At 39.7% G+C, this 57,671-nt stretch carries 55 protein-coding genes (1 of these 55 running past the window's edge); 5 read left to right on the plus strand and 50 right to left on the minus strand.

Annotated elements, in window-relative coordinates; genetic code table 11:
• Positions 1–44 precede the first annotated feature (44 nt).
• The 5 genes from pabB to mecA form a co-directional block, all read right to left on the minus strand.
• Complete coding sequence (gene pabB / locus O3643_RS02825) at positions 45–1,757, minus strand: aminodeoxychorismate synthase component I (RefSeq protein WP_371499720.1); 1,713 nt, start codon at positions 1,755–1,757, stop codon at positions 45–47.
• A gap of 72 nt (positions 1,758–1,829) precedes the next feature.
• Positions 1,830–2,945, minus strand: a complete 1,116-nt coding sequence (msrB, locus tag O3643_RS02830) for a peptide-methionine (R)-S-oxide reductase MsrB (protein ID WP_371499722.1) — start codon at positions 2,943–2,945, stop codon at positions 1,830–1,832.
• Between the two features lie 9 nt (positions 2,946–2,954).
• Entirely contained in the window at positions 2,955–3,503 is a 549-nt protein-coding gene (locus O3643_RS02835; protein WP_371499724.1) for a redoxin family protein, read from the minus strand.
• Between the two features lie 167 nt (positions 3,504–3,670).
• Complete coding sequence (locus tag O3643_RS02840; protein ID WP_371499726.1) at positions 3,671–4,234, minus strand: TIGR01440 family protein; 564 nt, start codon at positions 4,232–4,234, stop codon at positions 3,671–3,673.
• Between the two features lie 145 nt (positions 4,235–4,379).
• A complete protein-coding gene (gene mecA / locus O3643_RS02845) occupies positions 4,380–5,117 on the minus strand; it encodes an adaptor protein MecA (RefSeq protein ID WP_371499728.1) in 738 nt (245 codons plus the stop codon).
• Between the two features lie 124 nt (positions 5,118–5,241).
• On the opposite strand from mecA, the gene O3643_RS02850 reads away from it, so the two are divergent.
• The gene (locus O3643_RS02850; RefSeq protein ID WP_247912670.1) at positions 5,242–6,720 is read left to right on the plus strand and encodes an oligosaccharide flippase family protein; all 1,479 of its coding nucleotides are present in this window, start codon (positions 5,242–5,244) and stop codon (positions 6,718–6,720) included.
• A gap of 74 nt (positions 6,721–6,794) precedes the next feature.
• Here the strand turns inward: O3643_RS02850 and O3643_RS02855 are convergent, their stop codons facing one another.
• The 16 genes from O3643_RS02855 to O3643_RS02930 all read right to left on the minus strand — a co-directional run bounded on the left by O3643_RS02855 (position 6,795) and on the right by O3643_RS02930 (position 24,633).
• Positions 6,795–9,344 carry an MBL fold metallo-hydrolase gene (locus O3643_RS02855; protein ID WP_371499730.1) on the minus strand — a complete coding sequence of 850 codons (2,550 nt, stop codon included), beginning with the start codon at positions 9,342–9,344 and terminating at the stop codon, positions 6,795–6,797.
• Between the two features lie 70 nt (positions 9,345–9,414).
• The gene (locus tag O3643_RS02860; RefSeq protein ID WP_371499732.1) at positions 9,415–10,125 is read right to left on the minus strand and encodes a LicD family protein; all 711 of its coding nucleotides are present in this window, start codon (positions 10,123–10,125) and stop codon (positions 9,415–9,417) included.
• 3 nt (positions 10,126–10,128) lie between these two features.
• Positions 10,129–12,276 (minus strand): LicD family protein, encoded by a 2,148-nt coding sequence (locus O3643_RS02865; RefSeq protein ID WP_371499734.1) that lies wholly within the window; start codon positions 12,274–12,276, stop codon positions 10,129–10,131.
• 8 nt (positions 12,277–12,284) lie between these two features.
• Positions 12,285–13,250 (minus strand): glycosyltransferase family 2 protein, encoded by a 966-nt coding sequence (locus O3643_RS02870; RefSeq protein ID WP_371499736.1) that lies wholly within the window; start codon positions 13,248–13,250, stop codon positions 12,285–12,287.
• Positions 13,234–14,079: a phosphorylcholine transferase LicD gene (locus tag O3643_RS02875; protein WP_371499738.1), complete on the minus strand. Its 846-nt coding sequence runs from the start codon at positions 14,077–14,079 to the stop codon at positions 13,234–13,236. Before O3643_RS02875 ends, O3643_RS02870 begins: the two co-directional genes overlap by 17 nt.
• 144 nt (positions 14,080–14,223) lie before the next feature.
• On the minus strand, positions 14,224–15,543 hold the full coding sequence (locus O3643_RS02880; protein WP_371499740.1) for an LCP family protein: 1,320 nt from the start codon (positions 15,541–15,543) through the stop codon (positions 14,224–14,226).
• Positions 15,540–16,388 carry a prephenate dehydratase gene (gene pheA, locus O3643_RS02885; RefSeq protein WP_368909612.1) on the minus strand — a complete coding sequence of 283 codons (849 nt, stop codon included), beginning with the start codon at positions 16,386–16,388 and terminating at the stop codon, positions 15,540–15,542. The genes O3643_RS02880 and pheA overlap by 4 nt, the downstream gene beginning before the upstream one ends.
• Positions 16,385–16,861, minus strand: coding sequence for a shikimate kinase (locus tag O3643_RS02890; RefSeq protein ID WP_281137796.1), 477 nt, complete (start codon positions 16,859–16,861; stop codon positions 16,385–16,387). The genes pheA and O3643_RS02890 overlap by 4 nt, the downstream gene beginning before the upstream one ends.
• On the minus strand, positions 16,854–18,137 hold the full coding sequence (aroA, locus tag O3643_RS02895) for a 3-phosphoshikimate 1-carboxyvinyltransferase (protein WP_371499742.1): 1,284 nt from the start codon (positions 18,135–18,137) through the stop codon (positions 16,854–16,856). Before aroA ends, O3643_RS02890 begins: the two co-directional genes overlap by 8 nt.
• A gap of 89 nt (positions 18,138–18,226) precedes the next feature.
• Positions 18,227–18,565 (minus strand): YlbF/YmcA family competence regulator, encoded by a 339-nt coding sequence (locus O3643_RS02900; protein WP_036757185.1) that lies wholly within the window; start codon positions 18,563–18,565, stop codon positions 18,227–18,229.
• Positions 18,566–18,576: 11 nt separating this feature from the next.
• Positions 18,577–19,680 carry a prephenate dehydrogenase gene (locus O3643_RS02905; RefSeq protein WP_371499744.1) on the minus strand — a complete coding sequence of 368 codons (1,104 nt, stop codon included), beginning with the start codon at positions 19,678–19,680 and terminating at the stop codon, positions 18,577–18,579.
• Between the two features lie 9 nt (positions 19,681–19,689).
• Positions 19,690–20,856: a chorismate synthase gene (gene aroC, locus O3643_RS02910; RefSeq protein WP_371499746.1), complete on the minus strand. Its 1,167-nt coding sequence runs from the start codon at positions 20,854–20,856 to the stop codon at positions 19,690–19,692.
• 9 nt (positions 20,857–20,865) lie between these two features.
• Complete coding sequence (aroB, locus tag O3643_RS02915) at positions 20,866–21,933, minus strand: 3-dehydroquinate synthase (protein WP_371499748.1); 1,068 nt, start codon at positions 21,931–21,933, stop codon at positions 20,866–20,868.
• Positions 21,934–21,951: 18 nt separating this feature from the next.
• Entirely contained in the window at positions 21,952–22,806 is an 855-nt protein-coding gene (locus O3643_RS02920) for a shikimate dehydrogenase (RefSeq protein ID WP_371499750.1), read from the minus strand.
• Entirely contained in the window at positions 22,796–23,473 is a 678-nt protein-coding gene (gene aroD, locus O3643_RS02925; protein ID WP_254724429.1) for a type I 3-dehydroquinate dehydratase, read from the minus strand. Before aroD ends, O3643_RS02920 begins: the two co-directional genes overlap by 11 nt.
• A complete protein-coding gene (locus O3643_RS02930; protein ID WP_371499753.1) occupies positions 23,470–24,633 on the minus strand; it encodes a class I SAM-dependent rRNA methyltransferase in 1,164 nt (387 codons plus the stop codon). The genes aroD and O3643_RS02930 overlap by 4 nt, the downstream gene beginning before the upstream one ends.
• A gap of 260 nt (positions 24,634–24,893) precedes the next feature.
• Here O3643_RS02930 and O3643_RS02935 point away from each other — a divergent pair, with 260 nt between their 5' ends.
• On the plus strand, positions 24,894–26,345 hold the full coding sequence (locus tag O3643_RS02935; RefSeq protein WP_371499755.1) for an alpha-amylase: 1,452 nt from the start codon (positions 24,894–24,896) through the stop codon (positions 26,343–26,345).
• Between the two features lie 46 nt (positions 26,346–26,391).
• Here the strand turns inward: O3643_RS02935 and O3643_RS02940 are convergent, their stop codons facing one another.
• The 12 genes from O3643_RS02940 to cdaA all read right to left on the minus strand — a co-directional run bounded on the left by O3643_RS02940 (position 26,392) and on the right by cdaA (position 37,851).
• Positions 26,392–27,066 carry a DnaD domain-containing protein gene (locus O3643_RS02940; protein ID WP_371499757.1) on the minus strand — a complete coding sequence of 225 codons (675 nt, stop codon included), beginning with the start codon at positions 27,064–27,066 and terminating at the stop codon, positions 26,392–26,394.
• Between the two features lie 8 nt (positions 27,067–27,074).
• The gene (gene metA, locus O3643_RS02945; protein WP_225750608.1) at positions 27,075–28,019 is read right to left on the minus strand and encodes a homoserine O-succinyltransferase; all 945 of its coding nucleotides are present in this window, start codon (positions 28,017–28,019) and stop codon (positions 27,075–27,077) included.
• Positions 28,020–28,213: 194 nt separating this feature from the next.
• Positions 28,214–28,726 (minus strand): adenine phosphoribosyltransferase, encoded by a 513-nt coding sequence (locus O3643_RS02950; RefSeq protein ID WP_001049312.1) that lies wholly within the window; start codon positions 28,724–28,726, stop codon positions 28,214–28,216.
• A 141-nt stretch (positions 28,727–28,867) separates the two neighbouring features.
• The gene (locus O3643_RS02955; RefSeq protein ID WP_371499759.1) at positions 28,868–29,461 is read right to left on the minus strand and encodes a hypothetical protein; all 594 of its coding nucleotides are present in this window, start codon (positions 29,459–29,461) and stop codon (positions 28,868–28,870) included.
• On the minus strand, positions 29,461–31,329 hold the full coding sequence (locus O3643_RS02960; protein WP_371499761.1) for an ABC-F family ATP-binding cassette domain-containing protein: 1,869 nt from the start codon (positions 31,327–31,329) through the stop codon (positions 29,461–29,463). Before O3643_RS02960 ends, O3643_RS02955 begins: the two co-directional genes overlap by 1 nt.
• A complete protein-coding gene (locus tag O3643_RS02965) occupies positions 31,326–32,525 on the minus strand; it encodes a CCA tRNA nucleotidyltransferase (RefSeq protein WP_281137786.1) in 1,200 nt (399 codons plus the stop codon). Before O3643_RS02965 ends, O3643_RS02960 begins: the two co-directional genes overlap by 4 nt.
• Entirely contained in the window at positions 32,522–33,289 is a 768-nt protein-coding gene (dapB, locus tag O3643_RS02970) for a 4-hydroxy-tetrahydrodipicolinate reductase (protein ID WP_371499763.1), read from the minus strand. The genes O3643_RS02965 and dapB overlap by 4 nt, the downstream gene beginning before the upstream one ends.
• A gap of 262 nt (positions 33,290–33,551) precedes the next feature.
• Complete coding sequence (locus O3643_RS02975) at positions 33,552–34,400, minus strand: DegV family protein (RefSeq protein WP_371499765.1); 849 nt, start codon at positions 34,398–34,400, stop codon at positions 33,552–33,554.
• Between the two features lie 4 nt (positions 34,401–34,404).
• On the minus strand, positions 34,405–34,779 hold the full coding sequence (locus O3643_RS02980) for a DUF1149 family protein (RefSeq protein WP_004252208.1): 375 nt from the start codon (positions 34,777–34,779) through the stop codon (positions 34,405–34,407).
• A gap of 66 nt (positions 34,780–34,845) precedes the next feature.
• Complete coding sequence (glmM, locus tag O3643_RS02985; protein WP_006148041.1) at positions 34,846–36,195, minus strand: phosphoglucosamine mutase; 1,350 nt, start codon at positions 36,193–36,195, stop codon at positions 34,846–34,848.
• Positions 36,196–36,227: 32 nt separating this feature from the next.
• On the minus strand, positions 36,228–37,007 hold the full coding sequence (locus O3643_RS02990) for a YbbR-like domain-containing protein (protein ID WP_006151670.1): 780 nt from the start codon (positions 37,005–37,007) through the stop codon (positions 36,228–36,230).
• Positions 36,994–37,851, minus strand: coding sequence for a diadenylate cyclase CdaA (gene cdaA, locus O3643_RS02995; protein WP_049494701.1), 858 nt, complete (start codon positions 37,849–37,851; stop codon positions 36,994–36,996). Before cdaA ends, O3643_RS02990 begins: the two co-directional genes overlap by 14 nt.
• Positions 37,852–37,983: 132 nt before the next feature.
• On the opposite strand from cdaA, the gene O3643_RS03000 reads away from it, so the two are divergent.
• The gene (locus tag O3643_RS03000; protein ID WP_371499768.1) at positions 37,984–38,952 is read left to right on the plus strand and encodes an NAD(P)/FAD-dependent oxidoreductase; all 969 of its coding nucleotides are present in this window, start codon (positions 37,984–37,986) and stop codon (positions 38,950–38,952) included.
• Between the two features lie 33 nt (positions 38,953–38,985).
• Here the strand turns inward: O3643_RS03000 and whiA are convergent, their stop codons facing one another.
• From whiA to rlmD, 13 genes are all read right to left on the minus strand, one after another.
• A complete protein-coding gene (gene whiA / locus O3643_RS03005) occupies positions 38,986–39,897 on the minus strand; it encodes a DNA-binding protein WhiA (protein WP_006152058.1) in 912 nt (303 codons plus the stop codon).
• A complete protein-coding gene (locus tag O3643_RS03010) occupies positions 39,894–40,871 on the minus strand; it encodes a YvcK family protein (RefSeq protein WP_263393913.1) in 978 nt (325 codons plus the stop codon). Before O3643_RS03010 ends, whiA begins: the two co-directional genes overlap by 4 nt.
• A complete protein-coding gene (gene rapZ / locus O3643_RS03015) occupies positions 40,868–41,758 on the minus strand; it encodes an RNase adapter RapZ (RefSeq protein ID WP_371500086.1) in 891 nt (296 codons plus the stop codon). Before rapZ ends, O3643_RS03010 begins: the two co-directional genes overlap by 4 nt.
• Before the next feature lie 51 nt (positions 41,759–41,809).
• Entirely contained in the window at positions 41,810–42,190 is a 381-nt protein-coding gene (locus tag O3643_RS03020; RefSeq protein WP_001140424.1) for a RidA family protein, read from the minus strand.
• 9 nt (positions 42,191–42,199) lie between these two features.
• Positions 42,200–42,787 carry a ribosome biogenesis GTP-binding protein YihA/YsxC gene (gene yihA / locus O3643_RS03025; protein ID WP_049494688.1) on the minus strand — a complete coding sequence of 196 codons (588 nt, stop codon included), beginning with the start codon at positions 42,785–42,787 and terminating at the stop codon, positions 42,200–42,202.
• Positions 42,788–42,795: 8 nt separating this feature from the next.
• The gene (clpX, locus tag O3643_RS03030; RefSeq protein WP_247912698.1) at positions 42,796–44,028 is read right to left on the minus strand and encodes an ATP-dependent Clp protease ATP-binding subunit ClpX; all 1,233 of its coding nucleotides are present in this window, start codon (positions 44,026–44,028) and stop codon (positions 42,796–42,798) included.
• A gap of 31 nt (positions 44,029–44,059) precedes the next feature.
• Positions 44,060–44,230, minus strand: a complete 171-nt coding sequence (locus tag O3643_RS03035) for a hypothetical protein (protein ID WP_006154704.1) — start codon at positions 44,228–44,230, stop codon at positions 44,060–44,062.
• Positions 44,230–44,736: a dihydrofolate reductase gene (locus O3643_RS03040; protein WP_281137779.1), complete on the minus strand. Its 507-nt coding sequence runs from the start codon at positions 44,734–44,736 to the stop codon at positions 44,230–44,232. Before O3643_RS03040 ends, O3643_RS03035 begins: the two co-directional genes overlap by 1 nt.
• 127 nt (positions 44,737–44,863) lie before the next feature.
• Positions 44,864–45,382, minus strand: a complete 519-nt coding sequence (locus O3643_RS03045) for a Dps family protein (protein WP_004252174.1) — start codon at positions 45,380–45,382, stop codon at positions 44,864–44,866.
• A gap of 149 nt (positions 45,383–45,531) precedes the next feature.
• A complete protein-coding gene (locus O3643_RS03050) occupies positions 45,532–47,313 on the minus strand; it encodes an ABC transporter ATP-binding protein (RefSeq protein ID WP_371499773.1) in 1,782 nt (593 codons plus the stop codon).
• 10 nt (positions 47,314–47,323) lie between these two features.
• A complete protein-coding gene (locus tag O3643_RS03055) occupies positions 47,324–49,060 on the minus strand; it encodes an ABC transporter ATP-binding protein (protein ID WP_371499775.1) in 1,737 nt (578 codons plus the stop codon).
• A gap of 124 nt (positions 49,061–49,184) precedes the next feature.
• Entirely contained in the window at positions 49,185–49,943 is a 759-nt protein-coding gene (tpiA, locus tag O3643_RS03060; protein ID WP_178895330.1) for a triose-phosphate isomerase, read from the minus strand.
• Between the two features lie 117 nt (positions 49,944–50,060).
• Positions 50,061–51,428, minus strand: a complete 1,368-nt coding sequence (gene rlmD / locus O3643_RS03065; protein WP_178895331.1) for a 23S rRNA (uracil(1939)-C(5))-methyltransferase RlmD — start codon at positions 51,426–51,428, stop codon at positions 50,061–50,063.
• 37 nt (positions 51,429–51,465) lie between these two features.
• On the opposite strand from rlmD, the gene recX reads away from it, so the two are divergent.
• A complete protein-coding gene (gene recX / locus O3643_RS03070; protein ID WP_178895332.1) occupies positions 51,466–52,242 on the plus strand; it encodes a recombination regulator RecX in 777 nt (258 codons plus the stop codon).
• A gap of 88 nt (positions 52,243–52,330) precedes the next feature.
• The gene (locus O3643_RS03075) at positions 52,331–52,864 is read left to right on the plus strand and encodes a DUF402 domain-containing protein (RefSeq protein ID WP_004252157.1); all 534 of its coding nucleotides are present in this window, start codon (positions 52,331–52,333) and stop codon (positions 52,862–52,864) included.
• A gap of 78 nt (positions 52,865–52,942) precedes the next feature.
• Here the strand turns inward: O3643_RS03075 and O3643_RS03080 are convergent, their stop codons facing one another.
• The 4 genes from O3643_RS03080 to O3643_RS03095 form a co-directional block, all read right to left on the minus strand.
• Entirely contained in the window at positions 52,943–53,710 is a 768-nt protein-coding gene (locus tag O3643_RS03080; RefSeq protein WP_178895333.1) for an epoxyqueuosine reductase QueH, read from the minus strand.
• Between the two features lie 67 nt (positions 53,711–53,777).
• Positions 53,778–54,977 (minus strand): MFS transporter, encoded by a 1,200-nt coding sequence (locus O3643_RS03085; protein WP_371499778.1) that lies wholly within the window; start codon positions 54,975–54,977, stop codon positions 53,778–53,780.
• A gap of 269 nt (positions 54,978–55,246) precedes the next feature.
• Positions 55,247–56,590, minus strand: coding sequence for an asparagine--tRNA ligase (asnS, locus tag O3643_RS03090; protein WP_371499780.1), 1,344 nt, complete (start codon positions 56,588–56,590; stop codon positions 55,247–55,249).
• Between the two features lie 149 nt (positions 56,591–56,739).
• Positions 56,740–57,671: the 3' portion of a pyridoxal phosphate-dependent aminotransferase gene (locus O3643_RS03095; RefSeq protein WP_006151527.1), read on the minus strand. The gene runs 247 nt beyond the window's last position; the window shows 932 of its 1,179 coding nt (coding positions 248–1,179); the start codon falls outside the window, past its right edge — the gene reads right to left on this strand; it ends in the stop codon at positions 56,740–56,742.

A 57,671-nucleotide genomic window follows, 5' to 3' on the forward strand; every position in this document is an offset into this window, starting at 1 on the left:
TTCAATTTCAATATTTAATGTTCACAAATAATATTTAATAGCCATTATATTTTTAACTCATACAAGCCCCTAACCGCATTGCAGGCATAAATAACTTCTGCTTGTTTCAAATCTGATAAAGTTAAGACCTTCTCTTCTACCTGCCCGCTTTCAAGTAAATGCTGGCGATAAATCCCTGGTAAAATGCCAAGACTACTAGGTGGGGTATAGAGCTTGCTATTCATTTTTAAGACCAGATTCCCAATAGAGGTTTCAAGCAATTTTCCATCAGCAGTGTGATAGATGATTTCCTGCTCTCCCACTGTCAAATGCGGTCGGTGTGTTGTCTTAAAGTAGGTAAAGGCCTGCTCCAAATCAGCTTCTTGTAGACAAAGCTTGGCCTGACAAAAACTAGAGCTAAGCGGTGTCAATACTTGTCGTTCGATTTCAATCTCTCCAGATTTGTTGAGACTGATTCGCATCCGATAATCTTGACGGATGTCACAAGACTGGCACTCCTTCTCTAACTTTTGTCTCAAAACTTCTTGGTCAAATGGAAAGGCAAAGTAACGACTAGCCTTTCGTAGTCTTTCTAGATGTTGATTTTCAAAGAGCAATTTTTTCTGGCTGATTTTCCCTGTCGTAATCAATTGAAAACGAGGCTGTTTTCGGTAAAGAACAGCTGCCTTTTGATGGACCTCATGGTATTCTAACTCCCAAGTACTATCCCAAGTGATGCCACCACCAACTCCATAGATGGCTTGCCCTCGATGCAGTTGAATGGTTCGAATAGCCACATTGAAAATCCGTCGTCCATTGGGAAGTAAGAGGCCAACAGTTCCACAGTAAACTCCTCTAGCTTGTGGTTCCAAGTTCTTGATAATTTCCATGGTCGCTATCTTGGGAGCTCCTGTGATGGAGCCACATGGAAAGAGCGAACGGAAGATTTCTACTAGATCAACATCCGGTCGTAACTGACTCTTGATAGTTGAAGTCATCTGCCACACTGTAGAATACTGCTCAACTTGGCATAAACGCTCCACATGTTCACTACCAACCTCAGAAATACGGTTCATGTCATTGCGCAAGAGGTCCACTATCATCATGTTTTCTGAGCGATTTTTGGGATCCTGTTCCAACCAAGACGCCTCTTTCAAGTCGTCATCGTTATTCAAACCACGTTTAGTTGTGCCCTTCATAGGACGAGTCGTCAATTCACGACCATTTTGCTCAAAAAAGAGTTCTGGACTCATGGAAATCACTGCCATATCATCATGCTCTACGTAAGCATTATATCCCGCTTCCTGCTCCACCACCATACGATTGTAGATGGCAAAAGGATTAGCAGATAACTCCTGCTTGAGTTGGACAGTATAATTGACCTGATAGGTATCTCCTTGTCTTAAATGATGGTGAATTTGCGTAATTGCCTTTTCATAGGCCTCTGGAGATGTTAGTTCCTGCCAGTTTGATGGTAATTCCACCTCCTCATAAGTCAGAGGGATACTGGATTTTTCTACACTATCATGAATAGTGAAATAGAGGAGATACTCTCCTAACAAGGGACCCTCGTGAACCGCTAACTTCTCCTCAAAAGCAGGTGCTGCTTCATAACTAACATAACCAACTACATAATAGCCCTGCTCTTGGTAGCTTTCTACTTGAGCTAGCAAGTCTGCTACTTCTGCTAAATCTCTGGTTTTTAACTCTTTAATAGGCTGGGTAAAGGTGTATCTCTCGCCCAAAGTCCTAAAATCAATCACTGTTTTTCTATGCATATCCTAAGTATACCATAAAAGCCAGACCCCAAACAGGAGATCTGGCTTTTAAACTAATATGGTTGAGAAAACTTACTCAACATAATCTAACAAATAACCATAACCCTTTTCTTCCATTTGATCCTTTGGAATAAAACGGATAGACAGGCTGTTAATACAATAGCGAAGCCCTCCCTTGTCCTGAGGCCCGTCTGTAAAGACATGTCCTAAGTGGGAATCACCAGTTCGGCTTCTGACTTCTGTTCTGACCATATTATAAGACTTGTCTTCCTTGTAGGTCGCAACATCTGGACTGATAGGCTGGGTAAAACTTGGCCAACCACAACCCGATTCAAATTTATCTTTCGAAGAAAAGAGAGGTTCTCCAGTTGCTACATCCACATAAATACCTGATTCAAATTTATCCCAGTAACGATTTGAAAAGGCGCGTTCTGTTTGACTATTTTGAGTTACTGCATACTCCTCTGGAGATAGGAGTTTTTTCAATTCATCATCACTCGGTTTTGGATATTTACTCGCATCAATAACAGGATAGGATGCTTGATTGACATTGATATGGCAATATCCATTTGGATTTTTCTGGAGATAGTCTTGGTGATAGTCCTCAGCCACGATAAAATTTCTTAAGGCTTCCTTTTTAACCGCTAGAGGCTGGTCATACTTTTGAGCAACTTGCTCAAAGACTTGATTGATGACTTCTAGGTCCTGATCGTCCTTATAGTAGACTCCCGTTCTGTACTGAGTCCCCACATCATTTCCCTGCTTATTTTTACTGGTTGGATTGATAATGCGGAAATAATGGAGCAAGATCTCTTTTAGAGTAATTTGATTGGCATCGTAGGTCACATGAACAGTCTCAGCATGCCCAGTTTGGCCGATCAATTCATACTGGGTTGTTTCTCCTCTGCCATTCGCATAGCCAGAAACAGCATCTGTCACACCTGCTACTCTTGAAAAATACTCTTCAACTCCCCAGAAACAGCCTCCCGCTAGATATATTTCATGTAAGTCAGCATCTTTATCTGGCTCCGTTTTTTTCTTAGCACCTTGACCTTGGCTAACAGCTGCTTTCTCAATTTGAGAGGTATCGGTGTAGCTAGCGCTTCTTTTTTCCAAAAGAAATAAAATTCCGATGATGATGCAAATGAACACTCCAATTAAGAGTATTGTTTTCAATTTATCATTCATAATAAGCCTCTAATTCATAGTCTTTAAATTCTCTAAAATAGTTTCCTTGTCCATAAAGCCTGGTTGAGTCTTCACCAATTTGCCTTCTTTATCGATAAAGGCCTGAGTCGGATAAGAACGGACTCCGTAACTTGCTAAGAGTTTTCCCGAAGGATCTAGAAGGACAGGGAGATTTTTATAGTCCAAGCCCTGATACCATTTTTGGAAGGCTTCTTCTGCTTGTTCCCCTTTTTGACCAGGAGAAACGACTGTCAAGATGACATAGTCATCACTTGCTTCTTTAGCCAGTTCATCGGTATCAGGGAGGCTGGCTAGACAAATAGAGCACCAAGATGCCCAAAATTTGAGATAGACTTTTTTGCCTTTGTAATCTGATAGGCGATAAGTTTTACCATCAACTCCCGTAAGCTCAAAATCTGGAACTTCTTCTCCTTTTTTTGCTACCTGAGAACTAACTTGCGCTTGTTTGTCTCCATTTTCGCTCGTCGTCTGATTGTTACAAGCCGATAGACAGACCAGACTAGCACAGACCAATACGTATGCTTGCCATTTTTTCATTTTCATCACCTTTCTTATTAGATATATGAACATAGATAACGATTTTATAGCTCTATTATATACCTACCTTTCTAAAAATACTTGGAATCTGCTCGGAAATTAATAGCGCTTCTTGATGACAAGAAAACTCCCACCTGCTTAGCAGACGAGAGCTTTCAACTTTTTATCTATATTTTTCTTATAAAATCTTGAGGATATTGTGCACGCGCCCCTCCGATTAGTTTTGGACGACTAGCGAGGGCAGTTACGTGGGCTTGGCCGATCGATCTCAAAACTGGACGTATCGGTACTTGAACATGCTTGATATGCATCCCTATAGCCGTATCTCCAATATCGAGTCCTGCATCAGCTTTGATAAATTCGACCTCAACTGGGTCTTTCATATAGCGAAAGGCCGCCAATTGCCCAGATCCTCCAGCGTTCAGTGTCGGAAGAACACTAACAATCTCAAGATTGTATTTGATTGCAACCTCTCGTTCTACTACCAAGGCCCGATTGACATGTTCACATCCCTGAACTGCTAGGTGGATACCTCTTGATGACAGAATTTCTAATATTTTTTGAACAATTAATTCTCCAATTTCTTGACTAGAGGCTTTCCCGATGTGTCCTCCTATCACCTCACTGGAAGATAAACCCAAAACAAAGAGAGCCCCCTCATGGAGAGAAGCTTTTGCTAATACATCTTCTAGGATTTCCTCTACCTCTTTTTGTAATTGTCCTTGGTCCATACTTTACCTCACTTACTCCTTTCTATGATATCTTTTTTTCATCATTTTAGCAAGCTAGGGACATGGATCTACGTCCTATTGACTCTTCTATTTTATAATCAAAAAAGACAGAGAATATCCATCTCTGTCTCATTTATAATTCTATTTATATTTTTTGGAGTCCTTGGACGGCATCGTGATTGATGATAACTTGACCGTATTCTTGGAGAACTGAACGGCTGATATCACTATCATCAGCAAATTCACGCATGCGAGCCAATAACCAGGCTGGATAAAGACTTGGATGATCTTCTACATCAACCAAGACTGTTAGATAGTATTGGTCGTTCATCTTGTAAAGTTCTGAAGTCTCCATTTGGTAATCAACTGTTTTCGCAAAAGAAACCAAACTAGTTAAGTCGTCAAAGTGTAGGATGTAGTAGATATAAGGTTCTCTTTTTCCTTCTTCTGCCTCAGCAATTTCATCAATCGCTGCTTCTTCCTCTTTTTCAACCTGCTCTAGAGATTGAATAGCTTCAATGTCTTCTTTAGTTTTATCTGCCATGGTTTTTTCCAATGTTTTCAAAAACTCATCTGGAGACATTTTCGCCAATTCATCCATATCTGGAAGGTCTGCCAAATCCTCAAAATCCAAATTTTGGTCAATCTTAGACTTGGTTACAAAGACGTCGACCTTATCAGGCTTCGGTGTCACTCGGAAGCTAAGCATACCTGTATCCAAGAAACTGTCTGGCATCTCTAACTCATCCAAAATGGCGTAGAAGAACTCTTCTGTTTTTTCTTGTGGAACGAGAAAGTCTGCGATTTCCATTCCACGATCCATCAAATCTTCTAAAGACATCGTGATTTTCAAAGTCGTATCACTGATTTGTTTCATTTTCATAGTTCGTAACCTCATACTTTCAGTTCTATCTATTATACAAGATTTAAATGATTTTATCAAAAGAATGGCGTTGGAATGTGATATAATACTAGTATCTATTTTAGAATGTAAGAAAGAAAGTTTCATGAAAAATATAAAAGTTAATGCTTTGGCTAGCTTGCTGGTCAATATTTTAAACATCGTTTTTCCCCTGATTACTAATCCCTATCTAACACGGATTCTTAGTAAATCAAATTACGGCTACTTTAACACAGCTAACACCTGGGCGAGCTTTGTCATTCCACTAGCTGCCTTTGGGATTTACAATTATGGGATTCGAGCAATTAGTAAAGTAAAGGATGACAAAAATAAGATTAATTATGTCTTTTCTAAGTTGTTCTATATTTCGCTCATTACTTCAGTTGTAACAACCGCTATTTATTTCCTCTTTATTTATTTTGATACTAGTATTGTCAATCTAAAAATTCTTTACTATATCCTTGGAATCCAAGCTCTTTTCCAATTTCTGAATATCGAATGGATGAATGAAGCCTATGAGAATTATTCTTTTATCCTTTATAAAACACTTGTGATTCGTATTGGAATGTTGGTCGCTATCTTCGCTTTCGTTAAGACACCTGATGATATTGTTCCCTATGCTACAATCATGAGTGCAACAACCATTATCAACTATCTACTCAGCTTCCTATGGATTAAACGAGAAGTTTCCTTTGTCAAGATTGAAGTTATTGAACTCATCAAAGCATCTAAGCCTCTTCTGACCATGTTGCTTCTAGCAAATGCCAATATGCTCTACACCTTGCTAGACCGTATGTTCATTACCAAAGGACCTGATGAGAATTACATCTCCTACTACACTATTGCTTCAAGTATTGTTATGCTGATTGCTAGTGTCCTGAGTGGAGCTATCAATGTCAGCATTCCTCGACTTGGTTACTACTTAGGAAAAAAAGATTATACTTCATATAAAAATCTGGTAAACCAAGGTGCGGCTCTCTTCTACTTTCTTATAATTCCGACTAGTATCGGAATCATGGTTTTAGGAACTTATGCGACAGTTATCTACTCTTCTGAGAAATATATAGAAGCAGGAATTGTAACAAGCGTCTTTGCCTTTCGAACCATTATCTGGGCTATCGAATTAATCCTTGGAAAGCAGATTATCTTTATCAATGACCATGAAAACCGATTAACAGCTTTCTACTTTATCGGCGGCGGTGTCAATGTCATCCTAAACTCTCTACTCCTTTTCAACAACATCTTTACTCCTGCCTACTACATCGGGACAACGATTATTGCTGAGGCAATTGTGGTTCTGCTTGAAATCCGCTTTATTCAGAAACATAAACTCTTGGATTTGAAAGAAATCTTTGGAACATTAGCTCGCTACACAATTGTGTCACTAGGCTTTATTCCAATTTACTATATCTGTAAGATTCTCTTCCAAGTTCATTCATACACAGTGAATATGGCTATGCTCAGTATGGTAGTAGCTACAATTGCCGGATGTGCTATCTATTATGCTTTCGCTCTCTTTATCATTAAGGATAAAACCCTTCACTATGCAATAGATCTAGTTCGTGCAAAAATCAAACGAAGTTAACAAAATACCTATAAAGCTCAAGCTTTATAGGTATTTTTATTGTAGAAAAATTTAATTAAAAATCAGTTAGAAACTTAATTCTTTTCTTGGCTCGTTTGTGTCTTAGGTTCAGTAGATTGATTCTTTTCCTCAGACGTAACAGATGAGCTCTCTGTTTGTTGAGTTCTCTCAACTTCTGTTGTTTCGAAAATGTGCCCCTGACTATTTGCCACAGTTTGTTCCTGAGTTGTTTCCTCGGTTGTAACAGTCGTCCAAATTCCATCTGCATTAAGCCTGTACCCGTCAGGACTTGTTCCATTTCTTAGGAGAGAACCATTTGTTTGGAAATAGTACCAGTTACCATTCAGTTGTTTCCAACCAGTCTGCATTGCTCCGTTAGCATCAAAGTAATAACTTTGATCATCTACCTTGTATAAACCAGTTGCCATCTGACCATTTTCAGTGTCAAGATAATACTTACGGCCGTTATCTTGGAACCAACCTGTCTTCATCGCTCCGTTGCTTGCGAAGTAATAGTAATGGTTATCGAGCCATTTCCAACCGGTCTGCATAGCACCGCTTGCATTGAGATAATAACGGGAACCATTAATTTCTTGAAGGCCTGTTAGCATAACACCTTCTTTGTCTAGATAGTACCATTGTTCCTTATCTTTTAACCAGCCAGTCTTCATCGCTCCACTACTAGTGAAGTAATAATAATGGTTATCGAGCCATTTCCAACCGGTCTGCATAGCACCACTTGCATTGAGATAATAGCGAGAACCATTAATCTCTTGAAGGCCTGTTAGCATCACACCGTCTTTATCTAGATAATACCAGATGTCCTTATCTTTGAGCCAACCTGTCTTCATGGCACCATTGCTTGTGAAGTAATAATAATGGTTATCGAGCCATTTCCAACCGGTCTGCATAGCGCCACTTGCATTGAGATAATAGCGAGAACCATTAATCTCTTGAAGGCCTGTTAGCATCACACCGTCTTTATCTAGATAATACCAGCTATCTTTGTCTTTGACCCAGCCAATTTTCATATCCCCATCGCTAGTAAAATAGTTCCAATGACCATCAAGGAAGGCCCAGCCAGTTTTCATGATTCCATAGTTGTCAAAGTAGTAGGTCTTTCCATTAATTTTTTTCAGACCAACTGAAGGAACACCATCTCCATCATAATAATACCAGCTTACCCCAATCTTTTGCCAACTAGAAGCCCTTCCTTGAGCCTGTAGGCTACCATTACTTGCAAAGAACATCTTCTTGCCATTAAAGACTTGTAAGCCAGTCAGCATTTTACCATCTTTATCAAAGAGATATTTTTGACCACCGATTTCAGCTAATTCGTTATAAAGTCTTGCTCCGGTTGAACTGATATAGTACCAAGAACCACCTTGCTTAAACCAACCCTCATACTGCATCTTACCATTGCTATTGAGGTAATACCAGTTGCCATCTAGTTTTTCTCTGCTATCATTCAAATGAATCCATTTGCTTGCCTGCATTTGACCTTTACCATTAAAGAAATAGTAAACATCGTCTATTATCCGCCAACCAATAGCCATTTCATTATCAGTTAAACGATATTTCCAATAACCATCCTCTTTGTACCATCCTTCAGATACTTTAGGAATATCTGGGAAAGAATCGGAAATATTTGTAAAACCAGAATCAGCAATTTTAAATACCGTAGCATCCTTAGTTAGACTAGAAGCATGAACCACTTGAACCTTCTTCTGTTTCAGATAATCTCTTGTTGTAGCAAGATTCGCACTGTAAGAAGATGTATGTACAACCATACTAGGTGAAAGAGAATCTAAGAAAGGAATAGTATTTGAAATTTGAGCATCGTAATGATGATTCCATTTCATCATATCTACTTTGCCAATTTCTGGGCCTAATCTATCCTCAGCACCTTCAGCATTATCCAAGTCCCCACCAAGATAAATCTTTTTCCCTGCAACAGTTACAACTGCAACCAATGAATTAGAATTATCATCATAGACTCTTTTCAATTTGCCATCTGGACCATACTCATTTTTATAGTTGTAGAGCTGGATGTCCATATCACCCAATGTAAAACGACTATCTTCTTTCTTTATATCTTGAACAATAGTTACGCCTTTTTCTCGGGCAACATTGAGAGCATTATCATAATTAAAAAGATTATCCCATAAACGCCATTTACTGGTAATTCTTTCATCAGTATATTTTTTTAAATATAGTTTCCCGACTGGATAACGTTTTAGAATTTCGTCCGCCCCACCGATATGATCACTATGGACGTGGGTTCCTAAAATAAAATCAAATTTTTTAATCCCTAGTCGATTTAAATGTCGAAACAAACGATCTTCTAAAACTAGATCATTTTGTCTCGTGATACCAACTCGACTTGGATATCGTGGATTTGTTCCATCTGGAAAATCGTAATCCTCTCCCATGTCAATTAAGGCATAGTGCCCGTTACTCTCTAAAAGAATAGCATCACTTCCAGACGCTCCCTTTGTATTTATAAAGTGGATACGATTTCCAGAACCAGCTGGGACTGTATCTGCCTTCACTGATTGTAATTGACTTGCGGCAGCTGATAATAGTATGAAACTAAATAAGAGCGATTGTTTAATTTTCTTCATGTAAATTACTTCTTTCACAATAATCATGGTAATATGACCAGATAAAGATTCATTTTTTTATAAGTTTGGATCATTTCTTTAAAACAACTCGGGCTAATTTTGCATCACCTTGTTTATAGATTGGATTTTCTTTCCAATTATAATTGGTATTTGGAGTTTCAAAATCAGCTCCATACAAGTGACTGATATAGTCTCTTGTATTCTCTGGAATTTTTACATCAACATTCTTAAAATTGGCTACTTGTAACTGACTGAATGGCAATTCGTAATGATAGACCTCATGACGAGTTGGTACTCCCAAAGCATTAATCATAAAGAAAATCGTATCGGAGGATATTGTTTCCCCTTTTTTATCATAAACAATAAAATCTACATTCAAACCTTTAAAGCTGTATGACAGTTCTACCAATTGTTCATTGTAGTAAAATTCTTTGGTTCTTGAGAAACCTCTTTCCAAGAGATATTGTTCATCCTCTACAAAACGTTGATAATCTGGAATAATGATGCCAAAATCCATATCTAGGTCATGGCTAATAAAATCATTTTCTCTAAAAAAGCCTAATAGAGTCCCAAAATCCAACCAAATATCATAATCTTTCAAAGGAGAACTATAAATAGTTTGAAGAATTTCTTCAAAGTTGTCTTTTAACAACTCACTTCTTTTGGAGTCCAATTCAACGTTCGCTTTGTCATTGAGACTTTTAATGATTGGTAAGTTCTTGATGAGGTCTTTCTTGTCCCCTAAAAGACTTGCCAAGCTTCTTTTTAACCATTGTAACACGTCTTACACCTCTTTTATATAAGCGACAAAATCATCATGTTTCACTCGTTTTTCAACTGGTGGAATTTCCATAAAATCATCACCGTAGATAGCTGATAAAATTTGATGGGAAGCCTCAGGGATTTTGTAGGTTCTATCTTCGAATGGACTATCCATTACTTTATCAAGCAGCGTCTTCTCAAATTTTGTAGAAGTTCTCTTATTTTCCATCAAATAATCAATAGAATCATTATCATTATCCTGCATTGAGAGAAGGTTCATTTTTTTATTCCAAGTTTTAACTCTTGTTAAACGGAAAACAAGAACCAATAGATATCTGATAATATTCTTCAATCCAGCATTTTTACTATGAATACCATAGAGAGTATATACAGAAAGTCTGCGATAGGTATCTAGTTTAGCCATCTCTTTGTTGACATCAGCATAATAATCAAATGGGAAAACATCCACGCAAATTCCTAAATCGATATCATTTTCAATATAGTTATTCTCATAAACTGTACGTGCATCATATACTCGATAAAATGGATAAGGATAGCGAGCATCATTTTCCCAAGATGCTACTTTGTAGATAGGGTCATTGTCCCGTAGAACTGCTTGGTATAACTTGTCATACTCATCACGTTTCAAAGAGATATCAACATCATCATCCCAAGGAATATATCCCTTATGTCTAACGGCTCCTAATAGAGTTCCATAAGCCAAAGAATAATTAATATTCTCTTTTTGACAGAGATTATGAATGTAGTCCATCACTCCTAATTCTACTTCTTTAATCTCTTCTTCATTTAGTTGTCTATATCCATCTCTCTTTTTAGAAATAACAGAGAAATAATAGCCTGAGATTATAAATAGAATACATCCTAACAATGAAATACCATAGAGAGTTGAGCTCAAGAATAAATTAGAAATTAAGATTACAACCGTCATGAGTAGACCAGAAACAAGCTCATTATCTGTTATCTTATCCTTTTTGTCTTTTAGGAATTTCTTGATGCTGGCCCAGATAAATGAAATCATGAAAGCAGCAAAAGGTAGGAAACCAAGTATACCATTATAGAAAAGTAGTTCTAAATATCCATTATGAGTCAAGTAATGCTCTTTAATGATATATGCACTTGCATCATAAGTTTTCCCTAACTCATACCAGTTACCCGCTGAGTAACCAAATAATGGTCTCTTTGGAATAAATGAAGCTGTCGATTGCCAAATAGCAAAGCGATTATTGGAGATATTTTCTTCGCTAGTATCCGTTCTCTCTAAAGTTAAATTATTGTTTTCACCTTTTTCTTTATTGAGCTGTATTTCCGCAGAATGAGCTTTTAAATACAAATCACTACTATACTTGACACCATTATAAGATAAAAATACTAGCCCAACTGTTAATAATACAGTGACAAAAGATTTCGCCTTATTGCTATATTCAAATTTTATCAAAGAATAAAGAAATGCAGCTACAACTAAACAAATATATGTCGTTCTTGAACCTGATAGAACTATATAGGCAAAGTTTAAAATAATGGAAGAAATAGCTAGAGTTTTAACAATTTTGTTTAAAGCAGAAAGTCTCATCCATAAATAGATAATGATAATTAAGGAAATAATTGAAAGATAGTTGGGACTTGCTAAAATACCAAACAAGCGTGACTCAACAAATCCTTGACGAATCAACAAGCCTTTATAATCGAAAACTCTATATCCGATTAGCATAAAAAATTGAACAAGAGATAAGAAAACCCCAACAGTGTTTGCAACAGTAATTACTGAAAAGAATACGTTAAACAAAATTCGAGATTTTTCTCTACTAAAGTTCTGAAAAATTGGGTAAATAGCAAAGAAATATATAAAGAACACTACCAAGTTCTTGATATTTGTTGAAAAACCATACTTCATCACCAGTAAACTTGTAATAATATTCATGGCAAAAAAGATGATTAAGTACTCAATTTTTCTAACAAATAAATAGGCCTTCTTTACAAAGAAATTATATAAACCTAATAGGACTCCCAAAAGAGTCATACCTAGGGTAACAAATTTATTTGCAGAGATGAATTGAAGGGGGACAATGAGTCCCGCCATACAATAAAAAGATATGACTGATAAAAATACCAGATTAATTTTAAAATAGTTTTTCTCAATAATAGAAATCATTTTCTCTCCTAACGACTATGTTGACGAAGTAAAATCTGTGTGTAGAGCTTTCTGCTGAATAGTAGAGCTAGAAAACTTATTTTTCTAGCATTGGTAAATCTAGCATCTTTTAAAATGTTCACTCTATTCTGTTTTAGATAATTTATCAATTTATCTTCTAGTAGTTTATCTTTAAAATCAGAATCAATCAACAACCTATCCAAGACATAGAAATAGGCCCAATTTAAACGCATCGTTGCAACATCAGCGATTGCGGGATAGTGCTCTCTTATTATATTCGCATTTTGCTCATATGCTTCAATCACATTTAAGAATTTTAATGAGAATTTTTGTGTAGTAATACTATTTTCACGATGGACATAATAATACTTCTTCTCATTAGTCGCAACAACCTTCTGACATTGATCCAGTAAACGAATCATAATAAAGGCATCTTCTGCAATTTTTCCAACTTCAAATTTCAAATGATTAAAGAGCTCTTTTTTATATAACTTATTAACAGCAGTAACTGATAAGACCTTTGCTTCCATAACCATTTTTATAGCTTCTTCTGAAGAAAGGTTCCAAGTTTTAATCTCTGAAACTTGTTTTTCAGGAATCTGATGAAAGACATCGTAGTGACCGCACATTGATAAATCTGCATTCGACTCTCTTAATTGACGGTAGAGTGTTTCGTACATATCTTCATCAATATAATCATCACTATCAATAAAGCCAATCAAATCTGAAGAAGCATGATCAATTCCTGTATTTCTGGCTGCAGATAGGCCACCATTCTCTTTATGAATCACACGAATTCGTTGGTCTCTCAAGGCCAGCTGATCACATAAGTCACCACTCTGGTCTGTTGAACCATCATTGATAAGTAGCAATTCAAAATTGGTATAAGTCTGCTTTAAAATCGACTCAACACATCGTTCAAGATAATTTTCTACGTTGTATACAGGAACAATGATACTAATTTTTTCTTGCATTGTATTCTCCCTTATATTCTGTATAGCTCTTATCCATATCTGCTATTATGGCATCGTGGTGAGGTACTTGCTTGTCTGCAGGCGGTGGTGTCATATAGTCACCAAAAGCTGTGCTAAGATAAGCATCATAGCCGACCGGAATAGGCATTTCTGTTCCCTCGAAAGGTAGGAAGATGTTGTCTTCAAAGGCCTGAATTGGATACTTTTTCTTCATGTATCCTGGCCCTGAACATAATTCTGTAATGCCATCACTTTCGGCTGGTCCATACTTGGTCATTTCTTTCTCAGCCTTTTTCCAGATACGATAGCGAAGCGATTTAGGAGTCAACCCTAGTAAAATGGTACTACCCCACTTCATGAGAGCTCCATGCTTTTCTGGAATGGTTTGTGCACAAAATAGAGAATAAATCAAAGCCCAGCGGACCTGTTTCTTGCGCTCTGCTGGATTTTTAGGGTAGTAGTCCAAGGGAAGAACATCCAAAGCCAAGCCATGGGGAAGATCCAAATCTTGTTGATAAGGCTTGATACAAGTCGTCTCCTTATCGCGAATGGTAATAAAGAGGTTACGGTCTACATAGTCTTTAGAACTCTTTGATAGGAAGTAACGCTCATCCGCATATTGAGGCCATAACTCTGCTAGTTTTTCATAGTCCTTTCGTGGCATAAAGAAGTCCAAATCATCATCCCAAGGGATGAAGCCCTTATTACGAAGGGCGCCAATGGCTCCTCCACCACAGAGATAGCACAACAAATCATGTTCTTTACAAAATGCGACGAAATATTCAGCCATCTCCAGACTACGAGCCTGAATCGCTTTCAAATCACTCATGTCTCTCCTCTTCTGTCCAATAACGAGTTATATCGTTTTATTATACCATAAAAAAGCCCTAAAAATCCATCAGATACTAAGAAAAATCAAAGCCTAAGACATCCATTTAATGAGATGTTTCAAGCTTTGATTGTAATATTTTTATCATCTAAATCCCATTTGGGCTAGCTTATTCTGGTAAGCTTTTTGATCCACTCGAAGGGCTTGGCCTCCATAGACATCATAGTCATCTACCCAGTCTCCAAGTTCTGGTACTGTTAGTCTTTCAATACCGTTCTGACCTCCTTCAAGGACGGATAATCCGTTGGTCAATAAGAAGGTATAAGGAAGGTTTGTAGATGTCATAGCGAATACTTTACCAAGTGCTTCTGAACCTGTGAAAAGTTTTGTAGGATCTTTAATTTGCTGTAAAACAGCAGTCATGACTTGTTGCTGTCTACGAGTACGGCCATAGTCCCCTTCATCATCATCGCGGAAACGTGCATAGTTGAGAAGAGTAGAACCATTCATTTGTTGCGTTCCAACTTTAATAGTTTGTGTAGGTGATTCGGTTTCTGTCGCATGCAAGTCATCACCAACTGTCGCTTCTGTAACTGGAACTCCATTTAGAGTTGAAAATTGAGCATCAATAGTCACACCATTAGGGAAAAGGGTGTCAATGGCAGTCGCAAAGGCTTGGAAATCTACAAGAGCATAGTATTTGATATCTAGGTCAAAGTTATCTTTAAGGACCTTACGTACCATTTCAGCCCCTTGTTTTCCTTCTTGTTCCCCCAATTCGTAGGCCAAGTTCAACTTATGGTCAGCTTGTTTTTGTCCGTTAATAACTTGGCTATAACCATCAATATAAACTAGGTTATCACGCATAAAACTTACAAGCTTAAGTTTTTTATCCTTACCACTTACATTGAGAACCATAATAGAATCTGTCCGTGTTTCTGAACTATTCTGTCCAATACGGCCATCTGTTCCTAAGATAAGAATATTGACACCATCTCTTGTATCCTGTCCATTGAAAACTTCAACTTGGGCAGCCTTGGCATCTTTCGACCCACTTGAGCCATTCGGATTGGCTGACTGGAAACCTTTCAAGAACATAAAAATCATTCCTACTGCAGCACAAAGCAACAGCATTCCTAACCAAGCAAGTATGCGTTTAAAGCGAAAGACCCTTTTTTTCTTTGGTTTCTTCTGCTTAGGAATCTTAGCTTTTGGTTGCGGTAGACTACTACGTCGACTAGCTCGACTTCGATTAGTATAACTCGGAAGACCTGTGTTAGGTTCCGTATAGTCTTGGCTTTCTGCTTCTTCTACGACAACTGAACGAGCTTCTTGTTGACCATCCAGCTTAGCTTGTAAAAAAGCAAACTCTCTCTTTTCTTTATCATTTAGATAGTGGATGTTTTTTAATAGATAGTCGTAACGTAGTTTCTCATGGTGTGTCAGAGGATTTTCTCTAGTCATTCCTTCTCCTTCCCTTTATCCTGTATGGTATAGATAGGGTAAGCTCCTAGTACTTTATAGTGGATCCCAATCGTTTCTAATTCTTTTTGAGCAAAATGGACCAATTCTTTATCAGCATAGTCCACATCAATGATAAAAAAGTACTCACCTAGTGCTGTTTTTAGGGGGCGACTCTCAATCTTAGTTAGGTCAATCCCGCGCCAAGCAAAGGTAGAAAGCGCCTTATATAAAGCTCCTGGAAGATTGTCTGGCAAGGTCAATGCTAGACTCATTTTCTTAGCATTTGCATTCAAGGGTATTTGCGGTGCCTTGGGACCTAACACCCAAAAGCGGGTGAAATTGGCTTCCATCTCTTGAATATCTTGAGCAATTAATTCCAAACCATATTCTCCAGCCGAACTTTTGGGGGCAATGGCCGCAAAAGGCTGATCTGGATGCTCTGAAACATAGCGCGCAGCGTATGCTGTACTGGCAGTGACTTCTAGTTGAGCGTCTGGATAATGTTCATCGATAAATTTCTTCCCCTGCGCCAAGGCCTGCGGATGAGAAAAGATTTTCTCAATTTTAACTTGCCCTGGCACCGCCATCAACTGTTGATGAATTGGCTGCACAATCTCCGCCACAGCTTGAATTCGAGCTTGGTGAAAAAGATAGTCTAAGGTCTCATGAACACTACCTTCAATGGAATTTTCAACTGGCACTACTGAATAGTCTACTAAGCCCTGTTCGAAAGCCTTGATAACGTCTGTAATATTTGAAAAAGGCTCTAGTTCCTCATGAGGAAAAGCCGTTTGCACCACATGGTGCGAAAAAGATCCTTTGGGACCTAGATAGGCAATTTTCATCTCAGTTCCTCTATAATTTCATCTGGGTTTAAACTTGATACATCTACAATCTGACTAGCCACTTCCTCATACCAAGCCTGTCTTTCTTTAAAAATCACAGCCAAATCTTCCTTGCTATTCTTTAAAAATAGTGGGCGTTGATTATCCTCATCGGCTGAAATTCGCTGGTACAGGGTCTCAAAATCTGCTTTAAGGTAGATGTTGTCTGGATTTTGTTTGAGCAAGGCACGATTACGTGGAGAAATGACAATCCCTCCGCCTGTAGAAATAACTTTATCTGTCTTTAGCAAGTCAGCTAGGACTTCTTCTTCTAGTTGGCGGAAGGCAGCCTCTCCTTTTTCTTCAAAGAAACGAGCAATCGGCATCCCCAGTCGGCCTTCCAGCAAGGCATCCATATCTACGAAGTCAGAATCCAGCTGTCTAGCAATAGTAGTTTTTCCTGAACCCATAAAACCTAGTAAAACCTTAGCCATGAATCAAAGTCTCCAAATCATAAAAGAAGCTTGGGTAGCTAGTATTAATAGCTTCGGCTCGATCCAATTCAACTTCTCCATCTGCAACCAAGAGAGCTGCAATGGCTGTCATCATGCCGATTCGATGGTCTCCAAAGGTGTTGACTTTGGCTCCATAGAGGGAAGATTTCCCTTTGATAATCATGCCGTCTGCTGTAGGAGTAATATTTGCTCCCATGCTATTTAAAGCATCTGCGACAACTTGAATGCGATCCGTTTCTTTGACCTTGAGTTCTTCTGCATCTTTGATAACTGTTTGACCTTGAGCTTGGGTAGCAAGGAGCGCGATAATCGGCAATTCATCAATTAAACGTGGAATCAAGGCTCCACCAATTTCTATCCCTTTTAGGTCTGAAGTTTCAACAGTCAAGGTTGCAGACTTGGCAATTGGATCAATATCAGTAATCTCTAATTTCCCACCCATAGCTCGGATAACATCGATAATACCTGTACGTGTTTCATTAATACCGACATTCTTAAGTACCACTCGAGAATTTGGCACAATCAAACCTGCTACTAACCAAAAGGCTGCACTAGAAATATCTCCTGGTACGACAACCGTTTGTCCACTTAGTTTCTGTGGCCCTTGAACAGTGATTTTCTTACCATTGACACTCAAATCACCTCCGAATTGTTGGAGCATATCTTCTGTGTGGTTACGAGTGCACTCCTTTTCAATGATGACTGACTGACCCTGAGCCTGCAATGCTGCAAAAATCAAAGCTGACTTAACTTGGGCAGAAGCGATTGGCAATTCGTAATGAATAGGTTTTAAGCTTTTTGTTCCTTTTAAGTGCAACGGTGGCAAGTCTCGCTCTGTTTGACCTGAAATTGTAACTCCCATTTTTTTCAAAGGAAGGGTCACACGATCCATAGGGCGCTTGGAAAGACTATCATCTCCAAACATCTCTACTTCAAAGTCTGCACCAGCAAGGACACCTGAAATTAAACGAATAGATGTCCCAGAATTCCCCATATCCAGGGCTTTCTGAGGGGCTTTCAATCCACCCATCCCAACACCTTGAATGGTAACGACACCGTCTTTGTCCTCAATCTCTACGCCGAGGTCACGAAATACCTGCATGGTTGACAAGACATCTTCACCACGCAAGATATCATAAACCTTCGTTTCACCCTCAGCCAAGCTTCCAAAAATGATAGAGCGATGACTGATGGACTTATCCCCAGGTACGCGAATACTACCATTTAAGTGCTTAATGTTTGTTTTTAATTTCATACCGGCCCTCATACTGACAATACTTTTTCTTATTTTATCATAAAAAGTCAGAAATTTCTTAAAAATTCCTGACTTTATGAGGTAAATTCTTATTTTAAAAGTTCTGAAATTGGTTCAAAGACAATTTTTTCAATATCAGAAAGGTAGATCGAAAGTTGTTGCTGTTTAGCAAAGAATTCTGACAAGAGAGAGTTACCTTGAATCTGCTTACCAAAGCTTTCCATTTTTTCTTGGAAAGAAGCATCTGGAATTTGACCAGTTTGTGCCATGATTTGGATTTCATGTTGAAAAGCAATATAATCTGCAAAAATTTTGCTTGCTTCTGCATCCGCTTGGATGGCATCTCTAGCTTCTTTAACTGCCTTGTATTCAGGCAATTCGCGTAGTCCACGACTTAGTGCATTTGCACTATCATAAATATTTGACATAATTGTCCTCCTTATTTAATAACGACTGTGTAGTCAGTATTTTCTGTAATGACTTGCTCAGCACGTTTTAAATCCTGAGCATTCTTAAAGGAAATTTGCAGAATCCCGTGAACATCCTCACGGTTTTCCTCATTGATATGGATATTGACCAAAGAAGTTCCACGTAGCAATTCCAAGATGCGTAAAATCACATCTTCCTCATCGGGAACATCTACATAAAGGTCATAAGAACTATCTACACCACCACGTTTATGGATTTCCATAGCCTGCCGTTGCTCACGCGCTTGATTGAAAAAGTTCCAGATTTGGTTTTCATCACCCTTACTGATAGCTTGTCCAATCTCGTCCAAACGGCCCTTGAAGTCCTCGATGCGTTCAATAATGGTATCCCGATTTGATAAGAGGATAGAGGTCCACATACCAGGCTCACTTTCGGCAATCCGAGTCATATCTCGAAATCCACCGGCCGCAAAGCGTCGCGCCATTTCATGCTCTTCAGCATAACTTGCAGTTTGTTCCATCAGGCCTGATGCTAAGATATGCGGAAAATGGCTAATCTGAGAAGTCACTCGGTCATGCTCTTCAGCATCGATTTCAATGAAACGAGCATGAAGGCCTGACAACAAGTCTCTCATTTCTTCGAGCGTATCCGGAGTTGTCAGACTAGATGGCGTGAAGATATAGTAGGCATTTTCAAAAAGATTAACATCTGCAGAGGCAGCTCCTGTCTTGTGACTTCCTGCCATGGGATGGGCCCCCACAAAGCGAACAGACTTATCAGCAAAATTTTCCTCCGCTACATTCACAATAGCTGACTTGGTCGATCCAGCATCAGAAATAATAACGCCTTCTTTCAAGTCCAAGTTGGCCAATTCCTTAATAAAGGCAATAGTTTGCTTGATTGGCAGGGTAAGAATGATGACGTCTGCAAGTGGAGCAAAACTGGCAAAATCATCCGTCGCACGATCAATCATCCCTCGCTCCAAGGCAATATCTCTAGACGCTTGACTACGATTGTATCCTAAAATTTCATAATCAGGATGATCCCGCTTGATTCCGAGTGCCATGGAAGCACCAATCAAACCAAGGCCTGCGATATAGATGGTTTTTGCCATAAGAACTCCTTAATAATTCTTTGTATACTCCCGATGTTTCGCAACAGCTTCTTTTAATTCTTCCAGATTATCAGAGGAGAATTTCTCAAGGATTTCTTGAGCCAAAACCGTTGCTACGACTGCCTCCATAACGACACCTGCTGCTGGAAGAGCAGTAGGATCACTTCTCTCTACTGTTGCTTTATAAGGCTCATGAGTTTCAATATCGACACTCATCAACGGCTTATAGAGAGTCGGGATTGGCTTCATAACTCCACGAACAATAATCGGTTGACCGTTGGTCATACCACCTTCGAAACCTCCAAGGTTATTAGTCCGACGAGTATAGCCATCTTCTCTAGACCAGAGAATTTCATCCATGACTTGGCTGCCCTTGAGATAACCTGCTTTAAAACCAAGACCAAACTCCACACCCTTAAAGGCATTGATAGAAACAACAGCTTGAGCTAGCCTTGCATCTAGTTTACGATCCCATTGGACATAAGAACCAAGACCAACTGGAACGCCACCGACAACCGTTTCAACAACTCCACCGATGGTATCTCCGTCACGTTTAATTTGGTCAATATAGTCCTTAATCTCCTGCTCACGTTCTTGGTTGACAATGGAAACTTCTGACTGGGCAGCTAGTTTTTTAATTTCTGCGACTGTTAAGTTTTCTGGAACATTGATTTCCTTACCACCGAAGATAACAACATGGTTAGCAATTTCGATATCAAGCTCAGTCAATAAACGCTTGGCAACAGCTCCAACTGCCACTCGCATAGTCGTTTCACGGGCAGATGAACGTTCCAGAGAATTTCGCAAATCATCAAAGCGGTATTTGATACCTCCTACCAAGTCAGCGTGACCTGGACGAGGATGTGTGATTTTTCGTTTATTTTTGAGTTTGTCCTCAATATCCTCAGCAGACATGATATCCAGCCATTTTTGATGATCCTTGTTAATGACATCCATGGTAATAGGTGCTCCTGTCGTCTTACCATGGCGAACTCCAGAAGTAAAGACAACCTGATCACTCTCGATTTTCATTCGTCCACCACGACCGTAACCGCCTTGGCGACGTTTGAGATCCTCATTGATATCTTCTGCAGTCAAAGGCAGTCCTGCTGGAATTCCTTCAATAATTGCTGTCAGCCGAGGACCATGTGATTCTCCTGCTGTTAAATATCTCATACATTCTCCTTATTTTACTAAGTAATCTTTCATTTCTTCAAGAGAAACTGGGTGAATCGTCGCTGAACCAAGCTCAGGTACCAAGACTAACTTCATGGTATTGCCACGCGCTTTTTTATCATGAGTCAAAGCTTGATAAAGCTTGTCAACATCCCAGTTTTCGTACTCGATTGGCAATCCAAACTTCTGACACATCTCTCGGATGGACTGAGTTATTCCCACTGGCATGAGGCCTTTTTCTTCGGCTACCTTAGAGACCTGAACCATTCCCATAGCTACTGCCTCACCGTGCATGACTTTTCCGTAACCAGCAGTTGCTTCAATGGCATGGCCAATTGTGTGACCAAAGTTGAGATATAAACGAATGCCATTGTCCAACTCATCTTCAACTACCATCTTGCGCTTGACCTGGCAAGAATGCTCAATCAAACCCTCGGAATGTTCCAATATGCTTTCTGCAGAACCATCCATATCAGATAATAGGTCCCAAAGCTCTGGATCTTCGATCAGGCCATACTTGATGACTTCACCCATTCCTTCAATCAACTCTCTCTTGCCCAAGGTCTCAAGAACAGTTGGGTCAATCAAAACACCATCCGGCTGAGCAAAAGTCCCCACCATATTCTTGGCAAAAGGGGTGTTAACTCCAGTTTTTCCACCGATAGAGGAATCAACCTGGGCAGTCAAGCTAGTCGGAATTTGAACAAAGTGAATGCCTCGCATGTAGGTTGAGGCTACAAATCCAGCTAAATCACCAACGACACCACCTCCGAGGGCTACGATTCCATCGCTACGAGTCATATCCTGTTTAACTAAAAATTCATAGACTTTTTGAACTGTAGTCAAATTTTTTCGTTCTTCGCCCTCTAAAAAGTCAAAAACTGCCACTTGAAAGCCAGCATCCTCCAAACTCAATTTAACCTTTTCTGCATAGAGTGAAGCCACACGGTTATCCGTTATGATAACAATTTTTTGTGGTTGCCAAAGTTCGCGCAACCATTTTCCTGCTTGAGACAAGCATCCTTTTTCAATCTGAATATCGTAAGGATGATGTGGAAGGTCTATTCTAATTTTCATAGCAGGTCTCCTTTTTCTTTATTGGTACTTTTGTTTTAATAATTCCCAGATTTGATCTGTTGGCATTTCCTTGTCTGTCCATAACTCAAAAGCTTCAGCAGCTTGGTAAAGCAGCATGCCAAGGCCATTGATAGATTGATTTCCCTGGTTTCTTGCCCATTTTAAAAATGGTGTTTCAAAGGGTTGATAAATCACATCTGCTACCATGAGCTTCTCTGGTAAAACAATGCTGGTCGGGATCGGCTGAGAGGATCCATCCATGCCCACACTAGTAGCATTAACCAAGAGGTCGGCTTTAGTGATGCTGTCTTGAAGTTCTTGAATATTCTCTAATGCCAATAAATCTACTCTAAATCCAGTCGCATTCTGTATTTTTTCTAAGTAAGGTCTTGTTTTTTCCATGGATGAAGAACGAACAAAGACAGAAATCTGACTTACTCCATCCAAGATTGCCTGTGCCAAAATTGCCTTGGCTGCACCGCCTGCTCCTAACAAAATCATTCTTTTCCTTGATATTTTAAAAGAAGGCAAGCTCTTAAAGAATCCCTTGCCATCTGTGTTATATCCAATTAATGTTCCTTCTCGATTCACAACTGTATTAACTGCACCAATTAAACAAGCCTCTTCGCTCAACTGGTCCAGATAAGGAATCACTTGTTCCTTGTAAGGCATGGAAAGATTGATTCCATACATCTGGTAGCGACGAATATTAGCAACTGTTTCTGCTAGTTCAGCCGCATCTACTTCCCAAGCAAGATAAACACCATTGGTATTGGTTGCTTCAAAAGCGCTATTGTGAATAAAGGGAGAAATGGAGTGTTTGATAGGATTTGCGACTACAGCTGCTAAACGTGTGTAGCCATCAATCTTCATTTAGAAGCTCCCTAATTTTTTTCATGCTAGATAGTGAAATTTGTCCTGGAGCACTAGCTTCATCTAGACTTGCAAAAGACCAACTAGAACCAGTCACATCTGAAGTAATACGAGAGACCTTGCCCACTTTTCCCATAGAAATCGTTACATATTCTTGTTCAGGATTCAGTGTTTTAAAGCCACGTGTAAAGTTCATCAGATCCAACACATCTTGTTCTGTATTAGCCATAACAGCTATTTTCACAACCTTAGGATTTAAACTTGTTAACTCAGACAAGATTTCCATTAGATTTTCAGGTGTTTCTTGGAAGTTATGGTAGCTCAAGACGAGATTTGGAAAGTCCAACATCTGATCAAAAACATCCTTGTAGCTAAAATACTCAAAATCAATATAATCTGGTTGATAAAGCTGTGCCACTTCCTTGATAATCTGAACATACTCTTCTGAAGAGAGCTCAATTTGACCACCTTCGGCATGAGTACGTAAAGTGAAAACAAGCTCACGACCTGCAAATTTTTCAAAAATAGCTGGCGCTACCTGCAAGATAGCTTCCTTGGGTAAGAAGTCTGCTCTCCACTCAATGATATCTGCATCATGATACCGCATAACATCAATAGCCTGAGCCTCTTCTATACTTCTTGGCATGACAGAAACAATTAATTTCATTTACTAACCTTCATGGTAATCACTTTGAGGTAATTACTACTTTCATCTTTTTCATTGTAGACAAAGTCTGCTGGAAGTCCATATTTATGAAGGACCTGATACTTTCTACCTGCAAATCCTTTGTCGATTTGTTCTGTGAATTTTTGACGGGAAACATTAGCCGCATTGGTACTAGCAATAATGATTCCACCTGGGTTTAAAATCTCTAGACTTTGGGAAATCAACTTATGATAATCCTTAGCTACAGAGAATGTTTGTTTTTTATTTCGGGCAAAGCTAGGCGGATCCAGAACAATCACGTCATAGCTTAAACCTTTTCTTTTAGCATATTTAAAATATTCAAAGACATCCATGACAAGCAGTCGATGATTGTCTAGACTCAAACCGTTTGCATGAAAATGAGCTTCTGATAGTTCTCTTGAACGTTTGGCTAGGTCTACAGAGGTTGTTTCACTAGCTCCCCCCATAGCTGCAGCGACTGAGAAGGCTGCTGTATAGGAAAACATATTAAGCAAGGATTTCCCCATTGCTAAACCATCAACTAAGCTCCCACGAACTTCATGCTGATCCAAGAAAATTCCTGTCATAAGGCCGTCATTCATAAAGACTTGGTACAAGACTCCATTCTCGAGAACAGTGAAATATTCAGCCGCTTCTTGACCATAGATATGAGCAGACTCATAGTCTAGACCTTTAAAGCGAATCTTTTCATAGGCACCTAAGACTTCCGGGAATACCTGAGAGAAGGCTGCTATGATCTCTTGGCGAAGACTATAAATATAGGAGTTGTACCAAGAGAAAACAACATAATCTCCATAGAGATCCAGCGTCATTCCACCAAATCCATCGCCTTCTTGATTAAACAAACGAAAGGCAGTTGTCAACTCATCTTGATAGTAGGAAGAACGTTTTTGTTTAGCTTTTTCAAACAAGCTTTCAAAGAAGGTTTGATTAAAAGAAACTTTCTGGTTAGTTACAAACCAACCAATTCCCTTATTTTGTCGGGATAAATAAGCCTTCCCTAAAAATTCTTTGCTTTGGCTGAAAAGTTCAACTTCCTGATCAGTTTCAGATAAGTCTGGAAAATCAACTTCTTCCAAAAGAATCTGACCTTTGCGGAGCTTTTTTTCGACACGCCGACTGACGAATACTTTATTCATAGATACAATTATATCAAATTTGTTGAAAATTCACAAAGTAGAAAGTGATTTCTCCATTGATGTCATAGGAACTAGCCAAGCTTTTTGTTTCTGCTTGATGATTTCTAAATGAGAATGGTCATTTGTGTTGAGAAATTTCATTCTATTACCGTAAAAATAGACATTCACATCCTGAGGTCTATTTTTGTAGCGCAAACGTTTGCTCATTTGCTTGCTTTGTGGTAAAATGATTCTCAAATTGTTAAGTATGAGGACTATCTATGAAAAACCAAACCCTAATGCAATATTTTGAGTGGTACCTTCCCCACGATGGACAACACTGGACGCGACTTACCGATGATGCTGAGCACCTTGCAAATCTAGGAATTAGCCACGTCTGGATGCCACCTGCCTTTAAAGCTACCAACGAAAAAGATGTCGGTTATGGTGTCTATGACCTTTTTGACCTCGGTGAATTTGATCAAAAAGGAACTGTGCGTACCAAGTACGGTTTCAAAGAAGACTATCTTCAAGCCATTCAAACACTTAAATCACATGGGATTCAACCTATGGCTGACGTCGTCTTAAACCACAAGGCAGCTGCAGACCGTTTAGAATCCTTCCAGGTTATTGAAGTCGACCCAGAAGATCGCACAATTGAACTTGGAGAACCTTTTACCATCAATGGTTGGACAAACTTTACTTTTGATGGAAGACAAAACACCTACAATGATTTCCACTGGCACTGGTACCACTTTACTGGAACTGACTATGATGCCAAACGCCGTAAGTCTGGCATCTATCTGATACAAGGAGACAACAAAGGCTGGGCTCATGAGGAATTAGTCGATAACGAAAACGGTAACTATGACTATCTTATGTATGCTGACTTGGACTTCAAACATCCTGAGGTTATCAAAAACATCTACGATTGGGCTGATTGGTTCATGGAAACGACTGGCGTAACAGGTTTCCGCTTAGACGCTGTCAAGCATATTGACTCCTTCTTTATGCGTAATTTCATTCGTGACATCAAAGAGAAATATGGACAAGACTTCTATGTCTTTGGAGAATTCTGGAATCCTGATAAGGAAGCTAATCTGGATTATCTTGAAAAGATTGAAGAACGCTTTGACCTTGTCGATGTCCGACTCCATATGAATCTCTTTGAGGCAAGCAAGGCAGGATCTAACTACGATTTACGAACCATTTTTGATGATAGTTTAGCTCAAGTCAATCCAGAACGAGCTGTAACCTTTGTCGACAACCACGATACTCAACGAGGACAAGCTTTAGAATCTACTGTAGAAGAATGGTTTAAGCCAGCAGCCTATGCTCTTATTCTCCTACGTCAAGAAGGGCTTCCATGTGTCTTTTACGGAGACTACTACGGTATCTCTGGTCAATATGCTCAGCAAGATTTTAAAGATGTTCTTGACCATCTGCTAGCTATTCGAAAAGATTTGGCTTATGGAGAGCAGACAGACTACTTTGATGATCCTAATTGTATCGGTTGGGTCCGTTCAGGAGCTGACAATCAAGCACCTCTAGCTGTTCTTATCTCAAATGCTCAAGACAATTACAAAACTATGTTTGTTGGTCCAGAATGGGCTGATCATACTTTTGTTGATTTACTTGGCAACCATTCAGACCAAGTAACTATTAATGCTGAAGGATTTGGTGATTTCCCAGTTGCTGAACGTTCTGTAAGTGTTTGGGGACTTACTTATTAAGAACACAAAAAAACTTGCCATAGGCAAGTTTTTTTATTGATAAATATTAGTCTTTCCAAAGATCCATGGCATTTTTAAAATCAGATGAAACCTGAACATTTTGAGGGTTTGTTGCCTCTCTCTCTTGACGCTTCGCTTCTACCTGGGCTACGCTCCTAATCCCTTCATGACGCCAGTTTCGTAGGATAGCTTGGATATATTTCCAATTTGGTTTTCCATTTAAAACAGCTTCTCGTAAGGCTTCTTTTATCAAATCCGCACTAGTTCCGTCTTCTTTCAAACTCTTTTCCAAGTCTTCAATTTCAAATGGGCTCAATAGACGACCTAGCTCCTGTTGGAAAGTATCTACCAAGCTCTTTAAATCATTTGGAGCAGATTGCACCTGGTTTGGAGCTTGTTTTTCAAAAAGTTGGTCTAGGCGCTCCAAGGCAAGAGTTGCATCGAAGATTACTTCTATTTCGCCATTAAGTTCAATGGTTCGGTATTGAAGCAACCCTTTCTCAGTCAAGCGGGAAATAGCCTGATTGACTTCAGTGACATTTTTGCCGATTTTTTCAGCAATCTGACTTGGAGACAATTCACCTAAAGCCGTTGTATTCTGTAGGTAAAAGAATTGCCAAACCAAGAAATCATCGCTTGACGAGAACAGTTGATTGTAATGTAAGAGCAGGTTACTCGGTAACACTAAGTTTCCTGATTTGAAAGCATCTAAATATGTCATAATTCCTCTTATAAATATCCAAAATGAGACACATCATCTTCCACACTTTTCCACTCAAACGGCGTTTCTTGGTAAACTGCATAATTTACCCAGTTACTAAAGAAGAGAGCTGCAGATGAACTCCAACGCATACATGGGAGTTCATGAATGTCATCATTTTTGAAATAATTTTCTGGTATATGTGGATCTAAACCAGCATCTAGATCTCTGAAATATTCCTTTGCAAGCGTATCGCGATCATACTCTAAATGCCCAAAGCTATAGACTTCTCTCAAATCTCGACTCGCAAGGATAGAGATTCCCACCTCTTTTCCTGATGCTAAAATCTCTAGATTTGTTTTATTCAGGATATCTTCTTTGTGGACTTCTGTATGGCGAGAATGAGGAGATACATATAAATCATCAAATCCTCTCAATAGGAGATGACCTTCTTTCAAAACATCTTGAGGATAAATCCCAGAAAGCTTCTGGTCCATCTGGTATTTATCTACACCATAGCGATAGTATAGACCTGCTTGTGCTCCCCAACAAATATGCAAGGTCGAAAAGACATGAGTCTTAGACCAATCGATAACTTGGGTAAACTCTTGCCAATAGTCAACCTCCTCAAATGGAAGGTGCTCAACTGGAGCTCCTGTGATAATCAAGCCATCAAAATACTGGTCTTTAACTTCCGAGAAGGTCTTATAAAAAGTCTCCATATGCTCTGAGCGAGTTGTTTTTGATTGGTGACTCTCCATATATAAAAAGTCAATATCTAACTGCAAAGGAGTATTGGCCAAATGTCTTAAGAGCTGAGTTTCTGTTACAATTTTTTGCGGCATTAGATTTAAAATAAGAATTTTCAAGGGTCGGATATCCTGATGAGCCGCCCGTTGATCATCCATGACGAAAATATTTTCTGTTTGTAAAATCTCAACTGCTGGTAATTTTTTATCAATTCGAATCGGCATGGAAATCTCCTAACTGTATCATACTGGACTCAAGTAATCTGACTGTCATCAAATGGAATAATCCAGCTGATGACACTTCTTCCCTTTATTATACTGTAAGAAGATATAGTTTTCAATTATAGTTTTTCTCTAACTAGATATAGCCTTTTTTTATATCATCATTAAGAGAAAACAGCCCTAGGGACTGTTTTTCATTAATAATGCATCAAAACTTTATAATCGTAATCTCCGATTGCCTCACGACCTTTTAGCTCATCAAGCTCAATCAAGAAGGCACAACCAGCTACGACACCACCTAATTTCTCAATCATTTCGATTGTAGCCTTAACAGTACCACCTGTTGCCAAGAGGTCATCTACAATAAGAACACGTTGACCTGGTTTGATAGCATCTGCGTGCATGGTCAAAGTATCAACACCATATTCTTTTTCGTAGTCAGCTGAAATGACTTCGCGTGGCAATTTCCCTGGTTTACGAACAGGAGCAAAACCAATTCCCAACTCAAAAGCGACTGGACATCCAACGATAAATCCACGCGCTTCTGGCCCTACGATCATATCGATCTTTTTGTCAGTAGCATATTGAACAATTTCACGAACAGCGTAGCTGTAGGCATTGCCGTTAGCCATCAAAGGGCTGATATCACGGAATGTAATTCCTTCTTGTGGATAATTTTCAATACTTGCAATGTAATCTTTTAAGTTCATAGCGTTTCTTTCTTTTAAAGTTTTTACTCCCTATTATACCATAATTCCTAGAAAAGCAAAATAGAAAGAAGCCTTGGAATATCCTTCCAAAGCCCCTCAGTCCTTCATAAAATTCGGAGATTCACTCGCTCAATGAAATCTTTACTTCTTTTTGCTTTTAGTGCTTTGATTTCGCTCGAGATTTTGTTGGATGCGCCACTCTCGCTCAAAGTAAGACATGGTTTCAAATACTCTCTTTGGTAAGCCAACATCCAGCAAATAGATTGGGATTTTCAAAACGTTAGAATATTTTGAACTTGTAAATCTACTTCGAAGACGATACCAGAAAGAGTTGGATTTTAAAAGTTCCTTGTCATAAAACTGAACCTCAATCATATAAAAATCCCTTGCATTTCTACTACCCTTAATTCTCGTGAGAGCAAACTTTTCTACCTGTCCCCAGGAATAAAACTGCCAGTCTTTCTTTGGATATGGTTTATAGGAAAATCCTTGAGCCGTACATTTCAAATACTCTTTATCAGAAAAAAGCCGTCGCAAATGTTGATACAAAATGAAGCCAACGATGATGATGAAGAAACCAATAAAGAGAATGAAAGCCACCAATCCCGCAGGTGCTTCTTCGGGATAACTCAGCAAAAACGAAAAAATCCAAAGTAGAAGAGCCAATTCTAGTAGGTAAAGAATAAGGCTCAAAATGATTTTCTTACTACTCCATTTAATAATCGTTTCTTCCATTATATCAACTCACTTAAATATTCATAGCGTTCATATTTTTCAAGCAAGGCTTCATTTTTCTCATCTAGCTCTTTTTGAAGAGTCGCTAGTTTTCCAAAATCAGAGCCATTTGCCTGCATTTCTTCTTCAATAGCCGCGATACGATTTTCCAGGTTTTCGATGTCACCTTCAATACTTGCCCACTCCTGCTTTTCTTGGTAGGTCATCCGTTTTTTCTCTTCACGGACTTTGACGACTTTTTCCTTCTCAACTTTTTGACTTTGTGTTACTGCTTCTGCTTCAAAGGCCTTTTCATCTAGATAATCTGTATAATGGCCAAAGAAAGGACGGATAGTCCCGTCTTCAAAAGCAAGAATCTTAGTTGCTACCTTATCAAGGAAATAGCGGTCATGACTAACTGTCAAGACTGGTCCTGCAAAACCTTGTAAGAAATTTTCTAGAACTGTTAAGGTCGCAATGTCTAGGTCATTTGTTGGTTCATCTAAGAGAAGCACATTGGGTTTTTCAAGGAGTAATTTGAGGAGGTACAGACGCTTCTTCTCTCCACCTGACAGCTTCTCAATCAAGGTACCGTGCGTTGAACGAGGGAAAAGAAATTGTTCTAGTAATTCTGCAATGGATGTCGTAGTCCCACCGCTCGTCTTAACCTCTTCTGCCACTTCCTGCAGGTAATTGATAACCCGCTTACTTTCATCTAAACCTTCGATTTGTTGAGAGAAATAAGCAATACGAACTGTTTCACCGATGATAACTTGTCCTTCAGTAGCTTCAAGTCTTCCTGCAATAAGGTTAAGAAGGGTTGACTTCCCAACACCATTGTCCCCGACGATTCCGATACGGTCTTTGGCTTGCACTAAAAGGTTAAAATGTTTCAGAATCGGTTTATCGTCATAGGCAAAGGAAACATCCTTAAACTCAATGACCTTCTTACCGATGCGACTGGTTTCAAAATTCATGCTCAAGTCTGTCTCAAGGCTAGTATCTGAAACTTCCTTTTTCAAGTCATGGAATCGATTGATACGAGCTTGTTGCTTGGTCGCACGAGCTTGAGGTTGCCGTCTCATCCAAGCTAATTCTTGTTTGTAAAGTTGTTCCTTTTTGTGAAGAAGAGCTGCGTCACGCTCATCCTGTTCAGCCTTGAGACGGACATAATCTTGGTAATTCCCCTGATACTCTGTTAATCCACCTCTATCCAATTCAAAAATTCGCGTAGAAAGAGCATCTAGGAAATAGCGATCGTGGGTGATGAAGAGAACGGTCTTCTTGGAATTCTTCAAGAAAAGTGTCAGCCACTCGATGGTCGCAATGTCCAGATGGTTGGTTGGCTCATCAAGAAGCAAGAGATTATGATTTCCTAAAAGCACTTGCGCTAATTGAACCCGTCTACGAAGACCACCCGACAAAGCTCCAACAGGAGTTGATAATTCTTGAATACCTAGTTTACTGAGTACCGTTTTGACCTGACTTTCGATTTCCCATGCTTGGAGAGAATCCATCTCCGCCATGACCCGTTCTAGACGCGCCTGCTTGTCCTCACTGTAGTTGAGCATAAGCAGTTCATACTCCCGAATCAACTGGATTTCCTTGAGGTCACTGGATAAAACAGTATCCAATACAGTCTTGCTATCATCAAATTCGGGATTTTGAGTCAGGTAACCAATCTTGTAATCACTCTTTGCTGAAAAAGGGCTAATATCGCCATCATAACCTGAAACACCTGAAAGCACATCTAGAAGGGTCGTTTTCCCAGTTCCGTTGACCCCAATAAGACCGATGCGATCTAAGTCATGGATGATAAAAGAAATATACTTAAAAACAGTCTTGTCACCAACTGATTTGCTTAGTTTTTCAACGATAAAATCACTCATTTTCTCTCCCTTAAGTATGCATGAATGGCTTCCACTTCATTATCTAGATTACCATCCACAATAGCGTACTCAATTTCCTCTAAAACATCTCCTAATTCTGGACCTGGATGATAGCCATATTCCTTGATGAGAATGCCACCATTAATTTGCATTTCTTTCTTATCATGAATAGTCAAGCTCTCGTAGGTTTCTGTGATCGCTTGTGGGTTGACTTCCTTCCCTTGAGCTCTGCGAAGATTTTCAGCCTGTAAAAGCAAGTCCAAATCAAAACGGTAACAATCACGTCTACCTAGTTCCCCTTCTTCTCGGAGAGCCAAAATAGACAGCAAATCCTGTACCTGCTTGGCAAATTGGCGTGAAGTCTTCCAATGTTTCAAAAATTGTTGAGCATCTTCCACTTCTAAAACCCATAAAAGTGCTGCCCAAGCTTGCTCAGAAGATTCAAAAGTAAAATCTTTTTCTAAATCAAACAAAGACCGGAGTTTCTCCTGACTGCCTACCATATCTGGAAGATAATCATAAGCTTGACTCTCAATCATAGAAGATAAACCTACTCGCCAATAAGGAGCTAGCAATAGTTTATCAAATTCGACAAAGGTGCGCTCCACAGAGATTTTATCTAAGAGTGGCGTTAAGGCCTTCATCGCTTTAAACGTTTCTTGCTCGAGTTCAAAACCAAGACTAGCTTGGAAACGAAAGCCACGCATGATGCGTAACGCGTCTTCATTGAAACGTTCACTAGCTACACCAACTGCTCGCAGAACCTGATTTTCTAAATCTTTGAGACCATCAAATAAATCGACGATTTCCCCTGTCTCATCCAAGGCAAAGGCATTGACTGTAAAATCTCGACGCTTGAGATCTTCTTCGAGTGAACGAACAAAAGAAACGGAACTTGGTCTCCGATAGTCTACATAGACATCCTCTGTTCGAAAAGTGGTGACTTCGTACTCTTCATCTCCATCTAAAACCAAAACGGTCCCATGCTCAATGCCGATATCAGCTGTGCGTGGAAAAATCTGCTTAGTCTCTTCAGGATAAGATGAAGTCGCGATATCCACATCATGGATGGGCCGGTTAAGAAGGGCATCCCTAACAGAGCCACCCACAAAATAAGCCTCAAATCCTGCTTCTTTAATTTTTTCTAATACTGGTAAAGCCTTCTGAAATTCAGAAGGCATTTTTGTTAATTTCATAGTAAGTGTTCTAATCCATAGACAAGCTCATGACGCTTGACAACTTCTTTGATTCCCAAATTCACCCCTGTCATGAAGGAGCTACGATCAAAGGAGTCATGACGCAGGGTCAATCCTTCTCCTTGATTTCCAAAAATGACCTCTTGATGAGCTACCAAACCTGGCAAGCGAACTGAATGGATTCGCATACCATCAAAGTTAGCTCCACGTGCTCCCGCAATGAGTTCTTCCTCATCATTAGCACCTTGTTGAATAGACTCACGAACTTCAGCCATCAACTCAGCTGTTTTGATTGCTGTCCCGCTCGGAGCATCTTTTTTCTTATCATGGTGAAGCTCAATAATCTCCACATTTGGGAAGTATTTAGCTGCCTGTGCTGCAAATTGCATCAGTAAGACAGCACCCAAGGCAAAGTTAGGAGCAATCAAGCCACCCAAGCCTTTGGAACGAGACATTTCTTTTAATTCTTCGATTTCTTGACTGGTGAAACCTGTCGTTCCTACTACTGGAGCAAAGCCATTTTCAAGAGCAAAGCGTGTATTCTCATAGGCGACAGCTGGTGTAGTAAAGTCTACCCAAACATGGGCATCAAAGCCTGCTAAGTCATTTTTATCATTGAATACTGGAATTCCCTGCCATTCAGATGCAGACTCGAAAGGATCCAATACTGCTACTAGTTCAAGTTCAGGATCAGACAAAACCATCTGACAAGCAGCTTGCCCCATTCTTCCCTTAAAACCAGCAATAATCACTCGAATACTCATCTTTACTCCTATTTAAGATACAAAGCCTGTAAGAACACAAAGTGAAAATAGGAGTTCTAATCAAGGAGTAGATACTCCTTGGAAGAACTATCTTTTTCACACAGGGTTCCAGGCGTGTTCAATTCTAAGATACAAAGGACGTTAGCTACCCATGAAAAATAGGGAATGGCGCTGACTTTCCACGAAAGGCAAGACAGGCATCTTTTTTCAAGAGGCAGATAGTCCGTGTTCAATTTTAAGATACAAAGCCTGTAAGAACAATCTAGACGATTGGTGTATAACCTAAAGCAATACTTCCTTCTCCAAGGTGAGTCCCGATGACGCTACCGAAGGTTGCAATTGAAATGTCTGTAGCTACTCCGCCGTCTAACAAAAGCTGAAGCAAATCAGCTGCTTTTTGAGGAGCATTCCCGTGAATGACAGTAATCTGGTAATTCCCATTAGCTGTTACTTCTTTGACAATTTCAACCAAACGTTTTGTTGCTTTCTTCTCTGTACGAACCTTCTCATAAACTTCGATAACACCTTGGTCATTGAAATAGAGGATTGGTTTAATGCTAAGAAGATTCCCCAAAATAGCTACACCATTTGATAAACGACCACCTTTAACCAGATGATCAAGGTCATCTACCATGATAAAGGCAGAAGTATTTTCAATCTGTTCTGTTAACTTATCTAGTATAGACTGGAAATCATCTCCCTGCTCAGACCATTGAAACACACTTTCCACCATGAATCCTAGTGGTGCACTTGTAATTCGAGTATCAGGAAAAGCAATGGTTAGACCTTCAAACTCATCAGTCATATACTGAATATTCTGGTGAAATCCTGAGATTCCAGAAGATAGGAAGAGACCCAAAACATGAGTATAGCCTTTTTCTTTTAATGATGATAAAATTTCATCTAACTTTGCAATACTTGGTTGACTTGTTTTAGGTAGTTCAGATGAACGAGCCATTTTTTCATAAAATTCTTGAGCGGTTAGATTTACACCTTCAACATACTCCTGTCCATCGATATTCACAGGAATGTCAAGCACAAATAAATCTTCTTTCCGCAAGGTTTCCGCTTGTAGAAAAGCAGATGAGTCTGTTATGACCGCTAATTTCATTCTTTTAAAACTCCAAATTAATTCCTGGTAAGTCTAGTGCAATTTCCGTTACTTCATAAGTCAAACGGTTTAGCATATCCAAAGAAGGACGAGCAAGTGTCTCAACTTCTTCTTGACTAAAGTCACTTGGTTGATCTACGATACGACCTTCAACGTGGTTCACTTGAGAAATAGTACCGCTGATAACAAATTTATCAAAGACAATCATAAAGCTCAAAACAACTACGAGAGAAGTCACCTGATTTTCTTGGTCATGTTGAAGTAGTTGGAAGTTCACATCAACCTTTGTTTCAGGAATTCCGTTCTCATTTTCCCATTCAAAGTTACGAGCATCAAAGTGATACTGACTTACAAATTCTTGTTCACGTTTTAAATTCATCATATTCTCCATGGTTACAATTTACTTTGACATTGTAACATATTTTCTTATTTTCTGCTAACTTTCCTAAATTCCGATTTCTGCTTTCACAACTTCAGCAATGGTATCCACATAGTAATCTACTTCTTCAGTTGTTGGTGCTTCAGCCATGACTCGCAAGAGTGGCTCAGTTCCACTTGGGCGAACGAGAATACGTCCGTTACCTGCCATCTCTTCTTCCATCTTATCGATAATAGCCTTGATAGCTGGTACTTCCATGGCTTTGTCTTTCATGGTGTTTTCCACACGGATATTAACCAATTTTTGTGGGTAAATTGTTACTTCTGAAGCCAATTGAGATAAGCTCTTACCTGTTTCTTGCATGATCTTAGTCAATTGAACTGCTGAAAGTTGACCATCACCAGTTGTATTGTAGTCCATCAAGATAACGTGACCTGACTGTTCTCCACCGAGATTGTAGCCTGATTTTCTCATTTCTTCAACTACATAGCGGTCTCCAACAGCAGTGACAGCTTTATTAATGCCTTCACGGTCCAAGGCTTTATGGAAGCCAAGGTTGGACATAACTGTTGTTACAATTGTATTTTGTGCCAATTGACCTTTTTCAGAAAGGTATTTACCGATGATATACATAATCTTATCACCGTCGACAATCTCACCGTTTTCATCTACTGCAATCAAACGATCGCTGTCCCCATCAAAGGCTAAACCAATGGCTGATTGATTTTCTTTTACAAGTTCTTGCAAGGCTTCTGGATGAGTCGAACCAACATTCAAGTTAATGTTCAAACCATCTGGATTCTCTCCAATGACAGTGATTTGAGCACCCAAATCTGCAAAAATTTGACGAGCACTTGTAGAAGCTGCTCCATTTGCAGTATCCAAGGCTACCTTCATCCCTTCAAGACCTGTTCCAGTTGAAACCAGGTAGGCTTCATACTTGCGCAATCCTTCTGGGTAATCAACAACAGTACCTAATCCTTCAGCACTTGGACGTGGGAGAGTATCTTCACTGGCGTCAAGCAAGGCTTCGATTTCTGCTTCTTTTTCATCGTCTAGCTTAAAGCCATCTCCACCAAAGAATTTAATTCCGTTATCAAGGGCTGGGTTGTGGCTAGCTGAAATCATGACACCTGCGCTCGCTCCTTCAGTTTTCACCAAATATGCTACTGCAGGCGTAGCAAGTACACCAAGTTTATAAACGTGAATTCCCACAGAAAGAAGACCAGCAATCAAGGCTGCTTCTAACATTTCCCCTGAAATACGTGTATCGCGTCCAACAAAAACCTTAGGCGCTTCTGTCGCATGTTGACTGAGGACATATCCTCCAAAGCGACCCAATTTAAAGGCCAATTCTGGCGTTAATTCTACGTTTGCTTCTCCACGGACTCCGTCCGTTCCAAAATATTTACCCATTTTATCATTCCTTTTCTAGTATAATGTTTATTTTAAGATTCTGACTTCGTTTCTGCTGCTGTCGTTGAAGAGTTTTCAGTAGATGAAGTATTACTTGTTGTGGTTGTGCTACTTGTTGTTCTTACAGCTTTGGTCGTTACTTTCATAGTAGTTTCAAAAGGTGTAATCACTGTTGGTAAGACAGCCCCATTTTTATCAACAGCTTGCAAAGGAACTGATCCAGAATAGTTCCCTGTAATCTGTTCACTCGTTGGTAAAACTGCAACAATCCGATCAATCTTAGATAGTGTATCCGCATCACTAGTTACTGAAACTTTTTCATCAGAAACAGTCACACGTTCGATTATAATCTTCTCATCAATTTGACTAGAATCAATTTGAGGTACAACAGGTACATTATCTCGAGTAACTTTCTTACCAACCTTGACTGTGATCTTTTGTGGTGTTGCTACAGCTGTCAAACCACTTGGAAGATTTTCAATGGTCAAGGGAACTTCAATCGTTCCTTCTGTAGCCTGGGTCAAATCAGCAGTCACTTTAAATTTACGAGTACTCTCTTGCATCTCACTAGCCAAGGTGACTCGATTTGAACCCGTTAGAAACACTGTTACTTCTGAGCTGAAACCACTGATAAAATATTGCTCACTATCATATTGAATATCAATCGGTACATTGACTACTGTATTGGTATAGGTTTCAGTTTTAGTTTGTCTTGCGTTGGTATTGTTTTGATAATTGATTGATGTTGCATAGATAAACAGGACACATGCAAAGAGGAGTGAGGAGATGATATAAAGACTATTTCTTTTCATTATTCCAGCCTCCTAATAGACGTTCTTTTAAGCTTAGTTCTTGTTCATCCTTAGGTATCAGAATACGACGTAGTTCTTCCTCGAATTCTTCCAAACTTAGATCATGTTTGAAGACACCATTATAGGTGATGGATATCCCCCCAGTTTCTTCAGACACAACAAAAGTAAGGGCATCTGAAACTTCTGATAAACCTATGGCTGCACGGTGACGAGTTCCGAACTCTTTGGAAATACCTGTGTTTTCAGTCAGTGGTAAATAGGCAGAAGTTACTGCAATCCGATCCCCACTGATAATGACTGCACCGTCATGGAGAGGCGTATTAGGGATAAAGATGTTAATTAATAACTCAGCAGAAATTTTAGCATCCAAAGGAATTCCTGTAACGATATACTCTTGCAAGGTTCTCACACGTTGAACAGCTACCAAAGCTCCAATCTTTCGCGGGCTCATATACTCAACAGATTTTACAAAAGCTTGTACCATCTGCTCCTCTGAACTCATAGGAGTATTTGAAAAGAAGTCCGTAGCTCGACCTAATCGTTCCAAACCTGTCCGAATTTCTGGAGAAAAGATAACAACCGCTGCGATAACTCCATAGGTAATCAATTGGTTAATCAACCAGGAAATAGTCGTCAAGCCCAAAAAATTAGCCGCAATCTGAGCTAAGATAAAAACTAAAACGCCTCGAACCAGAATCATAATCTTGGTTCCTGCAATTGATTTTGTAAATTGATATAAGATATAAGCGACGATTAGAATATCAATCACATTTATCGCAATACTCCAAGGACTGGAAAACAAACTAGACCAGTATTGAAGATTAGATAATTGTTGAAAATTCATCCTGTGTCCCCTCTCCAAAAAAGCTTCTCTTCATTATACCATTTTTAATGGAAATTTTCTCCCCCCTACCTCATTTTAAATTGGCAGAAAATATGATAGAATAAAATGATAAAAATGAAATAAGGAGAAACCATGTCTGAATTATATGATATTACCATCATAGGGGGTGGCCCAGTTGGTCTTTTCGCAGCCTTTTATGCAAATTTACGTCAAGCTAAAGTACAAATCATTGACTCTCTTCCTCAATTAGGTGGCCAACCTGCCATTCTTTATCCTGAAAAACAAATTCTTGATGTCCCAGGTTTCCCAAATCTCACTGGTGAAGAACTAACTAATCGCCTCTTAGAACAACTAAAAGGTTTTGATACACCAGCACATCTCAATGAAACTGTTCTTGACATTGAAAAAGAGAATGATGTATTTAAGATAACAACTACTAAAGGTATTCATAGTAGTAAAGCTGTCATTATCGCTATGGGTGGAGGTGCCTTTAAACCGCGTCCACTTGAACTGGATGGTGTTGATAGTTATGAAAATATCCACTACCACGTTTCTAACATTCAACAATATGCTGGCAAGAAAGTAACAATCCTCGGTGGAGGAGACTCTGCTGTGGACTGGGCCTTAGCTTTTGAAAAGATTGCTCCAACTACACTTGTTCATCGTCGAGATAACTTCCGGGCCCTCGAACATAGTGTCCAAGCCCTTCAAGAATCATCTGTTAGCATCAAAACACCATTTGTGCCAAGTCAACTTCTTGGAGATGGAAAAACTCTTGACAAGCTTGAAATCACAAAAGTCAAATCCGATGAGATTGAAACCATTGAGTTGGACCACCTCTTTGTCAACTATGGCTTCAAATCATCAGTTGGTAATCTTAAAAACTGGGGACTTGACCTTAACCGTCACAAGATTATCGTTAACAGCAAGCAAGAATCAAGCCAAGCTGGAATTTACGCTATCGGTGACTGCTGCTACTACGATGGTAAGATTGACTTGATTGCAACAGGTCTTGGTGAAGCACCAACTGCTGTAAACAATGCCATTAACTACATTGACCCTCAACAAAAAGTGCAACCAAAACACTCTACAAGTCTATAAGAAAAGAACCACGAATCCTAGGATTCGTGGTTTTTACAGTTCATCAGCAATTTTATTAATCTTTCTCAGTCGATGATTGACACCACTTTTTGTGAGTGGATTTGTCAAACTGTCTGCCAATTGTTGGATAGAGTAGTCCGGATGTTGAATACGCAAATGCGCTACTTCCTGCAAATCTACTGGTAGGCTATCTAGACCTACGGTATCAATGATTTTACTGATATTGTTGATGGTTTTCATGCTCGCAGAAACCGTACGAGCGATATTAGCTGTCTCTGCATTATTAGCACGATTGAGATCATTCCGAGTTTCTCGGAGAATCTTGACGCCTTCAAAAGTATCTCTCGCCTCCATGGCTCCCACTAAAATCAGGAAATCCATAATATCTTCCGCTCGCTGAAGATAGGTCACTGCCCCCTTTTTTCGTTCGATAACCTTTGCATCTAGCAAGAACTGCTGCAAGAGCGAAGCAATCCCTTGGGCGTGGTCTAGATAAACCGAACTAATTTCCAACTGATATTTCCCTGACTCGGGATCACGAATGCTGCCATTCGCTAAGAAGGCTCCACAGAGATAGGCACGACCTGCTTCCTCATCTCCTAAAATTTCTGGATCAATCCCAGTCTCCAAACCAAAGAAAGAATCGGCCAAACGCAAATCTGCTAAAAGTTCCTGGACTCGCTCATCCGTAAATACAGTATAGACGCGATTTTTCCGTAGATTACTTCTCTGGTGGTGACGAATCTCAGACTTGATGCCATAAAAGTGCAAGAAAGATTCATAGAGATGACGGGCCAACTTAGCATTTTCTGTAATGACGGACAAGGTCAAACCAGAGCTCGATAAACCAATACTACCCGACATCTTGATAATAGCTGACAATTCATGACGACTCAGGTGATGCTGACTTAAAATTTCTTCTTTTACTGCTACTGTAAAACTCATTTTCTCACCTGTATGATCCGCATGAGCTCATCTACGATTAAATCACCATCGTGAAAGGCTCCCCCATTTTCCAAGCGTAGAAAGTTGGATGAAATGACACGTGGGACTTGCTTACGCAAACCTTCAAAATCATGCTCAACCTGCACCAAATACTCATCAAAACGGTTGGTATCCATATAGTCCCTCGGAACCTTTTCGATATTAACAAGGACAGTATCGATAAATGGACGGCCCAAATGACGATGTAAGACTGCTACGTGATCACTATCTGAGAAATGCTCCGTTTCTCCACGTTGAGTCATAATATTGCAGACATAGGCAACCTCTGCCTTAGTCTCTAGAAGAGCCTGTCCAATTTCTTCGATGACGATATTAGGTAAAATCGAAGTAAAGAGTGAACCTGGTCCCAAGACAATCATATCACTCTCAAGAATCGTGTTGACGACTCGACGACTTGCCTGTGGCTTTTCATCATCCAGAGTATTGGTAACATAGACATGGTCAATCATTCCTGGATGGTCTGCTATGTGACTTTCCCCAGCTACTTCTGATCCATCTTTGAAGACAGCATGGAGTGTCAAAGGATGGTCACTTGATGGAAAAATCTTGCCTGTTGTATGGAAAAATTTACTCAGTAATTGCATGGCATTGTAGGTTGAACCCTGCATTTCAGAAAGTCCGGCTATGATAATGTTCCCTAATGGATGACCGGCAAAAGCACCTGCATCCTCAGAAAAACGGTATTGAAAGACCTTTTCATAGAATTTGGGCATATCTGACATGGCCACCAGAACATTACGCAAATCCCCTGGAGGTGTCAACTGTTGAATATTCTTACGAAGTTCACCTGAAGAACCGCCATCATCCGCAACGGTTACAATGGCCGCAATATCCACATCCTTTTCCCGTAGACTATTTAGAATAACAGGGATTCCGGTTCCTCCACCAATCACCGTAATTTTGGGTTTTCTCATGAACGGTTTACCGTTTCCTTTCTTCGGTCTTTATCACGATGACTTTCATTTACAGGCCAAGTTTTAGATAGGTCAGTTGCTAATCGCTTGGCAAAAGCAACACTTCGGTGTTGACCACCTGTACAACCCACTGCAATGGTTAAAACAGATTTTCCTTCTTTTTTATAGCCAGGTAGGATTGGTTCAATCAAGGCTAACAAATGACGGTAGAAATCTTCAGATTCCTCATGGTTCATGACATAGTCATAAACTGCCTGGTCTTCACCTGTTTGATTACGAAGTTCTGGCAGATAGTACGGGTTTGGTAAAAAGCGAACATCAAATACCAAATCGGCATCAATTGGAATGCCGTATTTAAACCCAAATGACATGACCTCGATACGGAAAGACTGCGTTTGTTCTTGGTCCGAAAATTGCTCTGCAATAGTCTTGCGAAGTTCACGAGGAGTTAACTCTGTTGTGTCAACCACGTTTTGACTCATATTTTTTAATGGGGCTAAGAGTTCGCGTTCCAGCTTGATACCGTCCAAGATCCGACCATCTGCTGCAAGAGGGTGACTTCTTCTAGTTTCCTTATAACGTGCTACCAATTCCTTATCAGCAGCATCCAAAAAGAGAATCTTGAAGTCCAAATCATCTTGATTTTCCAATTCATCCAAGACAGCCTGAATCTCTGAGAAGAAAGAGCGGCTTCGCATATCCACCACTAGGGCTAACTTGTGGTCGTCATCCTTGGTCTCTACCAACTGCAAAAACTTTGGCAAGAGAGCTGGTGGCATATTATCAATGGTAAAATATCCTAAATCTTCAAAGGATTGAATGGCTACAGTTTTCCCTGCACCACTCATCCCTGTTACAATCACCAGGTGAAGTTGTTTCATTGTCATCATAGTCTCCTTATATCAAAAGAAGTTTGGAAGAACCAAACTTCAACTCGCTTATCCAATCTCTGCGATGACTTCAATTTCGACTTTTACATCGCGAGGAAGACGAGCTACTTCCACAGCTGAACGAGCTGGAAATTCCTTGTTAAAGGCTGTTTGGTAAACCTCATTAAAAGGTACAAAGTCGTTCATATCGCTCAAGAAACAAGTTGTTTTAACAACATGGTCAAAATCTGTGCCTGCTTCTGCCAAAATAGCTCCAATGTTTTTCAAAACTTGTTCAGTCTGTTCTTGAATCGTTTCTCCTACGATTTCTCCAGTTTCAGGAGATAAAGGGACTTGACCGCTAGCAAACAAAAGGTTGCCAACGATTTTTCCTTGAACATAAGGTCCGATTGCCTTTGGAGCTTTGTCTGTATGAATTGTTTTTGCCATATGTATTCCTCACAATTTTTCTAAAATAGCATCCCAAGCCTGGTCCATTCCTGCTTTTGTTACGGATGAAAAGAGGATAAAATCATCACTTGGATCAAAGTTTAATTTCTTTTTAATAGCTGATTCGTGCTTGTTCCATTTACCACGCGGAATCTTGTCTGCCTTGGTCGCCACAATGATGACAGGAATCTCATAATATTTAAGAAATTCGTACATCTGTACATCATCTGCTGACGGATCATGACGAAGGTCAACGAGACTAACAACTGCTCGAAGATTTTCTCGAGTGGTTAAGTACTCCTCAATCATGCGTCCCCATTTTTCGCGTTCCTTTTTGGACACACGGGCATAACCGTAACCAGGCACATCTACAAAACGCATCTTATCATCAATATTAAAGAAATTAAGTAGTTGTGTTTTCCCTGGTTTTCCAGAGGTACGAGCTAGATTTTTACGATTGAGCATGGTATTGATAAAGCTCGATTTACCAACATTTGAGCGTCCTGCAAGAGCAATTTCAGGGAGTTCATCCTGCGGATAGTGGGACTTATTGGCAGCACTCAATAAAATCTCAGCATTGTGTGTATTGATTTCCATAGTCACCTCTAGGCTGTCTCTAGGATTGGCTTAGCTGTTCCATCAACTGCTTCTTTTGTGATACGAACTGTTTTCACATTTTCTTGACTTGGAACTTCAAACATAACATCTAGCATGGTTTCTTCGATGATTGAGCGAAGACCACGTGCTCCAGTTTTACGTTCAATAGCTTTGTTAGCAATCTCTTGGAGAGCCTCATCGTCAAATTCAAGCTCTACATCGTCATATGAAAGCAAGGTCTGGTATTGTTTAACCAAGGCATTTCTTGGCTCTTTCAAAATGCGAACCAAGTCATCTACTGTCAACTGCTCCAAGGCTGCAAAGACAGGCAAGCGTCCAATTAATTCAGGAATAATACCGAATTTCTGAATATCTTCTGCAATGATTTCTTGCATGTATGAGCTGTTTTCGTCAATAGCCTTGTTATTTTGTCCGAAACCAATGACTTTTTCACCAAGACGCTGTTTGACAATTTCTTCGATTCCATCAAAGGCACCACCCACGATGAAGAGGATATTCTTGGTGTCTACTTGAATCATTTCTTGTTGTGGATGTTTGCGTCCACCTTGTGGAGGAACACTTGCTACTGTACCTTCGATAATCTTGAGGAGGGCTTGTTGCACACCTTCACCAGATACATCACGCGTGATGGATACGTTCTCGCTCTTCTTGGCAATCTTGTCAATCTCATCAACGTAGATAATCCCACGCTCTGCACGTTCAATGTTAAAGTCAGCTGCCTGCAAGAGTTTGAGGAGGATATTTTCAACGTCCTCACCCACATAACCAGCTTCAGTAAGAGCTGTTGCATCAGCAATGGCAAATGGTACATTCAAACTTCTAGCAAGAGTCTGAGCAAGGAAAGTCTTCCCTGATCCAGTTGGGCCAATCATTAGAATGTTTGACTTTTGCAAATCCACATCTTCAGTCTCTTCACGAGTGTCATGGAAATTGATGCGTTTGTAGTGGTTATATACAGCCACTGCCAAAGCACGTTTAGCACGATCTTGACCGATCACATAGTGGTTCAAAATATTTAGGAGTTCGATTGGTTTTGGTACCTCAGACAAGTCCGCCAAAACTTCCTCAGCCAACTCCTCACGAATAATTTCCTGAGCCAACTCCACACATTCATTACAGATAAAGGCATTGTTCCCAGCAATTATTTTTTTAACTTCTTCTTGGCTTTTGCCACAAAATGAGCAATAAACCATCATATCATTTTTCCTATTCGTAGACATGATTCCCTTCCGTTCTAATTATTCATTCTCTCTAAAATAAGGTCATATAAAAAGCATGAATGCTATTCACCAAGTTTGTAAAGGCATTAAGCCAAAGTAGAGCAGCAAGTCCAAAGCGCTTTTTACGAAAAGCGTGTGTTCCAGCTACAAGACAGACAGCACACAAAAGAGCTGTAAAGAATCCAAAAATACTACGCTCCATTAGACTTCCTTTCTCTTTCTATATTCGACGGTAAAATCATAGACATTTTTCTCATCTTTGGAATAAGATTTGCTTGCAACAGTCTCAAAAGCAGTCAAGTCAAAATCTTTTGGGAAATAGGTATCCCCTTCAACTTGAGCATGAATTTGTGTCACAATAATCTCATCGAGATAAGGTTCAAAAAGCTGAAAAATCTGCTTGCCACCAATGATATAGAGATTCTTAGCCTGATGATGATACCAGTCTAAAACATCCTCGACATTTTGGAAAACCAGTGCTCCTTCAATTGACTCTTCGGGATTGCGCGTCAAAATTAAGGTTTCACGTCCTGGAAGCAATCGTCGCCCCATCCCATCAAAGGTTACACGACCCATTAAAATGGCATGATTCAAGGTTGTTTCTTTAAAATGTTTTAACTCTGCTGGCAAATGCCAAGGTAAACGATCCTCTTTCCCGATCACACCCTTTTCATCTTGAGCCCAAATGGCTACGATTTTCTTTGTCATGCTTTCATCCTTTTCATTGATAGTTCTATTTTATCAAAAATCTTCAAAAAAGACTGTTTTGGAATGCCCTCCTGAATAGAAAAAATCCGTAGAAAACTTCTACGGATTTTTAGAAAAATACAGTATCTTACAAACCAGGTGCTTGTCCTAATTCTGCTGCAAGCATCCAGACTGTTTTTTCAAGGTCAGCTTTAGCACCAACGAAGATATCATTGGTTACATCATCACCTTCTTCATCTGTCACATCCAATGCTTTTTGGAAAAGAGTGATAAGGTAACGATAAATTTCAAGGACACGTTCCAAACTTTCTTCTACGTTACGGAATTCTCCAACTCCTTCTTCGATTTCACTGTGTTGAAGGAATTCTGTCAAAGTAGAGTATGGTTTGCCACCAAGTGTAATCAAACGTTCGCTGATTTCATCAAGGTAAGCATCTAAACTATCCATGTATTCATCCATCTTAGGATGCCATACCATAAAACCACGTCCACGCATGTACCAGTGTACTTGATGAAGAGCGATATGCGCTACATACAAGTCTGCTACGGCTTGATTCAAGACTTCCTTTGTTTTTACTAGCGCTTCAGGCGCTGATTTAGATAATGTTGTTACATCTTTTAAAGCATCTTTTTTTAATTCAACCATATTTCTCACCTCGTAATATAATTTTTGCAACCATATTTATTGATTACTACATCAGTATACTACTCCTAGTAGACAAAAGCAAGGAAATTAACTCATATTAAAAAAGTTCTAATTGACTGATAATTTAAGAAAATGAATGGCTATGTATTCTAGCTATTTTCTCTGTTTTTATTCGAAAATTGACTTTGATAAAGGTCATAATAGAAACCTTTTGCAGCTAGGAGACTTTCATGATTTCCTTGTTCGATAATCTGCCCATCTTTCAGCACCAAAATTTTGTCAGCTTCCTGAATAGTCGAAAGTCGATGGGCAATGACAAAGCTTGTTCTCCCCTTCATCAAACGTTTCATGGCCTTTTGAATCAAGAGCTCTAGACGAGTATCGACTGATGAGGTCGCTTCGTCCAAAATTAAGATTGTAGGATCCGCCAAGAGAGCACGCGCGATAGTTAACAACTGTTTTTGCCCAAGAGAAATATTACTTGACTCTTGGTTCATTTCCATGTTATAGCCACCAGGAAGGGTGCGGATAAAGTGGTCAACATTGGCCGCCTTAGCAGCTTCAACGATTTCTTCATCTGTTGCATCCAGATTTCCAAAGCGAAGATTTTCCTTGATACTGCCTTCATAGAGCCAGGCATCCTGTAGGACCATACCAAACTGTCGACGATAGTCCTGACGAGACAGGTCACGAATATCTTGGCCATCTACTAAAATGGCACCAGCTGTCACATCGTAAAAACGCATGAGAAGGTTAATCAAGGTTGTTTTCCCTGCTCCAGTAGGTCCAACGATAGCTACCATCTCTCCAGGTTCAACATCTAAGTTAAAATTGCGAATCAATGGTTTGTTTTCTACATATTGGAAATCGACATTTTTGAAACTAACTTGACCTGTCAATGGTGCTAGTTCTTTCACTTCAGCAGTTTGAACTTCTTCCTGTTCATCTAAAACTTCGAAGACACGATCAAGCGAAGACTTAGCACTTTGCATTTGCCCAGCTAACTGAGTGATATTTTGGATTGGCTGGCTGACTTGCCAAACATACTGAACGAAGGCCTGCATATTACCAATCGTCAAGCGCCCTGCAATAACCTGCAATCCACCTAATACTGCAACAATCAGGTAGGTTAAATCAGATACGATGTGAAGGGCAGGCATCATCAAACCTGAAATAAAGCTAGCCTTGAATCCGACTTGTTGCAATTCATCCGTAATCTTTTCAAATCTCTCTTGAGAGTTTTCTTCGCGTCCGAAAAGTTTTAAAACATTGAAACCTGTCAAGTTTTCCTGTACAAATCCATTCATACGTCCCAATATAGCTGCCTGCTGTTTAAAGTATGGCTGCGACCGATTTAGAATCGTTTTAGCTCCAAAATAAGTCACTGGAATCGACAAGATAACAATGATAGCCAACTGAAGATTGAGATAGAGGACCATTCCCATAACAAAAAGAATGGTAAAGACTGCATTAACAATCTGTAAGAAGGATTGTTGGAGTGCATTAGATACGGTCTCTACATCACTAGTAAAACGTCCCAGCAAATCTCCAAATTGGTGCTTGTCAAAGTAAGACACAGGGATACGGTTGATTTTTTCGCTCATTTCATTTCGCAAATCCTGTATCATAGACTGGACAGCATTGGTCATGAAATAGTTTGAGTAGTAAGAACCCAACTCATAAAAAAGGCCACGCAAGAGATAGATTGCCAGAATCACTGCGATATAGCTAGTATTAATACCTGCTCCTGCAACACCATTTGCCATGGCAAGGAGGTTGCTAGTTAATTCAGTGATAGCAAGCCCCAATATGAATGGCTCGATAACACTCATTATGACGCTGACTATTTTCAAGAAGACTGCAAAGAAAACAGAGAAACGGTAGGCTTTTAAATAGCTCCATAGACGAGCTAGACTAGTTTGTTGTTTCATCCTTTACCTCCTATTCTTCTGTCAGAGACGCATTTTTCAACTGCGACTCAGCAATTTCTCGATAGATGTCATTAGTTTCCATCAATTCTTCATGACGTCCACGACCAACGATTTCGCCCTTATCAAGGACGATAATCTGGTCCGCATCCATAATGGTTCCAACACGTTGCGCAACAATCAATACCGTAGCATCTTGCGTCACTTCCTTGAGACGACGGCGCAAGATAGCATCAGTACGGTAGTCCAAGGCTGAGAAGGAATCATCAAAGATATAGATATCTGGACCCTTGATGACTGCGCGGGCAATCGACAAGCGTTGCTTTTGACCACCTGATAGATTGCTTCCCCCTTCAGCCAGATGAGTTGCAAAACCTTCTTCTCGACTTTCGATAAAGTCTTTGGCTTGGGCTACATCAGCTGCTTGGTGCAAGTCCTCATGACTGGCGTCCTCTTTTCCGTAACGGAGATTATCTGCGATAGTCCCTGTGAAGAGCAAGGCTTTTTGTGGAATAAAACCAATTTTCTGGCGGAGTGATTTGAGACGGTAATCCCGGACATCAACACCATCGACCTTAATTTTCCCCAGTGTAACATCATAAAAACGAGGAATTAACTGAACCAGAGTAGACTTACCTGATCCAGTCGAACCGATAAAAGCAATGGTTTCTCCCGGTTTAGCAGTAAAGGAAATGTTATGCAAAACAGGGCTTTCTGTTTCCCCAGGATAAGCAAAGGTCACATTATCAAATTCTAAGTAACCATGTGTTTCTGTTTCTTGAATTCCGTCTTCATTTGGATCAATGGAAATCGGCATTTCCATGATTTCCTTCAAACGTTCACTGGATACGGCCGTTCTAGGGTACATGGTAAAGAGGTTTGACAAGAAAAGGAAGGACAAGAGGGCATGAAAACTATACTCGATGAAGGCTACCAAATCCCCAATCTGCAAACTTCCTTGCTTGAGAGGATCTAGAGCAAACCAAACGATAGCTACAATCATAGCAATAATGATTTGCACAAAAAGTGGCTCTGTCAAACCAGTCAATTTGAACAAACGATTTGAATTATCCGCATAGATCGCATTTTTCTCTTCGAAACGGTTTTCTTGGAAGTCTTCACGAGCAAAGGCACGAATCACTCGCAAGCCCATCAAATTTTCACGGACATATTGATTTATCTTGTCCAGTGTTCTCTGTTGTTTTTCAGATAAGGGGCGCGTTTTCACTGCCACATAAAGGACTACTACAGCTAGAAAAGGAACGGAAAAAGCGACAATCCAAGCTAGTGAGGGACTAGTTAAGAAAATCATGAGAATACTCGACAGCATCATCATGGGTGTGATAACACCCAACTTAAGCGTTTGTTCTGCAAACTGCATGAGAACAAAGGCATCACTGGTAATACGAGTAACTAGTGAAGACACACCGATTTGTTCATATTCATGATGAGAATACTCTTGTAACTTAGCATAGACATCATTCCGCATGTCCTTAACCATATTGGTGGTCAGTTTACTAGCAGCATAGGATAGAACAACCCGCCCAAATGTCCCCAAGACGATAATAACCAACATGATGATGGCCCAAAAATAGAGCTTTTCTTCATTACCTTGATTAATCCCCTGGTCAATCATGCGAGCAAGAACAGTCGGTAGCCCAAGATTGACAATCACAAAGAAAATAGCTCCGAAGAAGTCTAACACTAACCACTTGGGATAACGTTTGAGATAAGACCAAATATAAAGCATGATTCTCCTTTCTTTTTCATTCAAAATGCAGAAAAGAGCGTGCTTACGCACGCCTTTTTACTAAAAAGAAGACAGGCAGTCTTAACCTCGTGGGAGGGAACTGTCTGTCTCAGATATTTGAGGCTTATTTTACAAAGTCAAGCAATGCCAAGAAGCTTTCTGGATCAAGTGATGCACCACCAACTAGAGCTCCATCAACGTCTGGACAAGCCATGTATTCAGCAACGTTTTCAGGTTTTACTGAACCACCGTATTGAACACGTACTTTATCAGCAACTTCTTGACCAAAGTCAGCTGCTACAACGTCACGAACAACTTTACACATTTTTTGTGCGTCGTCTTGTGAAGCTGATTTACCAGTACCGATAGCCCAGATTGGCTCATAAGCGATAACTGTTGCAGCTACTTGTTCTGCAGTCAATCCAGCAAGAGCAGCTGAAACTTGAGCACCTACGAATTCTGCTGCTTTACCAGCTTCGTAAGTTTCAAGGCTTTCACCACAACAGATGATTGGAAGCATACCGTTCGCAAAGATTGCTTTTGCTTTTTTGTTGATGTCTTCGTCTGTTTCGTGGAAGTAGTCACGACGTTCTGAGTGACCGATAACAACGTAGTCAGTACCGATTTCTTTCAAAACTTGTGGGCTAGTTTCACCTGTGAAAGCACCTGCATTTTCAAAGTAGCAGTTTTGAGCAGCAACTTTAAGGTTTGAACCTTTAGCAGCAGCAAGAACAGTTGTCAAGTCAACTGCAGGAGCTGCGATACCTGCTTCAACAAGGTCTGATGAAGGAAGTTTTGATGCTACAGCTTCAACGAATGCTTTTGCTTCTTCTGGGTTTTTGTTCATTTTCCAGTTACCAGCGATAAATGGTTTACGTGACATTTCACATACCTCTTTTTTCATTTTATTTTCTACTTATTTTATCATAAATATAGGGAGCTTGCAAATCTTACTCTGTAACTAAAAGTCTTCTTTTCAAAAACTTTCCAGTTATTCTTTCTATTTGGAAGCTGACTTACGCCTCGTTAATTTGACCACTGCTTCTGTTCTAGCCGTGTGTGGAAACATGTCAACGGACTGGATATAATGCAGGTCATAGACCTCCATCAATCTAACCAAATCACGCGCCAAGGTAGACACATTACAGGATACATAAACCATCTTTTCAGGAGCATATTTAACGATGGTATCCAATAGTTTGTCATCTAAGCCTGTACGAGGCGGGTCCACTATCAAAGCATCGGCGCGATAGCCTTCCTTGTACCAACGAGGGATAATTTCTTCTGCAGTTCCTGCTTCATAATGAGTATTGGTATAACCCATGCGCTTAGCATTTTCTTTGGCATCCTCAATAGCTTCTGGAATAATATCCATCCCTCTCAAACTTTTGACTTTTTTTGCAAAAGCAAAACCAATGGTCCCAACACCACAATAGGCATCGATCAGATGGTCGTCCTCAGTCACGTCCAAGGCCTTAACGGCTTCACTATAGAGAATTTCAGTCTGTTCAGGATTAAGCTGATAGAAAGCTCGGGGTGAAAGAGAAAACTCATAGTCTAATACACCCTCGCGTATACTATCCTGCCCCCAAATAATCTCTGTCTTGTCCCCATAAATCTCACTAGTTTTAGCAGTATTGGTATTGACTGCGACAGTCACTACTTCAGGATAATCCTTGACTAAATCTTTCACAAATTGAGTCAAATTCAATTGGCGATTGGTCACAATGATAATCTGGACTTCCCCAGTTTTCCGTGCTCGACGAACCATGATGGTCCGAACTCCAAGGATTTTCCGTTCATCCGTAATCGGAATTTGATGATAGGTCAAAAGCTCAGCAATGCGATTGGCAATAGCTTGTGTCTCCTTATCTTGAACCAGACAGTCCTTTAACTCGACCAAATAATGGGAATTCTGAGCATACAAACCTGCCTTGACCTGGCCCTTAAACTTTCGTGTTTGAAATTGCAGTTTAGCCCTATAATACTTTGGTTTCTGCATGCCAATAGTTGGTCTAATCTCAAAGTTTTCATAGCCAGCAGGGGCAAATTTCTTCAGAGCTTGATGGAGAAGATCTGTCTTGAATTCCAACTGCTTGTCATAGTGTAGGTGCATAATTTGACAGCCTCCACACTCATTATAAATAGTACAGTCTGGAACTACTCGAAATTTAGATTTTTTATTGACCTCAAGCAGTTTAGCCTCAACGTAGTTACGCTTGACAGAAGTCACCTGACAATAGATATCTTCACCCTTGAGGGCGCCTGGGACAAAAACGAGTGTTTTCTGGTAAAATCCGATACCTTCCCCGTTAATCCCCATGCGCTTGATTTTTAATGGAATTTTTTGTTTGACTTTTAGATTCATATCCCTATCTTATCACAAAGTACGCTATAATAGAAACATGAAAATCACAAAACTTGAAAAGAAAAAACGTCTTTATCTTCTAGAACTTGATAAGGACCAAACCTGCTACATTACAGAGGATACCATTGTTCGCTTTATGCTGACCAAGGATAAGGAAATTAGTCCAGAGGAGTTTGCAGAAATTCAGACCTTTGCACAATTTTCCTACGGAAAAAATCTAGCGCTCTACCACTTATCCTTCAAGGCTCGTACTGAAAAAGAAGTCCGAGATTATCTAAGTAAACATGAAATCGATGAGAACATCATACCCAAAGTCATCCAATCTCTAAAAGATGATAATTGGATAAATGACCGTCAATATGCCTATGCTATTATCAACTCTAATCAGCTTTCAGGAGATAAGGGAAGCTATATGCTGATGCAGAAGATTTCTCAAAAGGGAGTTGCCAAATCCATCATCCAAGAAGTCTTACAAGAATTTGATATGTCGGAAGTCGCAGAGCGCACAGCCCAAAAACTACTGAAAAAATATCAGGGTAAATTACCTGCCCGCGCTCTACAAGATAAGATTATCCAAAGCCTAACCAATAAAGGATTCTCATACTCAGAAGCCAAAACAGCCTTTGACCAACTAGATAGCCAAGTCGAAGAAGAAACTGTTCAGGAACTAATTTTTAAAGAGTTGGATAAGCAATATCGGAAATATTCACGAAAGTATGAAGGATACGAACTGAAACAACGCCTAACCCAAGTTTTAGCTAGAAAAGGCTATGATTTTTCAGATATAGCCAGCGCTCTCAGAGAATATCTTTAATTTTTTCATGGAAAAACTAAGAACTTTAAATAAAAATGTGATACAATAGTAAACGATAAACTTATAAATTGTAGAAAGTTGGTTAGTTATGAAACTTCCAAAAGAAGGCGACTTTATTACAATTCAAAGTTATAAGCATGATGGGAGTCTCCACCGTACTTGGAGAGACACCATGGTACTAAAAACAACAGAGAACGCTATTATCGGCGTCAACGACCACACACTTGTTACCGAAAGTGACGGTCGTCGTTGGGTAACTCGAGAACCGGCTATTGTTTACTTTCATAAAAAATATTGGTTTAATATCATTGCCATGATTCGTGATAATGGGATTTCCTACTATTGCAACATGGCTAGCCCATACTATCTAGACGAAGAAGCTTTAAAATACATTGACTATGATTTAGATGTTAAAGTTTTTACAGATGGCGAAAAACGCCTCTTGGACGTCGAAGAGTATGAACGTCACAAGCGCAAGATGAATTATCCTGATGATTTAGACTATATTTTGAAAGAGCATGTTAAGATTCTTGTTGACTGGATCAACAATGAACGAGGCCCCTTCTCAGAAGCCTATGTCAACATTTGGTACAAACGCTACGTAGAACTAAAGAATCGGTAAAGTTGTCAGAGGTCAGGAACAAAATCCTGACCTCGTTTTTTTTATAAGCAAAAAACCTGCCTTGAGGCAGGTTTTCCTTTAAATATCTAACTTCGTAACAGTAAATTTGATGTGGGAATAATCTTTCTCTATATCCTTATCTACCATAAAGGCTGTCGCATCCTTCTTGACCTGCACCAAGTCAATATTTTGAGCTTGAGCTGCATAGACACAGCCACAGTAACATTGGCGATAAATGTCGTACTCTTCACACATTTCTACAGAGCGTTTATAACCTTGATTTTTCTTAAAATCACTGGGAAGATAGTGAGTGGTGTAGATTTTCTGCACATCAATCCCGATACTATTGATGGTTTGTGAATTTTTATGAGGACTGATGGTTAGGGCTGAGCCAAAGTAGTCAAATCCTAAGTCCATAGCCACTTGTGCTGTCTTGTCCAAACGATAATCAAAACAGACCTTGCAACGGTCCCCGCCTTCAGGTTCTTCTTCCAAACCTCGAACCAGTTTACGATATTCATTTGGTTCATAAGGAGCTTCTAGGTATTGGACCTTATTGCCAGTTCGCTCATTGAAATTACTGACAAACTTCTTGGTCACATAGGCACGCTTGTGATACTCAGCTTTTGGATGGATATTTGAATTTGCAAAATAGATGGTCACATCCGCATACTTGGTCAAATACTCTAGAGTGTAAGTGCTACAGGGAGCACAACAGACGTGCATGAGAATAGTTGGTCTTTCTTCATTTTTTTCCCAAACTTGAACCATTTTTTGCATAACACGGTCATAGTTAATCTTTTGATTGGGATTCATCTTGCTTAGAATTTCTTCTACATCAATCATGCTCTTCTCCTTTTCTTCTTGTTATTTTATCACAAGAAGGCTCTTTGGGCAAATAGGGTTTCATGCTTTATTCAGTTATTAAGTCCTGATTTAATAGCTTGCCCATCCTTTTTAGACCAATTCTTAAGATAGGATAGGTTAATAGTAAGATAAGGCCTAGAACTAAAAAGACAGCTACAAGACCCCAACGATCAATCAACCAACCTGTCAGTGGGAAAATGACAATCATAGATAAACTAAAGAGCATGGAATTGATACTAAGCATAGTTGCTCTTACACTGGACGGTAAATAGCCTTGTAAGTCATTAAAATAGATTGGTTGATAAACTGCATAGAGTATATCGGTTAAAAGATAGACGAGAAGAAAAGCAAAGGGAGTTCCAAAAAATACCAATAGTAAGGCCAAGCCCGTTAGTGCAACAAGAGTCGGAAAAACTCGATTGCTATTCCATTTTTTACCGATTTGACTAGCTACATAAACTGCTATAAGATTTAAGCCACTACCAATCAGCATGACCAGTGAAACCTGCCATCCTGCTAAGTCACTTATTTTCTGCTGATAGTAAAAGTAAAACATGCACATGAGTGTTCCGACTAGCTGATAAGTCATCATCCAATAAAAGAGTACTGGTTTTTCATGCCATTCTTTTCGAACTTGCAGGACAATCGTTTTAAAGGTTAAGCTTTCATTTTTTTCTCTCTTAGCCATTGGTTCTTTCATCAAATAAATCAAGATTATAGAAAGAAAAGATAATCCAATAGCAATTAGATAAGTCCAAGCCAATGCTCCGTGAATAAAGAAGCCTGCCACAACTGTACCTAGGGTTCGGGTAACTTCTGCCACACCAGACAAAAAGCTAGAAATCTGAAGATATCGGTCCTTTTGACCCGCTTCAACCGCCGAATCATATAAGAAAGCGGTACTGGTCCCCGAGTCAAAATTGTAGGACCAGGCATTAACCATCATGGCAATCGCATAGATCCAAAAATTCCCCTGACCAAACAAAATCAAGATAGAGGACACAATACTGGCCAAGCGAGCTAAATAGAGATTGGTCTTGTAGCTAAATCGATCGGCCAACATACCAGATGGGATTTCACATAAGAGACTTGTCCCATGAAAGATACTCTCTAATAGACCGATTTGAAGCAAAGAAAGACCATTCTGAATGAAAAATAAAATCCAAAAACTAGTAATTCCAAAATAAGATGTAAATTCCAGACCTACTAGGAGTGGAATATTGCGTTTGTAAGTTCTTTTAAACATTGTTTTCTCTCTTTCAATATGTAATATAATTGTTTCTAAAAGACTTACTTAGATTTGCCTACATTTTCTCCACCTCTTTCATTTAAAGTAATACTCAATGAAAATCAAAGAGCAAACTAGGAAGCTAGCCGCAGGCTGCTCAAAACACTGTTTTGAGGTTGTGGATAGAACTGACGAAGTCAGTAACATATATACGGCAAGGTGAAGCTGACGTAGTTTGAAGAGATTTTCGAAGAGTATAAAAACGCCAGACGGCGTTTTTATGGCTATTAAGGTTTGATACGGTGCAACATACGTGGGAATGGAATAGCTTCACGGATGTGTTTAGTTCCTGCTGCGAAGGTTACCATACGCTCGATACCAATACCAAATCCACCGTGTGGGACTGTACCGTATTTACGAAGGTCAAGGTAGAATTCGTACTCTGTAAGATCCATTCCAAGTGATTCCATCTTAGCGACAAGAGCATCGTAGTCTTCCTCACGCATAGATCCACCAATGATTTCTCCATAGCCTTCTGGGGCAAGCAAGTCTGCACAAAGCACGCGCTCTGGATTTCCAGGAACTGGTTTCATGTAGAAGGCCTTGATGTCTGCTGGGTAGTTAATCACGAAGGTTGGTACACCAAAGTGGTTTGAAATCCAAGTTTCGTGTGGTGAACCAAAGTCATCTCCATGCTCAAGATGTTCATAGTCTGCATCTTCGTCGTTTTCATGCTCTTGCAAGAGGTCAATGGCTTCATCGTAAGTAATGCGTTTAAATGGCTCAGCAATGTAGCGTTTCAAGAGCTCTGTATCACGTTCCAATGTTTCCAAGGCTTGAGGAGCACGGTCAAGAACACCTTGAAGCAATGCTTTTACATAAGCTTCTTGCAAGTCAAGTGACTCATCGTGTGTCAAGTATGAGTACTCCGCATCCATCATCCAGAACTCAGTCAAGTGACGGCGAGTCTTAGATTTCTCTGCACGGAATACTGGACCAAAGTCAAAGACGCGACCTAGAGCCATAGCACCTGCTTCAAGATAAAGCTGACCAGATTGACTCAAGTAAGCTGGTGTTCCAAAGTAGTCTGTTTCGAAAAGTTCTGTAGAATCTTCTGCAGCATTTCCTGAAAGAATTGGGCTATCAAACTTCATGAAACCATTCTTATCAAAGAACTCATAAGTTGCATAGATAATAGCGTTACGGATTTGCATCACTGCTACTTGTTTGCGTGAACGCAACCACAAGTGGCGGTTATCCATCAAGAAGTCTGTTCCGTGTTCTTTTGGAGTAATTGGGTAGTCTTGAGATTCACCGATGACTTCGATGTCTGTAATATCCAACTCATAACCAAATTTTGAGCGTTCGTCTTCTTTGACAATCCCTGTCACGAAAACAGAAGTTTCTTGGCTTAGGCGTTTGATGGTATCAAATTTTTCAAGACCTACTTCTTCACCGAATTTTTCGATAAAGTTTGGTTTGAAAGCCACGCCTTGGAAGAAGGCAGTTCCGTCACGCAATTGCAAGAAAGCAATTTTTCCTTTTCCTGACTTGTTAGCAACCCAAGCACCAATAGTCACTTCTTGACCAACGTAGTCTTTTACTTCGATAATTGTTACACGTTTTGTCATGTTTTATCTTCCTTTTTTTGTTTAACTTGTCTAAAGACATTATTACCCACTATTGTACCACAAATAATGCCTGATAGCTAGGTTCTATCAGAGAAAAATCTCAGGTTTTATCCAAAAAAATCTCCGTCAAGACGACGAAGATCTTATTTTTATTTTTCCATAAACTGGTGCAAGCGACGAATAGCTTCTTTGAGTGTATCTAGGTCTGTCGCATAGCTGAGACGGACATTCTCTGGTGCTCCAAATCCTGCTCCTGTAATCAGGGCCAGACCAACTTCCTCAAGAATAGCCGTTGTAAATTCTGTTACATCTGTATAGCCTTTCATCTCCATAGCTTTTTTGACATTTGGGAAGAGATAGAAAGCTCCTTGCGGTTTGACTACATCAAAGCCAGGGACTTGGCACAAGAGTGGATAGATAGTATTCAAGCGTTCCTCGAAAGCCTGACGCATAGTTTCTACAGAGTCTTGTGGACCAGTTAAGGCCTCGATTGTTGCGTATTGAGATACCGCAGTCAGGTTAGAAGTCGTTTGACCAGTCAATTTGCTCATAGCAGCAATAATTTCTGGATCACCTACTGCATAACCAACACGCCAACCAGTCATAGCGTAGGCCTTAGACACTCCATTGATGACAATAGTTTGTTTGCGAATAGCTTCTGAAAGACTGGAGATTGGAACAAATTCATGACCGTTATAGACCAAACGTCCATAAATATCATCTGCTAGGATAAGAATATCATGCTCAACAGCCCAATTTCCAATGGCTAACAATTCCTCACAAGAGTAGATCATACCGGTAGGATTAGATGGTGAATTAAGAACCAAGACTTTAGTCTTATCTGTGCGAGCAGCTTCTAATTGCTCCACAGTTACTTTAAAGTGATTGTCTTCCTTGGCTTGGACAAATACTGGAAGGCCTTCTGCCATCTTAACCTGATCCCCATAGCTGACCCAGTAAGGTGTTGGAATGATAACCTCATCACCTGGATTAATCACAGCCATAAAGAAAGTATAGAGTGAGAACTTGGCACCAGTCGCAAAAGTGACCTCATTAGCTGCCACAGAATAACCATAGTATC

The organism is Streptococcus sp. 20925_1_44 (assembly GCF_041432435.1).
Lineage (GTDB): Bacteria > Bacillota > Bacilli > Lactobacillales > Streptococcaceae > Streptococcus > Streptococcus infantis.

Bases quoted from the DNA above. Each gene is read 5' to 3' on its own strand.
- pabB (WP_371499720.1), bottom strand. From the start codon at position 1,757: ATGCATAGAAAAACAGTGATTGATTTTAGGACTTTGGGCGAGAGATAC.
- msrB (WP_371499722.1), bottom strand. From the start codon at position 2,945: ATGAATGATAAATTGAAAACAATACTCTTAATTGGAGTGTTCATTTGC.
- O3643_RS02835 (WP_371499724.1), bottom strand. From the start codon at position 3,503: ATGAAAAAATGGCAAGCATACGTATTGGTCTGTGCTAGTCTGGTCTGT.
- O3643_RS02840 (WP_371499726.1), bottom strand. From the start codon at position 4,234: ATGGACCAAGGACAATTACAAAAAGAGGTAGAGGAAATCCTAGAAGAT.
- mecA (WP_371499728.1), bottom strand. From the start codon at position 5,117: ATGAAAATGAAACAAATCAGTGATACGACTTTGAAAATCACGATGTCT.
- O3643_RS02850 (WP_247912670.1), top strand. From the start codon at position 5,242: ATGAAAAATATAAAAGTTAATGCTTTGGCTAGCTTGCTGGTCAATATT.
- O3643_RS02855 (WP_371499730.1), bottom strand. From the start codon at position 9,344: ATGAAGAAAATTAAACAATCGCTCTTATTTAGTTTCATACTATTATCA.
- O3643_RS02865 (WP_371499734.1), bottom strand. From the start codon at position 12,276: ATGATTTCTATTATTGAGAAAAACTATTTTAAAATTAATCTGGTATTT.
- O3643_RS02870 (WP_371499736.1), bottom strand. From the start codon at position 13,250: ATGCAAGAAAAAATTAGTATCATTGTTCCTGTATACAACGTAGAAAAT.
- O3643_RS02875 (WP_371499738.1), bottom strand. From the start codon at position 14,079: ATGAGTGATTTGAAAGCGATTCAGGCTCGTAGTCTGGAGATGGCTGAA.
- O3643_RS02880 (WP_371499740.1), bottom strand. From the start codon at position 15,543: ATGACTAGAGAAAATCCTCTGACACACCATGAGAAACTACGTTACGAC.
- pheA (WP_368909612.1), bottom strand. From the start codon at position 16,388: ATGAAAATTGCCTATCTAGGTCCCAAAGGATCTTTTTCGCACCATGTG.
- O3643_RS02890 (WP_281137796.1), bottom strand. From the start codon at position 16,861: ATGGCTAAGGTTTTACTAGGTTTTATGGGTTCAGGAAAAACTACTATT.
- aroA (WP_371499742.1), bottom strand. From the start codon at position 18,137: ATGAAATTAAAAACAAACATTAAGCACTTAAATGGTAGTATTCGCGTA.
- O3643_RS02900 (WP_036757185.1), bottom strand. From the start codon at position 18,565: ATGTCAAATATTTATGATAGTGCAAATGCACTAAGTCGTGGACTACGC.
- O3643_RS02905 (WP_371499744.1), bottom strand. From the start codon at position 19,680: ATGGCAAAAACCATCTATATCGCAGGCCTTGGTTTGATTGGTGCTTCC.
- aroC (WP_371499746.1), bottom strand. From the start codon at position 20,856: ATGAGATATTTAACAGCAGGAGAATCACATGGTCCTCGGCTGACAGCA.
- aroB (WP_371499748.1), bottom strand. From the start codon at position 21,933: ATGAAAATTAGAATAGACCTTCCACATCATCCTTACGATATTCAGATT.
- O3643_RS02920 (WP_371499750.1), bottom strand. From the start codon at position 22,806: ATGAAGATTGATGGCTACACACGTTTAGCAGCTGTAGTCGCAAATCCT.
- aroD (WP_254724429.1), bottom strand. From the start codon at position 23,473: ATGAAATTAATTGTTTCTGTCATGCCAAGAAGTATAGAAGAGGCTCAG.
- O3643_RS02930 (WP_371499753.1), bottom strand. From the start codon at position 24,633: ATGAATAAAGTATTCGTCAGTCGGCGTGTCGAAAAAAAGCTCCGCAAA.
- O3643_RS02935 (WP_371499755.1), top strand. From the start codon at position 24,894: ATGAAAAACCAAACCCTAATGCAATATTTTGAGTGGTACCTTCCCCAC.
- O3643_RS02940 (WP_371499757.1), bottom strand. From the start codon at position 27,066: ATGACATATTTAGATGCTTTCAAATCAGGAAACTTAGTGTTACCGAGT.
- metA (WP_225750608.1), bottom strand. From the start codon at position 28,019: ATGCCGATTCGAATTGATAAAAAATTACCAGCAGTTGAGATTTTACAA.
- O3643_RS02950 (WP_001049312.1), bottom strand. From the start codon at position 28,726: ATGAACTTAAAAGATTACATTGCAAGTATTGAAAATTATCCACAAGAA.
- O3643_RS02955 (WP_371499759.1), bottom strand. From the start codon at position 29,461: ATGGAAGAAACGATTATTAAATGGAGTAGTAAGAAAATCATTTTGAGC.
- O3643_RS02960 (WP_371499761.1), bottom strand. From the start codon at position 31,329: ATGAGTGATTTTATCGTTGAAAAACTAAGCAAATCAGTTGGTGACAAG.
- O3643_RS02965 (WP_281137786.1), bottom strand. From the start codon at position 32,525: ATGAAATTAACAAAAATGCCTTCTGAATTTCAGAAGGCTTTACCAGTA.
- dapB (WP_371499763.1), bottom strand. From the start codon at position 33,289: ATGAGTATTCGAGTGATTATTGCTGGTTTTAAGGGAAGAATGGGGCAA.
- O3643_RS02975 (WP_371499765.1), bottom strand. From the start codon at position 34,400: ATGAAATTAGCGGTCATAACAGACTCATCTGCTTTTCTACAAGCGGAA.
- O3643_RS02980 (WP_004252208.1), bottom strand. From the start codon at position 34,779: ATGAATTTAAAACGTGAACAAGAATTTGTAAGTCAGTATCACTTTGAT.
- glmM (WP_006148041.1), bottom strand. From the start codon at position 36,195: ATGGGTAAATATTTTGGAACGGACGGAGTCCGTGGAGAAGCAAACGTA.
- O3643_RS02990 (WP_006151670.1), bottom strand. From the start codon at position 37,007: ATGAAAAGAAATAGTCTTTATATCATCTCCTCACTCCTCTTTGCATGT.
- cdaA (WP_049494701.1), bottom strand. From the start codon at position 37,851: ATGAATTTTCAACAATTATCTAATCTTCAATACTGGTCTAGTTTGTTT.
- O3643_RS03000 (WP_371499768.1), top strand. From the start codon at position 37,984: ATGTCTGAATTATATGATATTACCATCATAGGGGGTGGCCCAGTTGGT.
- whiA (WP_006152058.1), bottom strand. From the start codon at position 39,897: ATGAGTTTTACAGTAGCAGTAAAAGAAGAAATTTTAAGTCAGCATCAC.
- O3643_RS03010 (WP_263393913.1), bottom strand. From the start codon at position 40,871: ATGAGAAAACCCAAAATTACGGTGATTGGTGGAGGAACCGGAATCCCT.
- rapZ (WP_371500086.1), bottom strand. From the start codon at position 41,758: ATGACAATGAAACAACTTCACCTGGTGATTGTAACAGGGATGAGTGGT.
- O3643_RS03020 (WP_001140424.1), bottom strand. From the start codon at position 42,190: ATGGCAAAAACAATTCATACAGACAAAGCTCCAAAGGCAATCGGACCT.
- yihA (WP_049494688.1), bottom strand. From the start codon at position 42,787: ATGGAAATCAATACACACAATGCTGAGATTTTATTGAGTGCTGCCAAT.
- clpX (WP_247912698.1), bottom strand. From the start codon at position 44,028: ATGTCTACGAATAGGAAAAATGATATGATGGTTTATTGCTCATTTTGT.
- O3643_RS03035 (WP_006154704.1), bottom strand. From the start codon at position 44,230: ATGGAGCGTAGTATTTTTGGATTCTTTACAGCTCTTTTGTGTGCTGTC.
- O3643_RS03040 (WP_281137779.1), bottom strand. From the start codon at position 44,736: ATGACAAAGAAAATCGTAGCCATTTGGGCTCAAGATGAAAAGGGTGTG.
- O3643_RS03045 (WP_004252174.1), bottom strand. From the start codon at position 45,382: ATGGTTGAATTAAAAAAAGATGCTTTAAAAGATGTAACAACATTATCT.
- O3643_RS03050 (WP_371499773.1), bottom strand. From the start codon at position 47,313: ATGAAACAACAAACTAGTCTAGCTCGTCTATGGAGCTATTTAAAAGCC.
- O3643_RS03055 (WP_371499775.1), bottom strand. From the start codon at position 49,060: ATGCTTTATATTTGGTCTTATCTCAAACGTTATCCCAAGTGGTTAGTG.
- tpiA (WP_178895330.1), bottom strand. From the start codon at position 49,943: ATGTCACGTAAACCATTTATCGCTGGTAACTGGAAAATGAACAAAAAC.
- rlmD (WP_178895331.1), bottom strand. From the start codon at position 51,428: ATGAATCTAAAAGTCAAACAAAAAATTCCATTAAAAATCAAGCGCATG.
- recX (WP_178895332.1), top strand. From the start codon at position 51,466: ATGAAAATCACAAAACTTGAAAAGAAAAAACGTCTTTATCTTCTAGAA.
- O3643_RS03075 (WP_004252157.1), top strand. From the start codon at position 52,331: ATGAAACTTCCAAAAGAAGGCGACTTTATTACAATTCAAAGTTATAAG.
- O3643_RS03080 (WP_178895333.1), bottom strand. From the start codon at position 53,710: ATGATTGATGTAGAAGAAATTCTAAGCAAGATGAATCCCAATCAAAAG.
- O3643_RS03085 (WP_371499778.1), bottom strand. From the start codon at position 54,977: ATGTTTAAAAGAACTTACAAACGCAATATTCCACTCCTAGTAGGTCTG.
- asnS (WP_371499780.1), bottom strand. From the start codon at position 56,590: ATGACAAAACGTGTAACAATTATCGAAGTAAAAGACTACGTTGGTCAA.